Origin of the sequence: Methanolobus halotolerans, assembly GCF_004745425.1 — an archaeon.
Lineage (GTDB): Archaea > Halobacteriota > Methanosarcinia > Methanosarcinales > Methanosarcinaceae > Methanolobus > Methanolobus halotolerans.
Genome location: NZ_PGGK01000014.1, coordinates 1 through 53,786 on the forward strand (window position 1 = coordinate 1; position 53,786 = coordinate 53,786).

The window sequence follows — 53,786 nt, forward strand, 5'->3', positions numbered from 1 at the left end:
GTGAGGAAATAAAGGCTAGGAAGCACTGGAATCAGGTAAAAGAGATTAAAATAAAGCTAATAGTAAACAACCTTGGCAGGTATGCCAAAATTGTTTGTTTGATTCAAATGAGGATTTCTACAGAGCCAATATAAGACAATCAATGTTAAGAGAAGCAATATTGTTCTGCTTGCTACACACTAACTATATATTTTATGGCCACATATATATAGTATTTACATTAAATATATATGTTCCGCAACCAATACTGGATTTGTAACAAAGATGAAAGGAGCAAATAATGATGCGAAACATTAAAAAGTGTGTGGATCCATATAGAAATATAAATACAGACATAAAACCGGAAAATGATTTTAAATTTATTGTCAAAGGTCAGTATGAAACGTCCATTGATCCGGAAGACCTGGAACTGATCAGGTTCATGATTGGTGGGATCGGTGCAAAATAACGGGTCGGGGAAATATTGCAGTTATCGGGCCAAGGATTGAGATAAATGATATTGGGATATCTTGCGAGCATTGCAATTCGGAACTTAAACCAATAATGGCAGGGTGGGAAAATGTGTATAATAGAATCAATCGGATATTCGGAAAAAAACAAGATGATCTACTGTACTGAGTGCATTATTTTCAGGAAAACGGGGAAGTGCGAGTACCTCAAATACATTGAATCGAAGATAAGGGTGGGTCTTACAAAGGACCCACATCCGGGAATAATGGCTGATGATTGTGGATTTTAAATCCTCTCTTCCTTATTATTTCAGTAGGAAGGAATTTATCACATTGTACTGATAGGTATTCCTTGAGAATTTTCTCAAAATTCAAGAACTTCTAGTTCATGGTTAGTTCACAGGTCTACAAACCAATCCACATAAGCTACAAGTTCCTTCTTTTCCCATCCCGGAAGTTTCTTTGGACTATCTTTGCGGGCTGCACCAAAAAGAGCTTCAAGCTCTTCATCGTCAAGGACATGTAATTTGTACTTTCCATCGGCACTGTCACGGATGAAGTAACCTGGCTCCATGGAATCCGATTTTTTCCACATGGTTATTCTGCTATAATCCCATAAAGTAGTGGCCCACTCAGCAAGTTTCAAGACATATTCATCACTGACATCTGCAACATTACCAATAATGGTGCAATGTTTTCCTTCCTTTGATACTTCAAGGCTGTTGATACGTCTTATGATTGGTTCCATGCTTTTCCACATATAGGATTCGGGATTATATAAAATATTTTCTGATCTAGCACCAGATCATACAACTATACTTATGAGTTTCAGATTCACTGCATCTTCCCTTAAAAAGAGAAAGAGCTCCGTGCATCTCTGCACGGAAAGTTCATTAATTATTTCAGCAGAATTATTTCTTCTGCGGTGGCCAATTCTTTTCCATCCATCCGGGGATTCTTCCGGAATCTGCAGGACCAATCATGACATTAGCGCCGGTCTCATCCTCAACGTCACCCTGCAGACGTGCTGCGAGTCCAGGGAGAATGATGGTGTTGTGTGTTGTATCCGTCTGAAGGTTAAACCCTGATTCCTCAATCCCCTTCTTGATCTTGGCAGCTGTGAGCTGTCCGCCTGCCACTGCAGCCTCCACACCGATACCTTCGGTATCAATGGCCCAGAGGTAACAGTCGATCTTGTTGGATGAGATGTCACTCTCTACTGTGTAATAAGTAAGAGCGAAGTTGGTTGTGACCAGTACGGGAGAATCCGCAGTTGGCTCACCTACCTCGTACATGCCCGGGTCGACCATTACAGGCTTCCTCGGATCTGTGTAGATGGTGTCACGGATATGCAGTTCAGGAAGCATTGCGTAAGGCTCTGTGCTGTGGAGGATCATTATGTCACCGTATTTGATGGTGAATACTGATGCTACCACGGTTTCCCAGTAAGATGCGCTCACAGGGTCGTCATGAGCCATCCATGCTGTAAAAGGCACTGCCATTATGGGATAGGCTATCTCACGGTCACCTTCAATGCCTGCTCTGCGTACCTTGATGAAGTTGTTGAAAGTCTGCCTGAGCTGCTTTCCGGTGGGGAATGTTCCCGGGTCGAGTACGAGTTTCTCTGTACCCATCTCTGCGAAGGTCTTTGCCATTGACTTGAGCAGATCAAGGTCATTCGGTGCAAAGAGTGTCACAGGTACATCGTACTCCAGAGCAAGGTCTGCAACTTCCTTCCAGTTGTCCTTGTTTGCGGCGTAAAGCAATGGATTTCTGTCCTTTGAGACCTCAAGACCCGCTTTAAGGACTTCAGGATCGAACGAACAGAGAATAATTGGCAGGTGTGTTGTTTCAACGACCTTACTGACCACCGCAGCAAACTTCTCGGGGTCGCCTGATGTGGAGCGTACGGCTACCATGTCCACAGTAAGGAAATTACCGACATAGAACTTCTTGAAATCCTGGATGTACTTCACCCTCTCAATAAGGTCCTTTTCATCCATGGTATCCCACACGTCATAAGCAAACTTTGTCTGGTTGAAGAATGTGAGCTTATGTCTGTAAAGGACGTCATCTCCACCTATATTTGCAACATTATCTCCAACACCTATCACAACTTCCCTGATCTCAGGTGCCAGGAGCGCATCAAGTTCTTCATATTTCTTTCTGAACTTTTCCTCCAGGATTGGTGTGCACTCTGTCAGGTCCTTTGATCGGTCGATAAGGTGTGCTGCAAAGGCCATACATGTCTGTTCACCACATTCGCCACAATTGGTGGCAGGCAGGAACTTATAAGCTTCCAGCGGACTGTTGATCTTCATCTGTCACACCTCCGCTCCGATCCAGTTGGTGATGTCTATCTCTTCGGTCTCGATAGAGCCGTAGAGTGTCTGTGTTATTTCCTTGAGCACCTGTACGGATGTCGGGTGCATCATCATGAACATATCATTACCTGCAAGTGAGAGTGCAAGACCTGTGACGATCTCCCAGATAGGTCCTCGGTATTCCCTTGGTCCCCAGTCGGAATCCTGCTTTAGCGGGGATGAGACCATCCATGCCTCACGGGCACCCCATGCATTGGTGGTACCGGACGACATGGGGAAAGTGAGTTCGTCATCACCCATAAGACCTGCGAGCCTTATGCGTTCCATGTTTGTATATGCATAGTCCAGTCCGTATCCCAGTGCTGCTGTTGTCGGATCCATAATAATGCTGTCCCTTGGGACATTACACTGTTTCATGAGCTTCCTGTTGAGCTCCTTCTGGGCGTTGATCTCAAGCTGTGTCCATGAGAGGACAACATGCCCGTGGTCGATAGCTGCCTTTGCTATTCTTTCATAGTCAAGGTTCAGGCTGGCAGATGCTAGCAGTACTCTCTCTCCCTCTGCAACCTCGGCTGCCTTCTCAAGCACCCCGGGGTCCTTCTCAGGATTTCCTGACCCTCCGATGACGATAGGTACGTCAACTGCCTGCAGTACATCTTCAACGACCTTTGCAGCTTCCTTTGCAGGGGTATCTTTGATGAGCGGGTCGGTTGAGATGAGGTGAATGGTCACCATGTCAGCGTTGAAATCACGCACGACCTTTTTTGCCCATTCTGCCGGGTCGTTGATAACATCTTCATAATTGCCCTTGACCGCCTTTGCCATGCCAATGGGCATATCAAACACGTCTACTGTAACGTAGTTCCTGTGTGGCATCTCAGCATCGAAGTAATATGGAAGTGCATTCTCTCCTCCAAGGGTAACAGTGCTCTTCCTTGAGCCGCCGTCGGCTGAGGTTGCACCGAGTGTGACTTCCTGGATTTTGTTCTTCCAGTTATCAACCTTTGAAACCTCAAATCTGGAATCAATGAGTTCCTGAATCCGGGGGGGAGTCTGAAGTGCCTGGGGGGACTCAGCCATCCCGAAAGCAGATGCGAATAACTGCTCAGCAGGGAAGCCGAGCATTCTTCCGATGTTAGCCATATGCAGGGATATCTGGGATATCTCATTACCCAGGGCATAGGCCAGTGCCGGATTTAATCCTCCTCCGCCTGATATATTGAGCTCAATGTCACCTTCGATGGTCACACCTTCAAGTGATTCCACATCGAGGTCCTGCAATATATCACTAATTTGTGATAATTTCATTTTCTTTGCCATGTGCATTCCGCCATATGATATTTTTCTTACAAACCAAGTTTCTGAGCGATCTTCTCAATTTCCTGTACTGCAACCGAATCGTCAGGAAGATCAAATAAAGGTTCCCCTGCAAGATCTCTCTCGATTATCATCTCGTCCACGGGGATCAATCCTATCAGTTCAAGACCGAGTTCTTCCGCAGTACTGGCGATCTTCTCACGGTTTGCGTCTGTGACCTTGTTTGCAATAACATAGATGCTGGAGACCTCTGTTTCGAGCTCACTCACAAGTTCACGGATGCGCTCTGCCGTCCTGAGGCCTCTGCGTGAACCATCAGTGACCACAATAAGGTCATCAACGTTCCTGAAGATCTTCCTGCTGAAATGTTCCAGTCCGGCTTCAGCATCAATGATGAGCACATCATAATTTGTAACTAGTTTGTTCATGATGCCACGAAGCAGATTATTGACATAACAATAACATCCCGAACCCTCTGGTCTTCCCATGACCATCAGGTCATATCCGGGCATCTCTTCCAGGATCTCATAGAGCTTTGACTCTAATATCGATTCCTTGTTGATGTCGGGGGGAAGACTGTCACGTTCCTCGTGCATGTACTCTTTTATATCGCCAATAGTTTTGCTGGTTTCGCATCCAAGTGTTTCCGGAAGGTTGGTATCAGGGTCCGCATCAACTGCAAGGACTACCTTGTCACCTCTTGTAAGGTGACGGATGAGAAGACTGGTGATTGCCGTCTTCCCTGTGCCACCTTTACCTGTCACTGCAATTATCTTAGCCACAGAAGACCTCTCAGTCCTGCTTTTTTATGATTACCTTGTCGATGCTGACCTTTGCATTCTTCAATATGATCTTAACACCGCCGGATCCACCGCCGCCCATCGCTGGCATAGGTGGCATGAAGTTTGCAGGCATCTGCATCTGAGGAGTGGCGTATCCTTCCTGCGGAGCCGCTGCTTCCGGAGCTTCTTCCTCTTCAGCTTCTTCCTCTTCCCACTTTTCAATTATCGGGTGGTTCTTGCCTTTGAGGAAGTTCCTGAGACTGTCGACATCTGATGCATCCTCTTCGGTTGCTATCTTTTCGCGTATATCTTCCGGCATACTGTCCGCTATCTTGTCCTTGAGCATCTTTGGCATCCATACGACCCTGTCCCAGCCACCGTCTGACTGGATGAACTTTGGTGAACGGAAGTAGTTGACACCTACTCCAAGGAAGCCTACGACCTGCTTACCTCCGCCGGTCTGTCCTGCCATGGTTGAGAACTGCAGGCCATTGGGTGCTGTGCCTGCAAAGTCCCTGTCAACCCATCCGATGCCGTCAACTTCAGGAATATAAAAACCTACTACCTCGAAACATCCGCAGGATGTGTGCGGGTACTCAAAGAATGAGTGCAGTTTTATGCGGTCGTATTCTCCGCTTGACAGTCTCTTTGCAGCTTCATTGACACCAGTGTATTCTCCGGATTCTGCGTCGATCACATCTCCTTTCGGGATTGCGAACTGCGGACCTTCGGGATCTACCTTTGCTGCTGCCCTTCCGTCGAACCAGTTAATGGCACCACAGAGTGATATCCTGTCAGGTGTTACAACACAGACATTTGTAGGAGCGAATGATGCACAGAGTGTACATCCATAGAATGTGTCTACATCTTCGTCATGAAGGTCACGTGTCCTTTCATCCCTTGACTTGTAGACTGCTTTTGCGTTCTCGATCTCCTTCTCGATTTCATCCATATCAGTGATGTAGATAGCTTCGACCTTCTCTATGAACGGGAGCTCGTTCTTGAAAAGCATCATGATGGCCTTTGCAACAGCTTCGAAGGATGTCATGCCCTTTGCAACTGCATCCTTGCTGACCCTCATCCAGACATCGTCTCTCTGGTTCAGGTGCATAAAACCCTGTATGTAATTCTGGAATTCGTGGTTCCTTCTTTCAACAATGGACTCAAGGTCTGCTTCCACGAGTTCGCCGGCGATCTTGTAGATCATTGCAAGAGGATGCCTGGAACCTTCTTCCATATCCGAGATGTCGGGACCTATTAATGTGAACTTGCCGTCCTCAACCTCATCCATGTCTGCTGCTCTTACAAGTTCGAATCCTTTGGATTTCGGGCCTGCAAGTTCTGCATACATACCATCTTTTCTAATTCTTTCTCCTTCAAACATAGGAGATATTTCAAAAGGGAATTCATCTGCCATGATTAGTTCTCCGTATTGTCACCATTAATATCATAAGTTCTCAATAAACTCGTCAAGCGCTTCAAGGTGTACCTCAGGTTTGAGGTTACCGAATGACCATGTAGCATTTTGCATGAAATGTCTTTCGATGGCTATTGTCTTCAGGTCTGTGAAATTCTTGAGACCTGAAAGAACCTGGTCAAGATAGTATTTCTTGTGTCCTAGGAATAGAATGGCGTCATATGGCCCCTGTCCGTCAAGACCACTCCATTTCTTGTCTCCCAGATAGTGCGCGAGAGCGTGGACGTTGATATACTTTGCACCCACATCCTTGCCGTTAAAGACGGTTATAGAGTGCCCGGTTGCAGCAACCTGGATGCCTTTCTTTGCAATTGCGATCGTTTTCTCTGTGAGTATCTCATTTCCAACGATCTCAGATCCGACAACCAGAAGGGGTCTCTTTGCTTTCAGGATCATCTTTCCGCCCACATTAGGATTCATGGGCTTTGCTGTCTTTCTGCCCCAGGTGGTATAGATCATTGTGTTCTTGGTTGTATCGACCATTTAACATTCCCCCTTGCAGAGTCTCTTTACATTTGTAGGCTGGGCTGAAACATCAGATTTCATTGTCGGTCCTGAAAGGATCTTCTTACGCTTCCAGTCGATCTCCCATCCGTGGTCTTTCTCCAGCATCTTAAGAAGTTCCTCGCGCTTTGCAAGCGGAAGGTCTGTCTCTGTCCTTACGAACTTGTACCAGTCCTCTGGCATATGTCCGAGATACTTCTGGCTGAGCTCCATATAGTGGGTGAGCTTGATCATCCTTCCCATGTTGTTGTCGGACGGGCGGATACAGTTCTTTGCCAGCATCGGGAACAGCTCTTCAATAGATTCAGCTGTTGTCAGCAGGAACTCCGGGGAAGCCGGGATCGGCATTTCAGAACCATCCCTTGCGTCATATACCTTCCAGTGTTCCTCTTCATATGGTTTACCAATAAGAGCCCTTCTGTACTTGGAGCCGTGCGGTCCTACGACTACAGGGATACCAAGCCTGTTACATCCTGACGCAATTGAGGCTGCCTTCTGGGAATATGCACCCCATGCAACACCAACGGCACCGATACGATTTGTGATGTAATCGGCAATCTCTTCATAGTTGCCGGAGACCTGCCTCTGTGCAAAGATTGCTGCAACCTTGATGGCTGTTCCTGTTATGTGTGAGTTGGAAACACACGAACCCACGTTGATGAGGTTACCGGCGAGGAACTTTGCAGGGTACTTCTCATAGAGCGTCTCTCCATCTTCGTTTTTGTACATTCCGAGGTCCATTGCGGAACATCCGGACATTACTACAATGTAGTTTCTCTTGAGCATCTCATCTGCAACTGTATAAAGGTCCTTTGTACCACTCGGATAGTTGGAACATCCGACCATTGCAATGATACCGGGTGTTGTTCCAAGTACGAGGTTGACACCTTCTTGGCGGATCTCCGGGTCGCTCACCTGTCCCCTGCCTGCGCGCATAAGGCCCTTTTCTTCACGGATGAGCTTCTGGGACGCCTTCTCTATCATATTAAGAACGGGAATGTCCTTTGGACATGCCTGATCACATCTTCCACAGGCAATGCACATGTCATGGAGGTACTCGAACTTGGTATAATCTCCTTCAGCACCTGTCTTCATCGCTTCCATTATAGGAAGATTGTCCGGACAATCCATTTCACATGCGCCACACTGAACGCACTTTGCTGAGAGTTCCCGGAGCTCTTCCTCGCTTGGAAGTGCCTTGATCCCCATTTCATCACGGATCTTTGACATCTTTATTGCAAGCTCAGGAGCTACCTCGCCAAGGACATCGAAGTTAAGAATAAGGGCTCCGGCTTCCTTTCCGCTGGCAAGGTCTTCAATGATCTCTGCAGGGCTGTCCTTTGATCTGTTGCGCAGACCATACATGATCTTCTCATTTGTTGTGATGACCGGAATTGAAAGTTTCTTTGCCTCGTCAAGGACATCTGCCCTTACGCACTGTTCATCAACCACGATAACATCAGGGACGCCAGACCTTATCATCTTGAGTTCCTTTGCCAGGGTACCGATGACCTTGGCATGTGGCTTGCCACCTTTGTCCATCTGATAACGCGTCATGTCGATGGCAGTACAGCACAGGCCGGCAAGTTCCATCTTGTCCTCAAGTCCATGGTCGTGTATGTAATCCATAATGTTGGTTACACCTGCAACATTGTGTCCGATCACAAGAAGCACAGGTTTGCTTGAGTCGATGCAACCCATTCCAATCTCCACGAGAGGAGCTTCCGGATCAGATTTAGGCATCCCCATACATGAGACCTGAGCAAGGTCCGATACTTCCATGCCAACGTGATCAAGCATTCCTCCATGGAGGATCTTTGACTCGAAATCCATGGCTGCTCCTTCCTGTCCTGCGTGGATCGTTGCAAGCAATTGTGTAAGTTGCTCTTCAACATAATCCATAACTTCTTCCAGGTCGCCAAGTGTTTCAGGCTTGATGCCTGTTACTGCCTGGGTATTTGGTGCAAGCAGGTTTGAAGGCCCTACATCTATAGGCTTATCATGACCATAAATGCCTATAAGGTGATGCAGAATGTGGCGGCCATGTCCTGCATGTGCTGCGGCACCGGTGATTACCCTGAGAAGGGTTTCACGGGCCTGATGGGCTTCCATGTTGATTCCACAGGCACCTTCCTTGTTCCCCCCAAGGTCACATTTACCAAATGTACAGTAGCAACACTGGTCACAGACTGGGGTGTAAACTGGCTGGTAACGAGAAAGAAGTTTGTAATCCCAATCTCTCAGATCAGAGATTCCAGGTTTTGGAGTAGGGCCTACTACAACTCCTTCTTCCATTGCTTTCTTTTCAATGGCACCTACTATCTTGCCGATCGTGATCTGAACATTTTCCAATTCGTCAATGGATATGTGTCCAGTTGGTATATCGCTCATTTTGTATCTTATCCTCCTTTAGGTGTATTACTAAAAAATAAAATCGTATTAACATGTATTATATACATTACAATCCGTAATAAATTTGGAACTGTTATTCCGGGTGTTCTATTACAACAACCCTATATAAAAAAGTTTCCGGATTTATCACGATTATATGTGATAAAAGTCTCATAGTTTCACATATAGGATAAATTGTAACTCAAACAGTTTTTGGTCTTATCCTGATAAGCAATTTTCACATATAAGTTTTCCGATATCTATAATGATTATTCTTGATAAACGTTGACATGCTCTCCTGTTTGTCCGGAAATAGTTTTATTTGATGCGAACCTTATTGGAACCGAATATTTTGATACGGTGAATGTTTTGGACAAAAAATGCTGGATATGCGGCAGAGAAGAGTACATCCCTTTCAAATGCCGCTTTTGTGGTAAAGTGTTCTGCTCCATTCACAGGCTTCCCGAGCAACATGCATGTGCAGGCCTTGAATATGCAAGAGAACATGGTTCCGGTAGCAGAAATGCTGGTAATACTGTCCCTGAAGCAGATGATATTCTCAAAGGGATGTTAAAGAATACTGCAAAGTATGCTGCGAAAAGTGCTGTTAACGGATTCGGGTCTAACATAAAGTATTCCATGAAGAGTAGCCCTTCAATGGCTATTATTTATCTTTGTGTGTTCTCATTTATCCTGCAGTTGGTACCCGGTTATTTTGAAGCTTTGATGCTGGTTCCGGGTCTGCTCTTTGAGCGTCCCTGGACGCTGATAACTCATATGTTCCTTCATGTGGGTTTCTTCCATCTTTTCTTCAATATGCTGGTCCTCTTCTTCTTCGGGCCGGAACTTGAACGGCGGGCCGGCAAGAGTGGTTTTATGAGGGTTTTCTTCATCGCAGGAATCGTAGCAGCGCTCGGTTACTCTCTTACCAGCAATGCGCCGGTTGTCGGAGCAAGCGGTGCCATACTGGGTGTCTTTGCCGCACTTGCGGTCATAGCTCCTGAAATGAGGGTTTATGTATATTTCATCCCGATGAAGATATGGCATGCTTTGGTTCTGTTTGCTTTGATTGATTTCCTATATATCGGGTCCAATGATATGGTAGCACATACGGCACATCTGAGTGGCATACTTGTGGGCCTTTTAATGGGGTTCGCTATTCGTAAAGACAATAAGAAGGATGCACAGAACAATCCATATTATTACTACAGGAGGTGATCCTGCTGGAAAAGGACATAAGTCACCTCAAATGCTTTTTTCCACGCCCGGCAGAGAATGAAGAGATGCCTGTTCAGTTCATCGACATGCAAGAGAAGCTAGCCGGCTGGTCTCCCCGGTTGAAGCGTTCAGTATATGTTGATGATTTCAAGGACACGGAGGATCTGAAAAGGGTAAGGGAGGTCACTGTGCTCAGGGTCTACAACTGGCTGTCAGACAGGGAGAGTCTGATCGAGTTGTCTGAAATGGAGAGATTACAATTCGAAGAAGTTGTGGATATGTTTATAAAACATAGTGGTGAAATTCGCTATACAAGGGTAAAGAAAGGTGGGAGACTGGTAAACCATTTCAGGCTGGAAGAGAATTCTGTCCCGGGGGTGGACGTGAAAGAAAAACTACTCGCGGATATTCTTTGAAAGTAAATCTTGTCCTGTGGTATCTATTGTAATTATGGTGATATTTCAGTAAGAATTATATGCTATCATAGTTAAACATTTACACGTTATTATATTATCTATAGTAAATATGTAGGATGTATTACATCTTTAGTATTGTATGTAAGCAATTGTAACAATTATTATCATTATAAAGAGGTATCATGGCCAATGTTAAAACCGGACTGAACTCTATTGTCAAGTACCTTAGTACAAAGAAGGAAACTGGCAGGCGCAGTATAGGCTTACTTGTGGATGGTCCGAATGTACTCCGAAAGGAGTTCAATGTAAATCTCGAAGAGATAAGAGATGTGTTAAAGGAGTATGGGAATGTAAAGATAGGCAGGGTATTCCTGAACCAGTATGCATCCGATAAACTTGTTGAAGCTATTGAGAACAATGGTTTTGAACCGATCATCTGTTCAAGTGATGTGGATGTGCGACTTGCTGTGGAGGGGATGGAACTAGTGTACAATCCCACCATCGATACTCTTGCACTGGTCACAAGGGATGCTGATTTCAAGCCCCTTCTGAACAAGGCGAACGAACATGGCAAAGAAACAATCATATTCGGCGTGGAACCGGGATTCTCGACTGCGCTGAGGAATTCCGCAGATTACGTTATCGTTCTTGAGAATGATCAGATGAACTATTACGATGAATACGTCCCTGAGGCAAAGAATTCCGGAGGTTCCCGTGATAAAACAAGTAATGATGTTCTGCCGGGTTCTCACAGGAAAAAAGATGCCATGGTGGATTATTAGAACCTGCAGATATCTCTGATCATTTCATCCAGCCTGGACGGAGGTATGCCTTTCTTTGCTTCCGTACAGTTCTTTATTTTGTCGAGTAGCATACAGAGCTGTTCTCTTTCGAGTTCATATCCCATACTCTTCACTATGCCTCTTAATGCCTTCGTACCAGTGTGCTTGCCCACTATGAGGTGACGTATCCCTCCGACCATTTCCGGACTGAATAGTTCATAAGTCCGTGGTTCCTCAAGGATGGCACATACATGTATGCCTGATTCGTGTGAGAATGCATTTTCGCCGACAATAGCCTTATTGACGGCTGGCCTGATTCCCGAGAACTCATTAACCATTTTTGAAAGCTTTACCAGTCTGGTTGTATCATACCTGGCAATCCCGTACTGCACCCTCAGGGCGACGATCAGTTCCTCGAGGGATGCGTTGCCTGCTCTTTCTCCTATAGCATTGACGGTTGTGTGAAGTTGTTTTGCACCTGCCTCTGCGGCTGCCAGTGTATTTGCGGTTGCCAGTCCCAGATCGTTATGGCAATGTATGCAGATAGGTGTGTGCACTACTTTTTTAATTTCACTGACCAGATAATGGGTTGTGCTGGGATTGAGTATACCGATGGTGTCTGCGATGCTGACATAATCCACCTTGTAGTCTTCAGCAGCAATGAAAGCTTCTTTCAGGACCTCTACATCGGTCCTTGTGCCATCCTCCGCAGCAAACCTTACTCCTACGCCGTGTTCTTTTGCATACTCTATCGCGCTCATTGCAGAAGCGAACATCTCTTCATAGCTCTTATGGTACTTGTATTTAAGATGAAGTTCTGACATTGCAATGAAAATACTTATAAAATCAACATCGCAATCAACTGCTGTTTCGACATCACCAATGACCGAGCGCGAGAGGCAGCATGTTTTTGCATTCAGCCCCATGTTTGCGATCTCTTTAACGATATTTTTTTCAGCAGATGATACCACCGGGAACCCGGCTTCGATTATATCTACCCCGACATTATCAAGTTCGGTGGCGAGTGCTACCTTCTCATCTCTGGTGAAGACCACTCCCGGTGTCTGCTCACCATCCCTGAGGGTAACATCGCATATCTCTATATCAAGGGGTGGTAGGTTAAGATAATCGATAAGTTTATTTCTTGAATAAGCTTCAACTTCTGACATGTTCTTAATTCCTGTAAATGACGAACATCTCCAATACTGAATATAAATTTTAGGTTTTTTAGTCTTCTTTTCCGTTAAAAGCCTGTCGCCAAATGGCAATCTTTATTTAGTAAGCAGAAGGCAGCTGATTGCATCTTCAGCAAATTGCAGCATATACTTGCTCACAAATGAGTTGCGCCATGGTCTGCGTTATGCAAGTTTGCTCTGGACCTTTTCATAAAAACTGTTGATAGAGCTGCTGACAAATCTTGCAGGGTTCTTTGCTTTCGTAAGTATGACCTTGTCACTGGCCTTTATGTTGTAGGAATGCTGGCCATCGATCACAATAGCAGCTTCCTTTTCAGGAATGGTCATTTCCACTGAGATCTTACTGCTTGCAGGTACGACCCATGGGCGTGCGGAAAGTTTGAAGGGTGCAAGCGGCACGATCAATGATGCATCAACCCTGGGATCGACGATTGGGCCGCCTGCGCTCATTGCATAAGCCGTCGAACCTGTAGGGGTTGCAAATACAACACCGTCAGCTCGTAGTTCCTCTATCATGGATTCATCCACGGATACCCTGAAAGTAAGTATCTTTGCAGGTCTTGCGGTGATAAGCACCACTTCATTCGTTGCCGGAGGTAGAGCTCTTCCATTGATGTGTACTGCAAGTCTGCTACGCTCTGTGTACGTGAACCCTCTCAGGACATCCTCCATGGCACTTATGGCTTCATCAGGCTGCACATCTACAAGGAACCCCAATGTTCCCAGATTGATACCCAGCGTTGGAAGCGGGTCGTCCATTTTGGAGATGCTGCGTAGTACTGTGCCATCTCCTCCTACGGAGATTATAAGCTCAACACCTTCGTCCCGCATATTCTCAACAGGAGTGCACCTGTCATTGATGCAAAGATGCTCTGCAGTTCCCGGAGACAGGACAATATCAACCTTTTCTTCAAAGGCCTCTATAATCTTCCTGGCCATGTCCAGAGCTTCTTGGTTATCAAAACGCGAAACAATGCCTATTTTTTTAACCCTCATGCGAATCTCCCCTCGAAAGATCTAATATTGTCTCATGTACATGACCGTTGGAAGCCACCATATATACTTTGTTGAGGATGCAGTCTCCCAGTTCAAGAGTAGCTCCGGAGCTATCAGTAACCTTTCCTCCGGCTTCCTCTACGATCAGCTTTCCAGCCGCTACATCTGTTAGGCGTAAGGACCCCCTCACATCAACGAATGCATCTAACTTACCGGCTGCAACATAACAAAGCTCAAGTGCCACACTTCCAAGGACCCGGACCCTTCTGACATTCCTGCATAAAGTGGCAGTTTCTTTTATGTGGGGCCGGTATCCGTAAACACTGATGCATAACTTGTTTATTTCCAGCCTATTGGATGTTTGTATTCTCCGGCTATTAAAGTATGCTCCTTTTCCTCTCTCTGCATAGAATACATCTTTTGTCGCCAGATTCTTCACATACCCGAAAAAGACTTCCTGCGGACCTTTAGTTGTTATAGCAAGGGATATGCTGTAAAAAGGAATTCCGAAGGATGCATTATAGGTCCCGTCGATCGGATCGATTATTATGGTAAATTCAGGTTTATCGCCTATTATTCTTTCGCCGCATTCTTCACTCAGTATTCTTAAGGACCTTCTTTCCCTGCTTAGTATATCTAAAATGGTTTTCTCGGCTATATCATCTATCATCTTTGTCGGGGTGCCGTCCGCTCCCATATATACAACTTCATTTGCACCAGGTGTCCCGACAATATGTTCTATTTTTTCATGGACAGCATCAGCTATCCTGTTGCTGAGCTTAAGGAAATAACCATTTTGCGGCATAAAAATAGTGAACGGGTATCAGATACCCATTGTTCTGTTAGTTTTTTCTACAGATCTTGCACCATCGCTCTCAAGTTCCATCATGGCGCGGATAGCATCCACATTGTCGGGGATCACGATGGATTCCTGATGGATTCCCTGGAAGAAGTACAGTTCACCTTCATCCACGGTTATGGAATCCTTCCATATACAGTTCTCCCACATGTCTCCCCTGGGGCGTCCGAGGTCTCTTCCAAGTTCCATGATCTCCGCAGTTGAGCCAATTCCCTGACCAAGGAGCATAATACGGGACTGTTTTGAAAACAGGTCCTTCACATCTTCAGTAGTGCAATCCTTTTCAAGTTCCATGTTCACTGTATGTACATGCATCAAAGTTGTGGGAAGCTTAACCGCCGTGGTTGTTATGTTAATGTGTGGCATTACTGTCTTTATATCAGGACCGTGGTGTGACGGAAGAGTTATCGGGTTTGGCACGATTGCGTTTATCGGCCCCTTCTTGATATCATTTGGGTCCGCTGCTCTTCTCATGAGTGTAACCCTGGCCTTCTTGACACCATATTCCTGATCGGCCGCATAGATGACCCTGGAAAGTCCTGTGGTGTTACAGGAGACAACCCTTACGAAATCTTCTCCCAGAGCTTCCTGGTAGTTGGCTGTTGCATTGAAAGAAATACCTGCAAGCTCATGATCTTCACCACCTTGCCAGATGGCTTTGACACCTGCTTTTTCGTAAAGTTGTTTATTTTTCTCTCCTATACCTCCGGGGGTACAATCAACGACGATATCCGCACTCTTAACCATATCTTCCACTGTACCCGCAGCGGATATGCCACCTTTTTTCATTGCATCCACCTTTTCGGCCGGTGCATATACGGCATAACCTTTATCGACCGCAATCGAGGCTTCAAAGTTTGGCCTGGTCTTGGAAATACCTATGATCTCCATGTCGTCCTGCAGGCTAACAGCGTCTGCAACTCTCTTTCCAATGGTACCGTAACCGTTTATCGCTACTTTCACTTTTGACATCTATTATCCCTTCCATTTGATCTAAAATTCTGATTGCTGCTTGAGTGAAAACAATACAGGCTCTGTAGATCCATTTACAAACTTTTTGACCCTGTATACTATTTTCCAAGTATTATAGTTTCCCCTTTCGAAAAATCGACTTCTTTTATCGAACCTTTAATAGTCTCTTTTTCTCCGAAGATACCATAAAGCTGGATAGAATCCCCCTCAACAATCATCTTTGTAACGGATTCCATAATTGTTTTACGCTCATCCCCTTTTATTACTATAGCATTTAGTTCACACATTTGCTTTTCCTCCCTTTATTCTAACAATCTGGCTACTGAGCAGCCTTTTAGAGCACCGATATCTTCCCCTACCGGATCACACTTGACCTTTAGCAAATATGCTATCGGCCTATAATTCTCTTCTGATAATGTCTCATAATTGGCCATGCCTTTGCTTATGATAAGCGAAGCATTTTCCAGAGCTTCTTTCAGTTCCGAGGGAGCTTCGTCAAAACATATCCCAATTGCATTGGAACCTGTTGTAAGCACCCGGTCAACTTTCGCTTCAATGCCGGACTGCAGGATCTCTTCCATGGTCACATCATTGAGAATGGGGGCACCGCGGACCACAAGTGTTATCTTCCCGCCCATTTTCTTTATCATCTCAAATACAAGTGTGTCAATGAGGATCTCTCCGCAGTTGTCAGCCAGATATACTACGTTGCTGAGCTTATCCAGCATCCTGTCAGTATCGTCTATGTCCAGTCCGCGTTTGAAATGCTCCCTGAATGTCTCCTCGAAAATATCTATCGGCACTTCAAGTCCCATTACTCCGTAATCGAAATAGTTTCCTATCACAGCTGCAAGTACTGCACGCTTGAACGTAGCAATATCATCTCCGTTACCATCGAATACATGGGAACGGATGGCAGGTAGGAACTTTTCTGCTACTATGGTACTCAATTCTTTTTTCTCGATGTAGGGGTCATTGTCTTTAAGTATCTCATAGGCCCTTCTGTGCATTGGTGTTGAGAGGGCCGCAGCAGGCATACCGGGTGTGTATATCCTGTTGAGAACTTCAATACCCCCCATAACGGTTTCATGTATGAGCCCGGTATCATCGGTGGATAGTTCCGCTTCCATATGTACTCTTGAGAGCAGGCAATAGGTGCATCGTGGGTGGACTTTCATGGTTAAATTCCTCAGTAAAGGTGACTTGTATACTCTGACCTGAAATAAACGTTATCTGCTAACATCCGGAAAAGCAAAAAGGTTTGTGTGTATATTTATCTGCTTTAGTATCCTATTATAAAAAACCATGAAATAGTTAGTTTCCAGAGGCATTGATATGAAACTAAAGACCGAGCAGGGTCGCTATATCATACTGGGCAGTATCGACGGCATTCTTGCTGTCCTGGGAGTTGTTATTGGGATATCCCATGTATCGGATGACCCTGCAATTGTTATTAACGCCGCACTCGGAGGGGCTGTGGCCCTTGCACTGACAAACGGAGTCGGTTCCTATCTCGCAGAGAGCGCTGTGGAGTACGGCAGACTTGCAGAAATGGAAAAGCCATTGCTCAGGAGTCTTGAACGCACCCGGCTGGAGCAGGAAGTCAGGAATAAGATATGGAGCGATTCCTTTTTCCATGGCGGTTCAAGCTTCCTGGGTTCACTGGTACCAATGTTACCTTTCTTGCTTCTGGATGCTTACCAGATCGAGGTAGCGATAGCATCCAGTATCGTAATCCTTTCAGTACTTGGTATGTTTTCCGGAAAACTTGCAAAGCAGAGTCTTATCAAACATTCTGTCCGCATGGTTGGTCTTGGGATACTGATCGTTACAGCAGTTACGATGCTGGGACTGGAATAATCTCCTGATGATAATTCTACTGCATTTTAATTTTTACTCTGTCTATCTGCTTCGCCTCCCTCCTCTTGTATAACTCTAATCTTTAAATGCAATGGTGCATTATAGGCAGTCTCATGGTAATCGAAACAATTGCATTGCTGATAGTGGGCCTTGTAATGATCGCCAAAGGTGCCGACTGGTTCGTTGAGTCTGCGGTGGTCATATCCGAAAAAAGCGGCATACCAAAGATAATCATAGGTGCCACCATCGTGAGTTTCGCCACAACATCTCCCGAGTTAGCGGTATCTGCTACAGCAGCTTACATCGGCCATACGGATCTTTCAGTAGGCAATGCAGTCGGCTCTGTAATATGTAACACAGGTCTTGTTCTCGGTACTATTGTTCTTATCAGGGCCATACCTGTAGAAAAACACAGCTTTGTACGCAAAAGTGCTTTTATGCTCCTTTCGGGATTATTACTGATCCTGCTGACAATAAACGGGCAGATTTCATATATTGATGGCCTGATCTTTCTGGCTGTGTTCGTGGGTTTCCTGTATTATAACTATAAATCCCAGCGCGCTATTTTCAAAGAATCCGATGATGATCTTGTAAGAGCGCCTGTAAGTGATATGAAAAAAGAGATCATATTTTTTATTTTAGGTGCAGGCCTGGTTATTATTGGCAGCCGTATACTGATCAACACGGGTATAACTCTGGCAGAGTTACTGGGAGTACCGGAGATCCTCATAGGTCTGACCCTGGTTGCCCTGGGAACATCCCTCCCTGAACTCATAACTGCGGTCTCGTCAACATTGAAGGGACATCAGGACATTTCCATCGGTAACATCCTGGGTGCTAACGTAATGAATATAACTCTCATTCTAGGAGTCTCTTCTCAGATAAGGACCCTGGGCATCCTGGAACAATCATTGGTATACGATTTCCCGGTAATGCTGCTTATCATCTTCCTACTGGTCATATTCGGTATTACTGGAAGAAAACTGGAAAGGTGGGAAGGTGCTCTAATACTTGGTACATATCTGGCTTATATTGCTGGTCTCTTCATTTATTTCAGATAATTGTCTTTAAGGGCCAGAATAGATTCATTCACATCCCTATTTTTTATTCAGGGATATAGTAAGGCAAAAAACGGAACTTTTAGAATTAATTACTGAAGAATTATTGAATTAGTAACATCGTAGAACTAGAAATATTGATATTTATTAGGCTAGTAGTAAATTAGTTACCTAATAAAATTGCATCATTCTGAAATTTTTGTGACAAAATGGCAATTATGATAATTAACAATGCCAGTGCATGGTAGAACTTTGGAGTAAAGTACAAGTTAAAAAAGTCATCCTCATCAGTTCCAGGAGTATTTATACGGTCATAAGGATTAGGCACTTTCTAAATCATGCTTTGGAATTATGAAACCGTACTGCTCCAAGATAAAACTACCTTTTTCTCCCGTGACAAAATCTACGAACATCTGAGACTCTTTCTGATGCTGGGTGGATGCAACTACAGCTATGGAATAGTTAATAGTTTTGCTCATAGGGGCAGAACTTATCATTTCTATTGTGCCAGGTTTTGCGGTCTTGACATCTGTCTTGAAGACAAATCCTGCATCAACTTCTCCTCTCTCTACATGGACCATTGCGTTTTTCACCGTGTCACCTATTACCATTTTATTTTGCACGCTATTCCATAGGCATTTTTCAATCAGCTCTTGCTTTGCATACTTGCCCACAGTTGACGCTTCTGTATCTGTGAAAGCTATTTTTTTTACTTCATGCTTTGAAAGGTCTTCCATTGTTGTGAGGTTAAGAACATTGCCTTTTGGAACTATTATCACAAGGTAACTGCCTGCAAAGTCTTTACGGGAATCGTTGTAAACGTATCCATGAGAGGCCAGAATATCCATTTGAACTCTGTCTGCAGGCGCATACACATCTATAGGTGCCCCTCCTTCTATTTGCATCCTTAGAGAACCAGCATTTGCAAAGTTCATTATGACATTTATCTCCGGGTTTTCAGCTTCAAACTCTTCTTCTATATCTGTGAACGCTTCAGTCAACACAGCAGAAGTAGATATGGTAAGGTAAATAGGTTGTTGTTCTTCACCAATCAAATTAGTTATGAAAGCCGAAATAGCTATGAAAAAAATAATTGCTATGGAGACCACTAAAGTTTCATTTCTTTTGTTCACAAAAAGCACCTTATCTAATAGATTTATACCAATAATAATTTTTTTTTATTAGCTTTCATAACTTATTTCTACAAATTAAATTTATAGCGTTATGTTCAGTCAAACCAAACGATAAATAGTGAATACAAGTAATATATAATGTTTTGTATCGTATCGATGCTTATACAATACTCGGTGGTCTTTTTGAATTGGCTACTTACATGAAATTATAATGCTGTTCTGAAATATCTTATTTTAAGGGGAAAATCTTAAGGGAAAAGGGGGAAAATGAGATTCTCAAAAGTACTCTACATTATTTGAAGAAAATAGCAAGGGAAGGAGAGTTGAATTTTAAGATTAAGAATATGAATAGCATATTTTGTGAATTGTTAAAGAATGTCAGTTTAAACATTGATAGTTTCTTTAACAAATTGTTCAACCCTCTTTTTTATGGAATCTCTCAATGATCTGACTTGTGCCAATTTCTCCTCATCAGTTCCATTAAATGATTCAGGATCAGGGTATGGCCAGTTCAATTGAATATATGGTCTGGGAAATATTGGACAATCTTTCTCATAGGCTTTATTGCATACAGTTATGACATACTTGTAGAGTTTACCTTTCCTGAAAAGATCCCATGCTGATTGAGTCTTTTTATCAGTTAAATCAAAACCATCTTCTTCCATAACTTTTTGGACGAATGGATCTATTTGGGTAGGCTCTAATCCAGCGCTTTCAACTTCAAATTTGTCTCCTGCAATTCTTTTTAAATACTCTTCAGCAATCTGACTTCTACCACTATTGTGAACGCAGATAAAGAGAACTTTGGTTTTATTATCATCTGATTTCATTCTATGTTAATGTTAAGTAAAAACTAATAAAGTTAATCTATATAGAATACCTAAAATAGATTATTTTAGCTTTTTCTAAATAGTTCTGTTTGATAACAAGCGTACAAAAAATTACGGTTACCTATATCCCTCCACAAAAATGTGGAGTATATAAATCGAACATTTACACAAGTTTCTTCTTTCAGTTTCTCAATCACAAGCTCTGCAGTCTCCTCAACCTGCTAGTCCCTTAGATTGTTCTCCATTTCCTGATGGCGATACCCTATATTGCATGAACAGTTATCACTCATACAGTGATATCCGAATATCTTAAATACATAAGCTAATACATTTTTTTGCAGATGCGTATATGTATATCTTATTTAATTGAGAGTTGATGATAATTGAATATTTCTACACAACCATTAATTTTACTATCAATGTTGGGTATACATTAAAAATGAGATGAAAATGAATGGAAAGAAAGCATAGAAACACAATGATCAGAATTGTTGTATTAGTAACTTTTTTGTTCATGATTGCTGTCAATGCGCTGCCTAACATCCTCCTTGGTCAATGGAATCACTACTGGTCAAGTTTCAGACTCTTATCCGAATCTTTTTGCTCCGGCTGGACTGACGTTTGCAATTGGGGAATCATATATTTTTTGCTGAGAGGATATACACTTTACCAGCTTGAAGTTTTTCAAGGTAACACAAATACTACCAAGACGGAACTATTGAATAATATTGGAATACTATTTTCGATTTCTTCTATTTCCAATGCGGCTTGGATACTGAAAACATTTTCTTGTTAACTATATCCCAATTTTTTATTCAGATGTTCCTTTTCTTAACAAACGTAATATCTTAATAGGATAATTACCTTCAGTAATAATATGCAACTTCCAACACCATCGGAATTGAAAGGTAAGAGGACGGATCTTGGTCTCACGCAGAATGACCTTGCCAGGCGTGCAGGTGTCAGCCAGCCCCTGATAGCCCGGATAGAATCAGGCGATGTCGATCCCAGACTATCGACCCTGAAGAAGATAATCGATGTCTTCGAAGATGTTGAAAAGGAAGATATCCAGGTAGGTAATATCATGAACACAAATGTGATATCTGCTGCACCAGAAGATCATATCGATGTTGCTGTGCAGATCATGGAAAAACATAGTATCTCCCAGATTCCTGTTCTCTCAAAAGGTGTGCCGGTGGGAAGTATCTCCGAGGAAATGATAATAAGGTCGCTGGCTGATAAGAAGAAATCCGCAGTATCCCATATGCTGATAAGGGAAATGATGGGGGATTCCTTCCCGACCGTCTCCCCGAATGCTGATATTAAAATGGTCTCTCATATGCTGGAAAGAAACCCTGCCGTCCTTGTACTGGAAATAGGTCAGGTCGTGGGGGTTGTGACTAAGTATGATATTGTGAAGCTGCTGAGTGAATAGAACCTGTGAAGTATTTGGAGCAGGCCTGTGCTGAAATCGGTTTTCTGGATTACAAAATGAAGCCGGATCTATTTTTTAGTTACAGGTACGGAGTCTTTAAAGTAATATTGATAGAGTTCTTTTGGCCATTGAAGTGCGCCGGAGTTGCAACATAGGATATATCTGTTATCGTACTCTTCCTCCTTATTCAGCAGACGCATGATCAGGTAGTGGTCAGTTAATCCAAGTGACATGAAATCTATTTTCTCAGGATAGATGTATAAATTGAACCGATCGCTTTTTACGACTTCCTTAAAATCAGCATGTTCATGATCCTGTATACTGGCATACATATTCCGGGTAACGATTATGTGTATATCCACACCCCCTTTTAATCATTTCAGAGAATACACTACGGTAGTTCGGGTAAAAGAACTCAGTTACTCCGTAAAAAGAACAGGACCTTTTGGATATATTCTGACATTTATCGAATTCTCCGTATATCATTTTGGGAAGAGCATACATGTCTGTGGAAGAAGGAGTTATGATTTGGCAATCCCCCGCTCATTTATCCTTCTCAGCAGGTGGGGTGGAATAAAGTCAGGTTTACGGGCTCCCCAGTACCCGGAGTTAACATCAAAAACATTGATAGTAGCCAGCACGGGTTTCATTTCTTTTACTATTAGTTCCCGATAGTTGTCAGTTCGCAAATATCATTCAAATGGCTAATAAGATGGTTGTCTTTCAGTATTCTTATCTGCGGGAGTAATGACTGTCTGTTGGTACTAGGGCTTGCAGAATCTTTTCCGTTTCCACGGGACAATGCTGCAGTGTCAGAAGTATGTTTTTCCTTTTATCTGAAGCGAATATCACGTTAAGTAAGGATTTTTTCATCGCTGACGCACCCCGTAATGGTTACTCTCCTATAACCAGTTATACTCATTCTTACTTAAGTAAATGCAAATCTGCGGATATTATTGGTTGAAAAAATAACATATCGTTCAAATTTCGGTTATTGGTCTGGAATCTTTAAGGTAATGAGCAAAAAGGGATCTCCCCCATTCAAGCGCAGTACTGCTTAAAGATATTAGCTCTTTGTTGTCATACCAGCCTTCTTTTGTCAGCATTGTCATTAGTATACATTCGTCATTTAATGCAAAGTAGACAAAATTGAACGGCTTGTCATAGAGATAGAAACGAATATAATTATCATCCAGCAATTCCTGGAACTCTCTCAGGTAATCCTCTTTAAGTTTTTGAAAAAGCTCCTCTGAGATAACCATTGTGATCTCTGTTCTATTCTGTGTCCATAGAGCGAACAGGTCCATAAAGTTTGGGTGAAATATAGTTGTGACAGCACACATTTTACTTGAGGTCGCAGATGTTTCGGTGAACTCTTTGTTAAGCTCATGTATATTGGATATGGATGGCTCATTTATTTCATATTCGCCCAGCTCATGGATTCTGTCCAGAAGTTCAGGCGGGATAAATTCCAGATCGCGTTCCCCCCAGAAATCTATATCATGGTCCAGGACATTTACAGTATACAATAAAGGGATCATCTCATCCGCAATCAGTTCCCCGATGGTAGTCAGTTTATACACATCGCTCAGCCGGGTAATAAGGTGATGATCTTCAAGGATCCTCATTTGCGGAAGTAATGCCTGCCTTGTAGTCTTCAATGACTTAAGGAGCGCCTCCATCTCTTTTGGGCTATTCTTTAATATAAGGAGTACGTTTTTCCTTTTATCTGATGCGAATATTACATCAAGTAAAGTTTTCTTCGACATCAATGTATCTCCCCAAAAATAATTTCTCCCTTATAATTGAGTATGGACATTGTATTACTTAAATCAATGCAAACTTTCTATTCTTTCTCTTCTAGTTTTTCTTTACCTTTTTTGGCTTTAGCGTTTTCAACTGCCATTTTATGTTTTTCATAACCTAATAAACCTTTAGTTCTTTCTGAAAGGTCAGAGATTATCTCATTCGGTCCATAGCAGATTAATATATCTTTGGGTAGTATCTCGGTTTCTTCATCGGGGCTTCCAATAAATATCTCTTTACTTTCAAGTTCTCTGAAGATCCCCAGTACCAGAACCCCCTCCTCATTCAATTTTAAACTACCTATGGTCCTGTTAGGCAACCATCTGTCCTCCCTGACCTTTACCTTACCCACTGAATAGCCCTTTGTCAGACCAAGTAGCTGCTGATAATCATAGACTTTAATTGAGGTAAATCTGGAAAGCAATAGTTTAATCAATTTTCTCATTATTCTCTCGATGTACCGGGATTGAAAAAACAGATATATAATGATCAAACCTGCAAAGAGGGCTATCAGGTTAATCCTGGCTTCCTGGCTGGTATTTCCTATAAATGTAAGGATCAGGGTAGTTATGGATGAGGCTATACCGGCACTCCCCAGAAGAATAAGGATTCTGATTATATTCCTTCTTGCCGGATGTGATACTACGTACTCGGACTCTGATGTTGTGAACCCTGCACCAGAGAACGCCGATTGGGCCGGAAAAGCTGCAAGGTCCCTGGACAGTCCTGTCATCTCCAGGGCAACAGCACCAATCCTTATTATAATCCTTGAAAGTAAAATAACTACCAGGAAAGAAATTAAGGCGATCATTCTTTAAATAAACTATTTTTTTAAAAGGGTATAAGTTTACCCGTTTAATGTTCCTGAAGTTTGTAGGTGCTCAGGTCCTTCAATGTGATCTATCATACGTTACCGGAAATGTAAGGCCACATGGATGCCAGGTGTAAAGAAGGTCAATCTGCGTCTTTGTTATATGATATATGCAGGTGATAGATTCTACGGGACTTTATAATCCAACACTCATAATAGATTTAAATAATAAAGCTGTATATGGGGCACGGATAGTTTAATAGTTAAATTACCGTGAACATAGTTCGTTTGCTCTTCAGTCATTCAGTCGCCAAACATTTTAATTATGAGGAATTCTGTCATTCACATATCATTCACATATTATATTACATGAGGATTAGGAGATTTACATGGAAATAGAAGATACACTTCTTATGATGCCAGGACCAGTTCCTGTTGCACCACGTGTTCTCAGAGCGATGTCCAGGCCCATGATCAACCATCGGGGTGCGGAGTTTGCAGCGATGTATGATGACTGCCGTGATGTGCTGGCAGATATTTTCCAGACCAGTAATGACATCTTTGTCGTCAGTGGTTCCGGTACTGCCGGAATGGAAGCTGCTATTGGCTGTACAATAGGTCCGCAAGACACTGTTGTTGCTCTTGAGAACGGTAAGTTCGGTGAGCGTTTCAAGGACATTGCCGCAAGGTACGGGCAGGTCGATCCTGTACTCTGTGAATGGGGTAACTCCTTCGACCTTGCCGAGGTTGAGAAAAAACTCGAGAATGGTGCCAGAGCCATAACCCTTGTTCACAACGAGACCTCCGCAGGTATCCTGAACCCTGCAAAAGAGATCGGCAGACTTGCAAAGAAACACGATGCTCTTTTTATCATGGACGGTGTCACCTCTTTGGGCGGAGATGACGTGAAGATAGACGACTGGGGTGTTGATATCGCAGTGACCGGGTCCCAGAAATGTGTCGCAGCACCGCCGGGACTCGCAATGATGTCCGTTAGCAAGCGTGCGTTCGAGGCAATGGATGACATGGACAGGATGCCATATTATCTTGATCTGAAGGCATACAAGAAGAGCGCCGACAAACCAGGCACCCAGACACCCTACACTCCGGCTATCCCGCTCTTCTTCGGATTGCAGGAAGCATTGCATATTGTCAGGGAAGAAGGTATGAATGCACGGATGGAGCGTCACAGGACAGAAGGTGTTGCAGTACGTGCAGCAGTCAAAGCCCTTGGTCTTGAGATGTTCCCACAGCTCAACGAAAAGAGCCAATACTCCAATACAGTCTCAGCCATGAAGGCACCAGAGGGTCTCAGCAGTGATGACATCAAGAAGGACATGAAGGCAAGGGGTATCATGATAGCAGGCGGCCAGAACCGTTTAAGCGGCAAGATATTCAGGATCGGCCATATGGGCAATGCAATGCCAAAGGACATCATGCTCACAATCCAGCAACTTGAGATCGTGCTTAAGAACAGAGGGGTAATTCCGAATATCGGAGCCGGAGTTGAGGCTGCAAATGAGGTATTTGACGCCCGTCTTTAAGGTTTTAAGGTAACCATGCCAGTTATCGGAATTGTAGATACGACCTTCGCACGTTTTAATATGGGTAAGGCTGCGATGGATGAGATACAGAAGCATGCTTCTATCAAGATCATCCGCAGGACCGTTCCGGGTATAAAAGACCTGCCGGTTGCAGCCAAGAAACTCATAGATGAAGAGAGGTGTGTGATAGTCATGGCCCTTGGCATGCCCGGTGCCAAGGACAAGGACAAGATATGTGCACATGAGGCATCAACAGGTATCATCCAGGCACAGCTTATGACAAATACACATATTATTGAGGTATTTGTGCATGAGGATGAAGGAAACGATGAAAAGGAACTTGCTTTTTTGATGGAACAACGCTCCAGAGAGCATGCACTTAACGTGGTCAAAATGCTTTTCAAACCTGAGCAACTGATCAAGGAAGCAGGAACCGGACAACGTCAGGGGTACAGGGATGTCGGGCCCGCAAGGGTCTGAAACCTGTCATTTATCAAAAATCAAAGTGATCGATATGACCATCAAATTGGGATTTGTAATAGCTGAATTCAACAGAGACCTCACCTACCAGATGGAATTGCTGGGTGAGGAACACGCAAAGTTCCTCGGAGCCGAGGTTGTAGAAAAGATACTGGTTCCGGGAGTCTATGACATGCCGCTTGCCATTAAGAAACTATGTGAGAACAAGGAGATCGATGCCGTGATAACTCTGGGTATTGTTATAGAAGGTGCTACTGAACATGACGAGATAGTTGTGCAACATGCGGCAAGGAAAATAACCGACCTTTCTCTGGAGTACAACAAACCGGTAACCCTTGGTATTGCGGGACCGGGTATGACAAGAATGGAAGCTCATGAACGTGTGGATTACGGAAAGCGTGCCGTGGAAGCTGCAGTGAAACTTGTCCAGCGTCTTTAATATGAAAAAGTTTATATACGAAGCAAACTGGAATGGATTTCCATGGCATCATCAAGGCTAAAAAGAGTGGAAGAATCAGCGACCATAAAGGTTGCCAATATCGCTACCAAGTTAAAACAACAAGGTGTAGATGTCATCAGTTTCAGTCTGGGTGAGCCGGATTTCGATACTCCCAAACATATATGTGATGCAGCTGCAGATGCAATGTACAGGGGTGAGACCCACTATACACCATCTGCCGGAATTCCCGAACTTAGGGAAGCAGTTGCAAACAAACTAAGGACAGAGAACAAGCTTGATGTAAGTGGTTCGGATGTACTTGTAACACCGGGTGCTAAACAGGCTATTTTTGAGATTATGTTAACCATCCTTGATGACGGAGACGAGGCTATCCTCTTTGATCCTGCATGGGTATCCTATGATTCAGCTATCAAGTTTGCAGGTGCTAATACAGTCTGGGTCCCGACGGACACCCATGATAATTTCAAACCACAGGATATTGAAGAGCATATCACCGACAAGACTCGCATAATTGTTGTCAATACTCCTGGTAATCCCACAGGTGCAGTATATGACAGGAAGACATTGAGGAATATTGCAGATGTAGCTATTGATCATGATATCTTTGTGCTATCTGATGAGATATACGAGAAAATAATCTATGACAGGGAGCATATCAGCCTGGGTTCAATGGAAGGCATGCAGGATCGGACTATTACAGTCAACGGTTTTTCCAAGGCATACGCCATGACTGGCTGGAGACTTGGTTATGTATGCGCCAGACCTGATATTTTTGATGGAATGCTCAAAATACAGTCTCACTCCGTAAGCAGTGCAACCAGTTTTGTGCAGTACGGAGGTCTGGCCGCTCTCCAGGGTCCTCAGGAACCTGTAACGGAGATGGTCGAAAAGTTCAGAGTAAGACGGGATATCCTTGTTCAGGGGTTGAACGATATCGGTATCAAGTGCCAGACACCAGGCGGTGCTTTCTATGCTTTTGCGGATGTGAGCGAGTTCGGTAATGGTGATGAAGTCTCAGAGAAGCTGCTAGTGGACGCACATGTTGCAGTAACGCCCGGCTCTGCATTCGGTGAAAGCGGCAGGGATTTTATAAGGATATCCTATGCAACTTCTCAGGAAAGGATAAAAGAAGGGCTTTTGCGGATAGAGTCCGCATTAACCTGATTTTTTTAGACTCATTCATGTCTGGTTTTTTCGTTGCAGCGCTCAAATATCTTTTTTATTATTTTTCCGGTACTGCACAGTGGACATGTCCTTGATTCGCTCACACGTACGACCCTTGCATCCAGTCCTCGTGTCCGAAGTTCCTTTTCAAGATCATCAATATCAAATGTCTGGTCAAAACCCAGGGCAATAATATCGGGTTTTATCTCCCGGATAGGCTCGAATATATCATTCTCACTTCCCGGGACAGCCTTATCGACTACAGACAGTGAGTTGACAACATCGACCCGCTGTTCATCAGGTATAACAGGTTTTGGCTTGTGCCTGATCATTGACCCTCTGGCAACTACGACGTATAGTTCATCTCCAAGCTCCCGGGCCTTGGTAAGATAGAATATATGTCCCGGATGAAGCAGATCGAATGTTCCTGTTGCTATTACTCTTACCAAAAAATATCACCTGTTCGATTGATTCTATACAGATCTATAAGTAATAAATCTAGCTCCTATGTTTAAGATGGTCTGCTAAAAGAACTTCCTTTGGAAGCATTGTAGTTAAATTGCAGTCTTTAGATTTATATACTATGTTTTTATATATTTCTTGCACCAAATAGTACCTTGTATGTTTCATCCTCCCGGAAAAAGCTGCCTGGAACTGTTGTCATTGTTGCATATAGATTTGAAAAATGCTGACACAAAGCTGTTATTATCTGGTTCTGTTCATTTTATTAGATTGTTGATGGTGGAAATATGAAGGTCTACAATAAGACAATGATTACAATAGGTTTGACCTTTATTGTTCTGTTCCTGCTGATAATAGCCGTAGTCCATAGCGTGTCAATCGATAATTACGAACAACTGGAGTACCGGGAACTTACAGACGATGTCAACAGAATCGAACGAGCTATCCAGTCAGAGATATCCGCTCTGGACATCACAGTTTATGATTGGGCTGCATGGGATGACACTTATGAGTTTGTTATGGATGGTAACTCTGAATACATCGAATCCAACCTTAATGACGACACTATTTCCATACTTAACGTAAATTTCATGCTCATCTTCGATCCTTCCGGAAATCTTGTGTTTGCAAAATTCTATAATCTGGAAAACCAGGAATCTACAGATGCTCCTCAGAGTTTTATGAGTATGTTCGAGCCGGGAAGCAGGCTGGTAGAACACACCGATATCTCCTCGTCTTTTTCCGGTCTCTTAATGACTCCGGAGTTACCTATTATTTTCGTTTCCAGGCCTGTGATAACAAGCAATAAAAGAGGACCTGTCGGCGGAACACTGGTTATGGGAAGATATATTGATGAAGCGATGATCTCATCCCTTGAGGATAAAACACTGCTGCCTGTAGAACTGACACGTCTTGATAATGGCATGCCCGGCAATCTTGGTGATGCAGGGACACAACTGCTTGAAGAGGACTATGCAATAAATATTGATGAAGACGGTGAAACTATCTTCGGTTTTAGGTTGATTGAAGATGCTTCCGGAGATCCGGCAATGATTCTGCAGACCTCTATGCACAGGGACATATACCTGAATGGACTTAACACTCTCAATTCGATACTTTATTCAGTAATCCTTATTTTTTTAGTTATTATTCTGCTGCTTTCTTTCCTGTTGAAGAAATCTGTATTTGCACGTCTGGAGACTTTAAGTAACAGTGTCTATGCCATGGGATTAAAAGGAGATCCGGGTTCACGTTTGCAGATAAAAGGTGATGATGAACTTTCTATGCTTGCAAACAATATCAACGGTATGCTCTCTTCAATGCAGGAGATCTCTTCTATTCTGAACTCAACTATCGAAACAACGGTAGATGGCATAATAGTTGTTGACGGGGATCATCACGTGCTTCTGATGAATCCTGCGTTTATCAGAATATGTGGTCTTCCTCCGGAATTGCATTCAGAAAAAAATTCTATAAAAATACTCGATCATTTCCTGACAAAGGTGGAAAACAAGCATGATCTGACGACCGGGATAAATAAAAGAAGGAAGGCTGCTGTCAAAGCGAAGACCTTTGTAGAGTTCAAAGACGGAAGGGCTTTTGAATCACATTCTCTTCCTTTGATAGTGGAAAATATCGTCACAGGAAGAATGTATATCCTGCATGAGATCACTGATATGATCAGGCGTGAGGAAGAGCTCAGGCAGCAGATAAATATTCGGGAAAAGATCGAAAATGAACTTATTGTAAGCGAAGAGAAATTCTCTAAAATAGCCACATTCGCATATGATGCAATAATAATGATCGATGGGCAGGGAAAAGCAATCTTCTGGAATAAAGCTGCAAGGCGTATTTTCGGTTATAAGGAAAGTGAAGCAATGGGTAAGGATGTCCATTTACTTGTGGCTCCTTCAAAATACCATGATGTATTCAGGGAAAGTTTTGAGCAATTTAAGAGGACAGGTCAAGGCAACGCCATAGGTCATACGCTGGAACTGGAAGGCAAAAGAAAGGATGGTACTGAATTTCCGATTGAAATGTCACTTTCTTCAATAAAGTTATCTGATGACAGCTGGAACGCAGTTGCCATAATTCGTGATATTACAGACCGTAAGCAAATAGACTCAATTGAAAAAGCAATCCTTGAGAGGATGACCACAATTATAAATAATGTAGATAGCGGTATACTAATGATTGATGCAGAGACAAAAGAGATCGTTGATGTCAATCCGGTTGCTGCAAAACTTATAGGTCTGCCCAGAGGGAAAATAGTAGGCAGATCGTGTCATAATTTCGTATGCCCTGCAGACAAAGGCAAATGTCCGATTATCGATCTTCATCATAAAATAGATAAGTCTGAACGCATCCTGCTTACAAGCGACGGAACAGAATTACCAATAGTCAAGTCTGTTGTTTCAGTAAAAATGCATGATAAGGAGTACCTCATAGAAAGTTTCTATGACCTTTCCGTCAGAATGAAACTTGAAGAGACTCTCATAAAAGCTAAGATAGCAGCTGAAGAATCCAATCGGTCAAAGAGTGAATTCCTTGCGAATATGAGTCATGAACTCCGTACTCCTTTAAACGCGATCATAGGCTTTTCAGATATCCTGCTCGTAAATGATGCAACATTACATGACAAACACAAACGCTACATTGAAAATATATCCAATGCAGGCAGACATTTACTGGATATTATAAACGATATTCTTGACCTCTCCAAGGTGGAAGCGGGAATGTCCCAGCTTATCCTTGAAGAGTTCCGGGTACTTGAAGTAGTGAATGAGATAGTGAGGTCATTTGTTCCTCTTGCTAACAGGAAGAACTTAAAAATTGACATAGGGATAGATGGAGACATTAGCATAAATGCTGACAGGTTAAAATTCAAGCAGATCCTTTACAATATTATAGGTAACGCAGTCAAGTTCACCAGGGAAGGTGGCAGTGTGCATATATCAGCACACGTATCCGGGACGATGCTGGAGGTCATCATACAGGATGATGGTATAGGTATCTCTCCTGAAGACCAGCAGTATCTCTTTGAACCTTTCAGGCAGGTTGATTCGGCATTGAACAGGTCATATGGAGGGACCGGGCTGGGTCTTGCAATAGTCAAGAGATATGTTGAGATACACGGAGGAAGTATCCGGGTTGAAAGTGAGCCTGAAAATGGCTCTACTTTCACCTTCGAACTTCCAGTGAACAATTAGTGGTGGCTGTTTTACTTTTTGATAGCACCTACAAGAGGGCAGTTATCAAGGGCATCTGACTCGTGGGGAGCTTCCAGGTCCATGCTTTCAGTTAAGTCCTCTCCTGCTTCATGGAGTCCCATATGTTCCCCGTCATCCCAGAAATCGCTATCTGTTACGTCATAGACTTTACCGGAATAGACCACATAGGCTCTTTGTCCGTCTCTCCCATTATATTTTGAAACTTCTTCAAGTGTGAATTCTTGCATGTACTCACCAATTAAGGATCTCTAAATATTAAGTAGAACTTCAGGTACTATCTTATATTTCGCCTTCTTAAACATATTGATTGAAACACAGTTAACATTTATTTGCTATTGCCTGCTGGAATTATCAATATACTAAAAAGTCTATGATCTTATAATCAGGATGCTCATATACTGCATCCCCCTCTGCCTGTCTTCTCAAAATATTGTTGATGATATTCTTCTGCACGATAGAAGGTGTCTGCAGGGACTATCTCGGTGACTATACCTGTTTTATACTCACCTGTTCTCTGGAGATTGATTTTTGATGCAAGGGCAGCATTCCTCTGTTCCTCATTGTGATAGAATATTGCCGATCTGTACTGGCTTCCTATGTCGGGGCCCTGCCGGTTTGGTGTTGTGGGGTCGTGCATTGCCCAGAAAACTTCCAGAAGTTTATCGTAAGATACCACTTCCGGGTCAAATATGACCTCGACAGCTTCTGTATGTCCGGTCTTGCCACTACAGACATCCTTGTAACCCGGGTTATCAAAATCTCCGCCGGTATAGCCTACTTGTGTATATTTGACACCTTTCACATTCCTGAAAGTTGCTTCAACTCCCCAGAAACAGCCGGCTGCAAATGTTGCGATCTCGTTTCCTTCACTCAGTAATTCTTCTTTTGATTTCATACTATCCCCAACTGAACCGGTAGGAACAACTTGTGGCGAATCAGACAATATAAGTGCATATATAAGAGCTGAGATGAATAAAAGAAAGAATATCCTACCTCTTGTTCTTGACATTTAGTTCGCTTCTATTATACTCAGATATGACTAAGTCTGTTAACGATGCCGTATATATCTTTCTCATTATTTCCGCACTTATGAGATATCAGGTCCCAGGTTGAATATCAATCAAGCCCATGTCCTTTTTCATGGCTGCATAACATGTCCTGAATATCTGCTGGTTACCCTCTACTTCGTGTATCTCAAAGTCGAATATCCTGGCAAATTCCTCAACGTTCTTATCGAAGTCAGGTGTATATCCCAGCCTGGTATGAATCTTTGCCACTCTTTTATATCCGGTGATCTCATTCACTTTCCTGAGCATCTTCAGCGTTTTCTCAGGTTTTACCGGATCCACACGCATAATCTCTCTCCATGAGTGAGCGAACATGGGTGTGAAAAGGAAGGTTCCCTTGTCGCTGAATTTTTTCAGGATCTTCAGGTATTCTTCACCACCTCCGAGGGTTGCACCTACGCAGTCATCCACTATTCGCTTATCATCCCTGAGTATCCTTACAGGGCATGTGGATTCCTGATGTCTGAAATCTTCTTCCACCTTATCAAGCACGTTGCCGCAAAGACCATAAAAAAGGAGTATGCCATCCGAGTACGGAGTTACATTCTCCAGAAGTCTGTAGACCTCTTCACGAAGTATCTTCGGAAATTCATGAAGGGCAAGCTCCACCAGATAGACCATGACAATGTATTTTTCCCGGTCCTCTCTATCGACAGCATAAGGCATGTCTTTCAGATGCTTCTGGCTGTACTTCAGGCCCGCATTATCCAGTTTAGTGAGGAAGTCTTTCTCCTCGTTATTCTTGATAACGGTAATCTCATCTATGCAGGGGTCATTTTCAAAAAGATGGACTATCTCATCCTGTAATATCTTGCATGACAAAATTGTCATTACCGGCATATTCTCACCACTTGTTTATTCTGGTATTGCATATTCTCACACTTATTCTTTTGTTTATTTAATTCCATTCTATCTATTATCTTTGAGCCCCAGAAGAATGAACGTGGCAATAAATGTCAGAAATCCTGCCGGGATACCTGCAAGCACAGAAAAGAATATCCTGTCTGCCAGGGCCTCGGTCACGATTATCGATACCAGGATAAAAGCTATAATGCTCAGGATAAGTCTTGGAACAAGTTTCATGCCTCTCTCTTTTGTCGTTTCCCTTCATCCATTATGTCCTTTAAAGGTAACTCTGGCAATAGTTTAATAATATTGTCTATTATCTCCGTAATGATCTAACAGAAGAATTACACTACTAATTCTAAAAGCAAATTTCGGGTGCACGTATGACAGGTTTTGATAAAGTAAAAGTAACTATCAGGCAAACAGATGAAAGAGATGTCTCATTGATTCTGGGATTCATAAGGGCGATCGCTGAATTCGAGCATCTTAGTGACAGTGTGATGACCACTGAGGAAGATCTCAGCAAGTCGCTCTTTGGACCAAGACCCTACGCAGAGGTTGCCGTTGCCGAAGTCGGGAATAAGTCTGCCGGATTTGTTATGTTCTTCCACAATTTTTCCTCCTTTGCAGGCAAACCGGGTCTGTATATTGAAGATATCTATGTGCATCCTGAATACAGGGGACGGGGTGTTGGCAGGTCATTAATGGTATACTGTGCAAGGATTGCAAAAGAGAGAGGCTGTGGCAGGATGGACTGGAGTGTGCTGAACTGGAACCCTGCAAGGAAGTTCTATGAAAGTTTAGGTGCGCAGGCCCATGAAGAGTGGATAATTTACCGTATGGGCGAAAAAGCTTTTTCAGAACTTGCAGAAGGATAACAGTCAAAGTACTTTACTGAGGAAAAATCTTGTCCTTTCGTGCTTCGCATGGAATAATATGGCTTCAGGTACCCTGCTCCACTATCATGCCTTTGTCCATGAAAAGAACACGATCACCTACCTCCCGTGCAAACCCCATTTCATGCGTGACCACGACCATGGTCATGCCCATCTTTGCGAGGTCCTTCATGACACCAAGCACCTCTCCTACCATTTCAGGATCAAGTGCCGATGTAGGTTCATCAAAAAGCATCAATTTAGGATGCATGGCAAGTGCTCTGGCAATGGCAACTCTCTGTTTCTGACCACCTGAAAGCGCAGAGGGGCTCCCATCCTTACTTCTTTTAGGATGTCGGGTGCTCTGTTATCAGCTTCCTTCTAGAGTAAAGCCCTGGGAGGCCATAGTAGAACAGTAGTATCTGTACCAGAAGGGGTGTGCTTCTTATGAAATCGACATATATGACACCGGGATACTGGAACAGGATTTTCTTTGAAAGTTTCCCGAGGCCTGTTATCGTACCCATTATCATTCCAAAGAAAATGGAAACTATGGAATGGTAATAGTTATGTGAAGTAGGATTATTCTTCTACAACTTCTTCTTCTTCTTCTATCATTTCTTAAGTGGCATAGAGAATAAGAAATAATGAAAATCTGAATAAGGGAAATTATTAATATAAATAAGAAGGGAAACAGAGAGAACCTTAGTTCTCTCCTATCCACTCATTTACCTTTTCAGGATTATTCTCTACCCATGTTCTGGCGGCTTCCTCTTCAGGCACGCCTTCAGCAAGGTCTGCCATTACTGACTGGATATCCTCGTGTGTCCAGTTGAATCTGCTTATGATGGCGTAAAGTTCAGGGTCATCTTCTGCGAGTCCTTCTCTTGCAAGGGTTTCGACATGATCTGCTTCACCGTATACACCTTCCGGATCTTCAAGGTATTTCAGGTCAAAGCTGTTGAATGCCCAATGAGGTGACCAGAGTGTGACTACAGCCCATTCTTCATCTGCAATGGAGTTCTGAAGTGAAGCTGCCATACCTGCACTACTGCTGGCAGTAAGCTCGTAGTTAAGGTCATATTGCTCAATGGCTGTTTCTGTAGCCTGCATGATTCCGGCACCTGGGTCGATACCGATTATCTCTCCGTTGAACTGTTCTTCGTTTCCGTTCAGTTCATCTATGGAATCGATGGTGACATATGTTGGAACCACAAGTCCGATGCGGCAGTCTTCAAGGTTGACTGCGACACTGTCGATGTCTTCTCCATATGTTTCCCAGTAGTTACTCTGGGTCTGGGGTAGCCATGCGGACGTTGTAAAGTCGAACCTGCTGTCTGCAAGCCCCTGATAGAGTGCACCCGCATCAACGGAAATTATCTCTACATCGTATCCTGCTTCTTCCAGGACAAGTTTCATCACATTCGTACTGGCGATCTCACCATCCCAGAGAACATAACCTATTGTAGCTTCCTTGGCAGGTGTCGTCTCTTCTGTTGTCTGGTCAGTACATCCGCTCACCATAACAAGCATGGCAAGTAGCATCAGCACTGCAAGAACTTTTATTCCTGTTTTCATTTTATCACAACTCTTAGTATATTAGGTAAGACCATATGGTCTGTAAATATCATAATCTGTAACTCTTATTTTCCGGGTGTAAGACTCTGGGTAAGCCTGTCAAGAACGATCGCGATTATAACGATTGCCAGGCCGGCTTCGAACCCCTGCCCGATATTAACTCTCTGAATGCCTACAAGCACCTGGTATCCCAGTCCGCGTGCACCAATCATAGCTGCGATCACAACCATTGAAAGGGACAGCATAATACACTGGTTAACCCCTGCCATGATAGTTGGAAGTGCTACAGGCAGCTCCACCTTTACCAGTTTCTGTATTGGAGTTGATCCGAATGCATCGGAGACCTCTACTAATTCCACTGGTACCTGCCTTATCCCCAGATTTGTCAGTCTTATCGCAGGAGGCATTGCAAACACAATTGTTGCAACCAGCCCGGGTACGTTACCAAGCCCGAAGAATATCACAGCCGGGATCAGGTACACAAACGATGGCATCGTCTGCATGAAATCGAGTGCAGGCTTTATAATATGGTAAATAAGCTCATTTTTGGCTGACAGGATCCCGAGGGGTATTCCAATAGCAAGGACAACCAACGCCGATGACAGAACAAGAGCCAGTGTCTCCATTGAAAGGTTCCAGAGGTTCATTGAATCTATCAACAGGAAGCCTAATGCAGTCCCGATCGCAAGTCCTGCCTTTCGCTTTGTCAGGAAGTAGACAAGCAAGGATATAGCGACTGTAAAGGCAACTGGGGGCAGGAACATTAAGACATCCCTTAGTCCTGATATCAACACATCTATGAACTCACTGAAAATATCAAGCAGGAATCCGAAGTAATCATTGATCCAGTATACTATGTACTCAACAATTTCTCCGATGTGTAATGAAGGCATGACCATTATTGACCGGCCTCCTCTGCTTTTATATTATTCTCATCGATCGTATTGCTTGCTGTACTAATCTCAGAGGTCTCGGGATATTCTTCCACTTCGGTAATGGCAAGTGCTCCAAGTACACTACCTCTTACGATTATTCCTCTGAGCTTACCAGTCCCTTCAACAACAGGAAGGGGGAATTGGATCTCTGCTATTACTGGAATGATCTCTTTTAAAGGAGTGTCGAGTTGCACTCTGGGAAAATCAGCAATAAGTACATCGCTTATCTTTTTCTTTTCCTTCAATGCAGTTACTACGTCATCAATAAGAATGATCCCCTGTAGTATCTTATCCGGGTCGACGACAAAAATAGATGAGATTCCGTGTTTCTTCATCAACTGGATGGCGACGCTAAGTCCCGAATTAATTGAAACGACAGGTTCCGGCCGTTTCATTACATTTTCTGCAGTCAGTATCTTTGTACGGTCCACACCAGCCACGAACTCTGAAACATAGTCATCTGCCGGTGAGGTGAGTATCTCTTCGGGAGTGCCTATCTGTGCAATGTACCCATCCTTCATTATGGCGATCCTGTCCCCAAGTTTGAGAGCTTCATCAAGGTCGTGGGATACAAAGACAATGGTCTTCTTCATCTTGTTCTGAAGTGCCACCAGTTCATCCTGCATCTCTGCCCTGATTAGTGGGTCCAGGGCGCTGAATGCTTCATCCATTAGCAGGACATCAGGGTCAGTTGCAAGAGCCCTTGCAAGTCCGACTCGTTGTTGCATACCTCCGCTAAGCTCGGAAGTAGTGCTTTGCTCGTACCCCTTAAGGCCTACCGTGTTAATGGCTTCTTCGGCATGCGAGTAGCGTTCATCCTTGGAGACTCCCTGTATCTCCAGCCCGAAAGCTACATTGTCTATAACCGTCCGGTGGGGCAACAGGGCAAAGCTCTGGAACACCATGGTCATTTTGTTTCTGCGTATATTACGTAGTTCCTCGGTATTCATACCTGCAATATCATCACCATCGACGAGGATGTGACCGCTGGTAGGGGATATAAGTCTGTTGAGACACCGCAGAAGTGTGGATTTCCCTGAACCTGAGAGTCCCATTAGTACGAATGTCTCACCTTCGTAGACATCAAAGTTAACATCATAAAGACCCACTGTCTGTTTTGTCTTCTCCAGGATCTCTTGCTTTGATAAGCCTTTCTCCACCATTGAAAGAGCCTTTTGGGGTTGTTTCCCGAAAATCTTAACAAGATTTCTCACTTCTATCTTTTTATTCTGAATAGTTATACCTCAGGTGAATATCGTTTTGTGGATTTATGATTATTTATGATTACTATACTAAATGATTTTGTTATTCTATATTAGCGTTTCGATTTGTTCATATAAAAATCTACCCTGATAGAACTCTTTTTCCTTAAAGAGGTTTTATTATGGGATTTATTCTTACTTATACCTTCGGAACAAGCTATTTATGTGAGCGCTTTTGCCAGAAGATGATCAATTGATCGTCAGCATATGATAGTGGATATTTACTGCAGAACAGATGACCGTTTCGGGAAATTAAATCCATAAAATATATACACATATATATAAATAAATAAGTACAATAAAATTAAAGATAGAAAATAAAAAAGGATTTTATTGTCTGTGATCTGCAGTCACAGAACAATTGCAAGTATCCTTCTGTTAAAGACCTTTATGGCCGGTTCCTGAATTATTCAATGAATACCATTGCAGCCACAACTGTGGTCCACTTACCGCCAGCATCTCCGTGGGCTGTCTGGCAATAGTGGGTCGTATCTATAATATGTCCGCTTGCTTTGTAGACCTGCTCCCTTTCGTGCCAGGCAGAATCCGCATCGAACTCTACACCCAGGGTAGTTGCAAGCATTGTTGCCGCAAGGTCCTCAGCATATTCTCCTGCTTTTTCCTCATCCTCTCCATATGAATGGTGTTCGGATATGTAACCATAGTTCTGCTCATTGACAGGAACAGCAGTACCCACAGCAGCAGCTACAAGCCTGTGAGGTTCGTTTGTATCGTTACGTGCCAGGACACAATGTACTATCTCGCCAGCCCCTATCTCTTTTAGTCCTTCATCTCTCGGGACTATCTTGCAGTTCGGGGGGAGTATGCTGGATACTGTAACAAGGTTGTATTTCTCAATTTTTGCAGCCCGTAAAGCAATCTCGAATGATGCCAGTCTGTCTTTGTGAACGCCGAAACCTTTAGTTAAAAATGCCTTTTTAGGTGCCATATTAAATCACTCTTTATATTTAAACTACCAAACCGTAATTCACTAGTGTCCTATATTGACTCCCGTTTATACATGAACTTGTTTTATCAATCTAATGGTTGCAGAAAGGCTAAAAGTCAACAAGATGTATGGCTTATGTTAAAACTTTACTTTCATTTCTTCCAAACATAGCTGGTTAAACAGTTTTTAAGGATACATTCCTGTTTAACAATAGGACTATAAGACGGGGTTAATTAATATGAGAACATTTTAAGCTATGGGTTAGATCTCGTGCATGTATTTGTGGGAACTAGCGGATGGTATTATGAGTGGAACAGAGCCAAAAGCCTGGATTGGTTCGTAAGCAACTCCGGCCTGAACTCTGTGGAACTGAATTCAAGTTTCTATCGTTTCCCCTCTCTGCATAATGTAAAAAGCTGGGCCCGGAAGGGGAAGGATCTCAGATGGAGTGTAAAAGTTAACCGTTCGGTGACCCATAACCACATGTTCAATGACGAGGCACTTGAAATTTGGACCCGGTTCAGGGAACTTTTCGAGCCGCTTGACGAGTTTATCGATTACTATCTGTTCCAGGCCCCTCCCCGATTCAGAAATCTAGACCGTATAATTGAATTTGCTCAAAATGCAGACATGGGTGAGAGATTCGCGTTTGAGATACGCAACCGTGAGCTATTGGGAAATGATGACAAATGCAATGAACTGGCAGAAAAGGTAACATTGGTATCTGTAGATTCCCCCGATTTCCGGAACAGGATATTTCCCGGCAAAAATCTCTATTTGCGCATGCATGGCAGGGAAGAATGGTATCAGTACGATTATTCCGAACAGGAACTAAACGAAATTTCAGCTCATATAAGCAAAACCGGGCCAGAAAGAATAAATGTTTATTTCAACAACAACCATAATATGTTAAACAATGCAAGGAGAATGCTGGATATGGTGGATGGTGCGCATCGGCATTCAACGGTACAGGAGCATATATCTGATTATTGATTCAGGTAGTGATTCGCTTGTACAACATTGGGAGACTCTCTGGAAGCGATCTGGCATCATCTATTATCGTGTAGCCTACGCCGGAGAATATATTGTCCAGGTATTTTCCGGGATTGGAATCCACTGTTATGCAGAAGAAATGTATCCCCCTGGCATTGCCTTCCTCTATTGCGACCCTGGTATCTTCCTCCGCAATTTTACCCTGATAAGCACCTTCTCCCTGGCATGTATCAAAGGGCTCTCCGTCGGAAAGCAGCACCATGATCTTTGTCCGTGCATCGACCTGCTCCAGTTTATTGAAAGAATGGCGGATGGCAGGTCCCAGACGGGTATTGGACACCGGTTCCAGCAGACTGATCCTGCGTTCAACGTTGTCGGATAGTTCCTCATCGAACTCTTTTATAATGAAATACTCGACATCATCCCTTGTCTGGCCGGAAAAGGCATAAATGGCGTATTTGTCCCCTATACTCTCAAGAGCCTGTATCAGAATGGTAAGTGAGTCCTTCTCCACATCCACGATACTCTTCCCTTCTGCACCCAGCAGTTTCCTGGTAGAATAACTGACGTCGATCAGGAACAGGGTTGCAACATCCCTTTCATGCTTGTCCCACCTGAGGTAGAGCCGGTCATCGGGATTTATTCCGCACCTTTTCTCGATCAGGGCGTCGATAAAGGCGTCAATATCCACCTCAGTACCATCTGTTTGCTCTCTCATCCTGCGGAACGCCTCCGGCTTCATTCTGCTGAATATACGCTGTATGAGTGCGATCTCGTTCCTGTAGCGCTCGGAAGCATCCCTGTAATAGTCACTGGATGTGCCTACAGGCTCGATCTCATTGACGGTACACCAGTCCGGTCTATAGTCATTTATTACGGCATCCCACTCATCATAACTGTAACTGCCCCGTATTTTCCAGTTCTTGTCCTTTGCATAGGTGGACTGGCGACTGACCTTTTCCTCTTTTGGCCTCTCTCTTTCTGCTGTCAGGTCAGTCTCGCTTTCGGGAATGAATTTCTTGATGATATTTTCGTGCGATCTGGATGCAAGAGGATCCTTCTTGCCATATGCCCCGACACCTATGCCCCGATAATCGATATTCTTCAGTATCTCGTAATCCTTTGATCCCAGCGGACCCAGGTGGTCATCCAGTATGGTATAGATCATGAAAGTCATATAAAGGGAATCAAGGATTGATGATTCCTGTTGCAGTATCTTCTCTTTCAATAAGCCCCTGATCTCATCCAGCATTCCTTCTGTCTCTTCACTGATATCGTATGCAGGTCCATGGCCTGTTGAGATCCACAATAGTGACTCCATGAATTCCTCAATGTCTCCGGCGGGAGCCGGTCTGGAAAGGAGCATCTGGTGTCTGATATCCTCAAGGTCTGAGCGTACTCCCCTGTAATGCTCCATTATCATGTGTTCGACCCTTGCATCCTCCAAAAGGCCCAGTATGGTACCTGCAAGTGCTTCATTAGGGTACATGGCAATGATATCAGCGATATCGGTAAGATCTTCCGGACGTTGCTCCGATATGTAATTTCCTTTATCAGTGGTCCCGTATCTTTCTCTGATCTCAGTTATCAGTCCAGCTGAATTATCCATGGGGACCTTGTGGGAGCTGAACTGCGTATGTCCCACTTCGTGCATTATACTAAGTTTGTAGATCCTGAAGTTGTCTTCAAAACCACCGTATTTCCAGATACGGGGTGCAAGGTAGATGGTCCTGCCTGCAATTACGGGGTTTATAATGTCCGCCTCTTCCTCCAGTTGCAGTATCTTTTTGGAAAGGATGTTGAAGCTGACCCCGGAGAGGCCCAGTGCATAGTACCTGAGTATACCTGCAACCTTTTCAAGAGCTGCCGATCCGGTGAGTTCTTCAACGAATTCCTTTGAGCTCTTTGATCCCAGGGAGAAATAAGGCCTTCCAAGAGGCGGATTCTCTTCAAAGATACCTATTCCGTTCAGGGCCCATTCTTCAAGCTCGCTGACATCCAGGTCCACCATAAGTGAGGTGGAGTAGGAAAAATAGTCAACTGCCAGTTTTTTGTCATGCACGTACACTTTTATTCCGGTACCTGCCCATTTTCTGATATCCTCAGGCCCGATTTTTTCAACTGCCTCCGGAAGGTTCTCAAAGAACACACCTGCAAGTAGCCAGTCTTTATCAAGCAGTATGTGTGCAGTTTTAAAAAGCTCATCGTGATACAAAGGGTTAGTTTTTCTCAGGGCCTTGGTGAAATTCCTGTAATAACCCGATCCAAAAGTACGGCTTTGCTTTGAGATGTCTTCTCCAATAACCACCCACTCATCGAACTTCTCTCTTGTCAGGAATTCCAGGGCATCGGGTGCATTCTCAAAGTATTTTTCCACACACTCGGGGTTGATGAGTGCAAGCCGGATACCTATGTCAAGTAACAGATTCCTCTTATCACTGTCCAGGATACCGGAATATCTTTCCAGACCTTTGAAGCTGCCGTAAATGAAAGCCTCAAGAGCTTTTTTATTGCCTGACAGAGAGTTAATGGCTTTGTCGGTCCATTCAGTCAGTCCTTCTGCTTCGATGCTATCCAGAATATCGGGGCTTCTGTTCAGGAAGGAGATTGCGGCATCATTATCTGACTTTGCCAGCCTGGAAGCTTCGTTCACCCACATATTGAAGTCATTGTCATTCAGTAGTCCCAGAGCCCGGGGCGAGTTCATGAAAAGTGTGAATATTGTCTGTCTATCGTGTTCAAGAAAAATATTAAGTGCCTCAAGAAGTGTTCTGATCCGCTGCGGTCGTACCTGATAGAATATTTCTGCACTGGAGTCTATGATATCCACTGCGGTAATCCAGTGGATCCTGAGCATATGTTCTATAATGTCACACCACAGCCGGAAGTCTTCTGGAGAGAGCAGTGAATGCAGGTGAGGCAGGTTCTTGAAGTATTCTTCAGCAACGTTCACGTTGGCGTCTGCAAATCTCTTACCGGCTGTGACAAGTTCCTCAAAGATGTCAAAATCTGTGGAAACAACAATATTACCGGTATACTTGAAATAAGCTATCGCCAGCCACTTACTTTTATGTGCATAGGACATACCCTGTTCTGTCCACCTCTCGAGAAGGGGAATGCCTCCCTTTTTCATGATCAGTACAGATGAATCAAAGAAACCCTCACAACAGGATACGCTCAGGGTCGATGCTTTGTAGGCGAGTTCCAGCCATCTGTAAAAATCATCCCTGGTGCTGAAACCATAAACGATTGGCGATGTCCTGAGGTATGCCAGGAGAACCCTTTTTCCGTTCTTCAGGAAGCGTGTTCCAGGGTCCAGTATATCTTTGAGTTCGTCCGGGCAGAGTCTTTCATACTGTCCTGTAATACCTGAAATATCTTCCCTGTCAAGCCTGGTGAATCTGGATAACATCAGTTCTGACAGTTCTTCTTCTGTAGGTCCTGTTTGTCGCGAAGTATCCTTTGCCAATGTGAACTTCACTCCAGGATGGCATATATTATTTCATCTATACTCTTCTGAAGGTCCGGATTATCAGTGATTGGCCTTGCCATTGCTATCCTGCATGCCTCCCTTGGGCTTATGCCTTCATGTATCAGCTTGCCTGCATATATCAGAAGGCGTGTGCTCACTCCTTCTTCAAGCCCATGATGCTTGAAATTACGTATTCTCTGGCCGATCTCCACAAGGTCGCCTGCCATTTTCTCATCCACTCCGCTCTCATGGGCCACGATATGCTTTTCCAGTCTGGCAGGCGGATAGTCGAACTCAATGGAAACGAACCTTTGCCTGGTGCTCTGTTTAAGATCCTTGACAGCACTCTGGTAACCGGGATTGTAGGATATGGCTAACATGAATTCGTCCGGCGCCCTGAGGATCAAACCCAGTTTATCAATAGGGATCATGCGCCTGTCATCTGTTAGCGGATGTATGACAACGATGGTGTCTTTCCTGGCTTCCACCACTTCATCCAGGTAACATATGGCTCCGTTCTTGACAGCCTTTGTGAGCGGACCGTCATTCCACTCGACAGAATCGCCCTTGATCAAAAACCTTCCTACAAGATCGGTTGCAGTCAGGTCCTCATGACATGCAACAGTTATTAGAGGGCGCTTAAGCCGGTATGCCATATATTCCATAAAACGAGTTTTACCGGATCCTGTGGGCCCCTTGAGGTTGATGGGTAAAAGATTCTTGTAAGCCGCAGTGAATATTTCGACCTCATTACCTACCGGAACATAGTATGGCTCTTCCTCGATGAGATATTCCTCAACTGGCAACTCTCTGGATAAACAACATTTAGTTGACATGGCATCAGTCCTCTTCTTATATCAGGGAGTTTGTTCTTCTTTACATATATCTGCTGCTGTGCCGGGATATTTCCTGGCCGGGGAATATAAGTATGATGATCGTTACAACCTTTGTGTTGTGATAAGTGTCAGGAAATTGTTCTTCCCTTCACGCTCCTTTTACTGATCTCGGTGTCAACTTTTACCTTTCTGACAGCAAGGTCTGCAGCCAGTCCCCTGAGCATCCACCGCAGGGCTGAAGCCTGATGCTGCAATTCATCGGCAAATTCTTTTTTGACAAGGGCCGCAGCTTCCTTGCCTGCAAGTTTTCGCAGCTCTTCTATCCTTATTCTGGAAAACTGATCCAGGCCCCCGACCTTTAGCTGTGCGAAAGATTTGAACCCTGGTGACGGATCCGTGTTCAACTCGTTTATGCTGATTCTTAGGTGAGGTTTGACAGAGGCTGTATTTGTATCGGCTATAACTTTTCTTGCAACGGGTATTGCTGCATGTTGCTGACTATCAGGCAGTGCCAGCCTGTCTGCATCACTGTTCTCACTCCTGGGCACCCATTTGTATCTGATCTTCAGTTTGTTCTTTTTAACAGCTGCTGTTATCTGGCTGTGAAGTTCTGCAAGGTTCGGGTTGTTGATCTTCCACTTTCCCGCCATCTGGTTGATGACCAGTTTGCTGTCCCCACATACCTGAAGTGGTCCCTTGCCACCGAGGTCCGTGTAGTTTAGAATACCTTCCTTAAGTGCTGTGTATTCCGCAACATTATTAGTGTTGGAAGGGGAACCTTTTATCTCTTTTCTCCCTTGTGTGCAGGGTTTTTTGTTTTTCCAGCTGATGACCCATCCAAATCCCATCCTTCCTCCGGGATTGGGGTTGCATGAGCCATCAAAGTTAAGTTGGTCCATGATAACTATGGAACGATGTACTCTTTTTTTAATCTACCTGTGTCTGACCAGCAAGCAGGTAAGCCAGGGAAAAGGTTTTTCCCAAAAGAAGTCCAGGGAAGATAATATTCTGGATGAGAGCATTTTATTCCGGATAAGAGTATTTACTCATTTTCCCTACATCACGGAGCTTTATAGGAATGAAAGTCCCTGAACTTATTAACAGGATTAGGTCATCAAGAAGATACGAAGAACAGATAGCACATATTGAGGACATCCCTGCCAGGGAGCCAGCTTTCGGTTCGGTTGAACTCAAGCCCATGATCAGTTATGCCCTGAACGAAAAAGGCATCAATCAGCTCTATGTGCATCAGGCAGAAGCGGTTCAAAAAGTACGTGAAGGTAAGAACATCGTACTGTCGACCAGCACAGCCAGTGGTAAATCCCTGTGCTACATGCTGCCAGTATTTGAAAGTATGCTGGATGATCAGAAGGCTACTGCACTTTATATATCTCCACTCAACGCCCTGGTGAACGACCAGCTCCGGTCTTTCCGTGATTTTGCACATCTTATGGGACAGAATATCAGGATTGAGAAGTTCATTGGGACCATGTCCCAGCAAGAGAAAAATGATGTCAAGTACGGGAACCCTCGTATTGTTTTTACAAATCCTGACATGCTTCACCTCAGTTTCCTTGGATGGAAACACCAGTGGCGGGGTTTTCTTGCAAACCTCCGGTTCATTGTTCTTGATGAAAGTCATTCCTACAGCGGCGTAATGGGCAGCCATATGGCAAACCTGCTGAGAAGGCTTAACCGCGTATGTGAATACTATGGATCGAAACCTCAGTACATATGCTGCACTGCGACCATCGGAAACCCTGTGGAACATACCTCTGCACTGATCGGAAAAGACGTATGCCTGGTGGACAATGACAGTTCCGGAAGGGGAGCGCAGAAGTTCGTTTTCTGGAACCCTCCCTTCTATGCCAGATCAGACAACTTTACAATCCGCAGGTCCAGTTTCGGGGAGACCGTGGACCTTTTCACAACCTTTGTCCAGGGTGGATTCCAGACAATCGTTTTTGCCAGGTCAAGGCAGAAGGTCGAAAGAATGTATGTCGAGGCAAGGAACATGCTTACGAACAGAGGTGTAGAATGCAGTATCAGCTCATACCGGGGAGGTTACTACGGGGAAGAACGCGAAGTCATTGAGAAACAACTCTCAAAGGGATCAATTGAAGGTGTGATCTCTACCAATGCCCTTGAGCTCGGTATAGACATCGGAGGGCTGGATGCCTGCATAATGGACGGTTTTCCGGGTACGATCATGAGTGCGAGACAGCAGGCAGGCCGGGCCGGGCGTGGCAACAATGAGAGTATTGTGGTACTGGTGGCAGATTCGAATGCACTTGACCAGTACTACATGAGAAATCCTGGAGACTTCTTCAGACGTGAGTGCGAGGAAGCAGTCATCAACGTCTCGAACCGCTATATACAGGCCGGTCACCTGCTCTGTGCTGCCATGGAGATCCCCCTCAGGCCTGAAGATGCACTTCATTTTGGCAGTGAGTATAATACCATTGTCAGAGTGCTTGAAGAAGAGGGCCTGCTTCAGGGATATGTTGCAAAACAATGCCTTGATACGGATCCACACAGGAAAGTATCAATTCGCAACATCGATAATGATGCCTTCACCATGCTTGAAAAGGACATCAGAAAACCCATAGAGAAAAACCTGACCCGGCTGCAGGCCTACAGGGAAGCTTTTGAAGGTGCGGTTTATATCAATAAGGGAATTCCGTACTGTGTCACAAAGCAGGACCATAAAAGGAAAGAGATCCTGGTTGAGCAGGCCCGGGACGGGTATTACACAAGGGCGATGGTATCCTCGGATATAGTTATCAAGGGTACTGTCCACAACAAATTCCTGCCGGCCTGCGGGGATGTAAAGGTCGGCTTCGGGGATGTGGATGTTACCCAGCAGGTAACAGGCTACAGGAAAGTTCAGCAGCGTACAGACAAGGATCTCGGACAGCACACCCTCCGGATGCCCACGTTCACCCTGCAGACAGAAGCCCTGTGGATTGAACTGCCGGGCAGGTTCACAGAGGCGGTCGAAGTGCATGGCAGCGACTTTGCAGGTGGTATCCATGCTATCGAACATGCCATGATCGCAATGTATCCACTCCACCTGCTTGCAGATCGCAACGATATCGGTGGTGTGTCAACTCCTGAACATCCTGACCTTGAGGGCAAAAGTGCTATATTCGTGTATGACGGGCATCAGGGTGGAGTGGGATATGCTGAAGGTGGTTATGAGGTCATATCAGATATGCTGGAAGTCACCCTGAAATCCATTGAGAGCTGTCCCTGTACTGAGGGCTGCCCTGGCTGCATACAGTCTCCAAAGTGCGGGAACAATAACAATCCTCTTGACAAGGATGCAGCAATTATCATACTCCGTAAGATGCTTGGCAGATCTGACCATGTCCCGGCAAAGAAAAAGAACTCTTTGAATCCCGGAAAAGTTAAATCAGCACCTGCCGGTATGGAAGGTGGCGGGAACGAGACCCGTGAAAAGCGTTTCGATCCGGTCAGTGCTCTTGACAGGGCCAGGAGGAAACTACGTCAGAAAAGAAGCAGGAGTGTCGGGGAATGGGTCCATGATGGAATATCGACCGGGAGAGATAAAAAAGACCATGCTGCTGCTTATGAATGCTTTGAGGCAGCTTTACAGCTTGAACCGGATAACGCTCTTGCTATTATGAACAAAGGCATTACATGTATGTACCTGCACCGATACCAGATGGCTCTTGAATGCTTCAACAGGCTTATCAGCATGGGACACAGGCAGGGTTCCGTTTGGACACAGAAAGGCGTTGCCCTATACTATATGGGGGATTACAGAAATGCTGTTGCAGCCTATGATGAGGCACTGAAGGTAAAGCCAGCGGATTCTAAGTTGCTTGAACTCAGGAAGCGGGCAGAGAAGAAGATGTAGATCTCAATCCATACGATATCCGGAATAAGCCACCGAGCAGCCACCAACAGATCAGAATTCAGGTTCAGAGGCCATAAGAGTAAAGTTGTCCTGTTTTGGTATCAGCGCTTATACTTCAACTTAAAAAAGATTTAATTCCGGTACTATAGCCCTGAAGCGTATAATACCAGGATCAGATCATCTATGCTTCAACAACCCTAATGTTGAAATTCAATGCTTTGCCGGCGAGAGGATGGTTCATGTCCAGTGTAAGCTGTTCATCTCCTACTTCGGCTACCTTTGCAGGCATTTCCCGCCCATCTGGTGTCCTTACAAGTATCATCATCCCTTCTTCGATATCCATGTTTGACTGGATGATATCCTTTGGAACCTGTTGGGTAAGATTCTCATTGTATTCACCATAGGCTTCGGATGGTTCAATCCTGAACTCCTTCTCGTCCCCTTCGTCCATACCTCTTACAGCTTCCTCAAAGCCGGATATGACCTGGTTTGCACCTACTGTGAACTCAAGAGGTTCACCATGTTGCTCGGAACTGTCGAATACTGAACCATCGTCCAGTTTGCCGGTATAATCTATCTTTATTGTATCGCCATCTTTAATTGACAAATTATCAACTCATTATAAATTTAAAAACAAGCCTTGACTCATTCTAGTATACAGGAGGTTGTCTACATTACTTAGGTGTTTTGCTTGCACGAAAATGCTATCTGCTGTCATTACAACATATAAATGATAATATCTATAGTTGATAATTATTTTGAGTTCCGCTTCAAACAGGAGATACAAAATGACAGACTTGACAAACCTTAATCTCACAAAGGCATTGAAGGATACTGCTCTGGAAATGAATTCCGATCTCATTGGTTTTGCAGATCCGGAATGTTTCTATAATGAAGGATGTGCGATCGGTCATAGTTCTGGGAGTGGGAGTACCACGCGGGGCTTTTGAAGCACTTCCTGAAGGAAAAGCCGAGTACACAAACACACTCATGGCAGCCACAGCCACATTGAGAATAATCGCATTCCAGATCGCCCGGATCATAGAGAAGAACGGATATATGGCAACTATCCTGCCATACGAAGGCAGTGAGTTCGGCTATTGGTACGCCGACCGGGAAACACTCAAAGCAAATATGTCTATCAAGTATGCTTCGCATCATGCAGGGCTGGGTAATTTCGGTTTGAACCATCTTCTGATAACAAAAGACTTTGGTCCGAGAGTCCGCATGACCGCACTGCTGACAAATGCAAAGCTTGGAACCGAAGAAGAAAATACACTCCCATATATTAATAAAGAGTGTAACAGCTGTATGAAATGTGTAGAAGTATGCCCTGTGGGTGCGATCTCATAGAACGGGACAATTGACAGGCATAAATGCGCTGATTATATGTTCAATGCTCTGGATGGGTTGAGATGCGGAATGTGTGTAAAGGTCTGCCCATTATGAAAACACCGTTGAAGTAACCTGAAGGATGGAAAAACAATTTATATGGTAATATAACTCATAGAATATGGGGGAAACAAACAGAATGAGTGTAACTATAAAGGTAATGGATGACGGTCCGTTCATGGTTATGGGTGATTTTGATATAGTGGACATGGAGGGCAGAAAGTTCCAGTTTGACAAAGCTCAACCCATTGCGCTGTGCCGTTGCGGTAAAAGTGCCAGCGAGCCATTTTGTGATGGTAACCATATAACCATGGCATATAAATCCCGGGTCAGAGCCTGAATTGTAAAATCTACATATTTAACTGTATACACATAGATTGTTCTATAATATATCTGGCTTACCTATAATTATCAGGTGTATAGGTAAACATTTGCTGCCGGACACCTGGTCTGGCAAACCAGGTATTGATTAATATATTTAGAATCGCAGCGGCATAAGAAATTGATTCGAACTTTTCTTAACTTGTAACTCAGGAACTGCATTTTCATTGGTATATACACTTTGAAGTTCTGCACTGAATCCCATGGCACAGACAATCGCTTTTGCCAACCAGCGCGATGCCGGTACAGACATAGATTCTCTGATAGCTGCCATGCCTGTTGAAAGCGATGGTGAGGGGAATCTTCAGAGCATGTGGTTCTTGCGACTGATCCTTAAGATATCGATATGAACCTGGAAAATATGGTCCGGATAGTGACGATGATGGCACCATCGATTCACTGGACCCGGAGCCATTAATAGAGTTCAGTACACCCTGGAAGAAGCAGATGTCAGCGTTGATTATTTTGCAGAGCCCTCTGAGGAAGCTGATGTAATATGTCCTGTTCCATACCTGCTCCGCAAGAAAACTCCATGGCTGATAAGATGTCTGTTCCCGGAGTGTTCCGGGGAACAAAGAGTTGGATAGGTGTGGATTATCTAAGATCGCTCAATATGGTAATTTCAAAGTGGACAATTTATACATATCTTCTATTCAAGACGTTATTGTATCATGTGTTACTGATTACATGCGCTGTCTGAAAATTCAGAACCATTATTTTTTAGTCAGGCTAATGAATATATGAGCGAGTTAATTTAAATAAAAATATGTTGTGATAGGTTAATTCAGGATAAAGATTCCGGGGCACCCGTACATGATGGGTGTGGAATTGACATATTTCCTGATTTGAGTGGGGTACATAATTGAAGCAAGTAAAAGAATGTCCTGAGTGTAACGTACGCAAGAATAACATGAATCTAAAAATACAACATCGTGAGATGTGTGGATATTTGATTCGAAAAGACATCTTTTCTGATAAAGTGGGGGTAAACAATTGAACCAGTTAAAACAATGTCCGGAGTGCAATGCACATCTGGATGGTCTGGATCAAAAGATACAGCATTGTCAAATATGTGGATACTGGACCCGGAAAGGAACTGCAAGACTTGATTCGGTAATGGTACTCGCATAGGTGGGAAAATGAAAATGGAAGAAATACTTTGTCCCTGGTGTAAAACTGCATTTAAGAAGCAGATTTACGGCATGAAAACAGTCAATTCCTGCTTCAGATGTGGGCATCCTTTATCCATCGATTCTTCATATGAAGAGCAGATCATGATCAGGGACAGGACGTCAAAGAACCTGTTAAGGAAATTCCATAATCTTTGGGATAACTGTCAACCAGGTACTGATAGAGTGTGGGACATTAAGGTTTTGTCTGAAACTCGAATGTCACTCTTATACAATTCAAACATGTAGCAAATAATATGAGGGTTATATCATGTGTTTTTGGGTTAAATTCTGGGAAGATGAAAAGAGAAAGGTATTAAGAGAAGTGCCTGTGCATGCAGATACGGAGCATGAGGCCAAAAATGTATTCCAGCATGACTTTCCAAGTGTGAATCATTTCAAATTGATTCCACCTTAGATCCACAGAAAAACTTGAATCTTCTTTTTTTGTTTTATCCAGTTTCACCCCGTGCCGGACTATATAAGACCAATGTGTGAGTGAATGAAACTCCAACTATTTGATTACGGCTGCATTCAATATAACCACCTCTGTAGAATATGTCACATTGCTATCGTAGAGATATAATCGACACTGTGGGTATCCTCGTTTAAAATATAAAGGCACACACCTCAGTTATTCCATATCTATTTCATCCTCAGCAAAGAAATGTAAAAATGCTAGCACCAAAATTATTTAATTGCTTTTTACATGCGTAATGTCAGATCGATATAAGGATTATAGCGGTAAGGGAGGCTATTACTCCTATCCATTGACGCGAAGCAAGTTGTTCTTTTAATAATACACATGCCAGCAATACTGTAACTGCAGGACTTAGTGATGATAGAATTGTGGCAACATCCAATCTTCCAGCTTCTGAAGCCAGAGCAAATAGGGTAGCTCCTCCTGTATTAAAGAGTCCTGCAAGGATAACTATCACAATTACATCTGTTGTGGGTTTACTGACAGTCTTTGTTAACATTATGAATCCTGTGAGCATGATAAATGCCGTTATTCTTGAAACTGTTAATGGCCAGTAAATTGCAGTGGAGCTGAAATTATCAATGGATATGAAAAACAAGCCAAATAATATACCTGCAAGTAATGGATATTCCAAATCTTTTGCTTTTAAGCTGGGTCCGACATTCATACTAACAATAAACCATATTCCAATAAATGCAAAAACAAAACCTGTAATTTTAAAAATAGAAGGAACACCTTCATTTAAAGCTGAATATATTACAGGTATGATTATCGATATTACTGCAGCCAGAGTAGCAACTATACTCATTTTTCCTTTGGCCATACCCATATATAGTGCTATCAGCCCCGCAGCTCCAAAAAATCCTGCAAGGGCACCCCACATAAGACTGTTCACTGGTGGCAGGCTCTCTGAAAATACAAGTGCAAGAATGGGGAATATAATAATACCCATGATCTGTGTGACCAGAACCACAGAATAAGCACTTGTCCTTCTGGTAGCACACCCCCCTACAAAATCCCCTGCACCCCATGATATTGCAGATGTAAGCCCAAAAATAATAGCAAGGGTCTCGACAGGTATCACTTTATATCTCCGTTAATTTTCAAATCCAAGGATTTTTCAAAAATATGCTTGCTTTATACTATATTCAGGCGATAGCTTGTAGTAGTGTTCATGTAAAGGTTTTGTATTTACTCAGTCTGTATGCCACATGACTTTATGTTATAGTTATTTTTGGATATGTAGGGATTTTCGGCATTCAGGTACAAAGTAATGTGAAAAATAATTCAGTAAATGCTGTGCATTATTGAATGTATTTGTCACTTTCAGCCGATTGTTCATAATACAGGATACACCTTTATCAATGATATCCTTTCACAATTACTAAGAGATGGCACATCAGCTTTACTAAGTGAAACCTTAGCAGATTGATTCTACCATGAGCGAACCTGCATCCCATTATTATTGTGGATTCTTTCTCCAACTCAACTGAGGGATCTACTGAAGAGTAAACATGGAATTTAATTTAAGGGAATATGGGCTCTGTAGAAACCCTATTTACTATTTAATTTAGTCCGTAATCGTTTAAAAAGGATAAAACCCCAAAGTGTTAACTTGCTAGCGAAAACACAAAGGGGATGTTTAGTGTTTTGTCTAATAAGTACTTAAACTTTGTTGATGCAGCGCTAGCTGCATCAGGAAACTCACATT

The 53,786-nt window shown here is 43.6% G+C and carries 58 protein-coding genes; 23 read left to right on the top strand and 35 right to left on the bottom strand.

Going from position 1 to position 53,786, the window contains the following annotated elements:
* Window positions 1–280: 280 nt before the first annotated feature.
* Complete coding sequence (locus tag CUN85_RS13030) at window positions 281–448, top strand: hypothetical protein (RefSeq protein WP_167848860.1); 168 nt, start codon at window positions 281–283, stop codon at window positions 446–448.
* A 111-nt stretch (window positions 449–559) separates the two neighbouring features.
* Window positions 560–739: a hypothetical protein gene (locus CUN85_RS10730; RefSeq protein WP_135390320.1), complete on the top strand. Its 180-nt coding sequence runs from the start codon at window positions 560–562 to the stop codon at window positions 737–739.
* A gap of 107 nt (window positions 740–846) precedes the next feature.
* Here the strand turns inward: CUN85_RS10730 and CUN85_RS10735 are convergent, their stop codons facing one another.
* The 7 genes from CUN85_RS10735 to cdhA all read right to left on the bottom strand — a co-directional run bounded on the left by CUN85_RS10735 (window position 847) and on the right by cdhA (window position 9,244).
* Window positions 847–1,197, bottom strand: a complete 351-nt coding sequence (locus CUN85_RS10735; protein ID WP_135390321.1) for a hypothetical protein — start codon at window positions 1,195–1,197, stop codon at window positions 847–849.
* Window positions 1,198–1,360: 163 nt separating this feature from the next.
* Window positions 1,361–2,770 (bottom strand): acetyl-CoA decarbonylase/synthase complex subunit gamma, encoded by a 1,410-nt coding sequence (gene acsC / locus CUN85_RS10740; protein ID WP_135390322.1) that lies wholly within the window; start codon window positions 2,768–2,770, stop codon window positions 1,361–1,363.
* A 3-nt stretch (window positions 2,771–2,773) separates the two neighbouring features.
* Window positions 2,774–4,093, bottom strand: a complete 1,320-nt coding sequence (gene cdhD, locus CUN85_RS10745) for a CO dehydrogenase/acetyl-CoA synthase subunit delta (RefSeq protein WP_135390323.1) — start codon at window positions 4,091–4,093, stop codon at window positions 2,774–2,776.
* A gap of 26 nt (window positions 4,094–4,119) precedes the next feature.
* Complete coding sequence (locus CUN85_RS10750; protein WP_135390324.1) at window positions 4,120–4,872, bottom strand: ATP-binding protein; 753 nt, start codon at window positions 4,870–4,872, stop codon at window positions 4,120–4,122.
* 10 nt (window positions 4,873–4,882) lie between these two features.
* Complete coding sequence (gene cdhC, locus CUN85_RS10755) at window positions 4,883–6,289, bottom strand: CO dehydrogenase/CO-methylating acetyl-CoA synthase complex subunit beta (protein WP_135390325.1); 1,407 nt, start codon at window positions 6,287–6,289, stop codon at window positions 4,883–4,885.
* Window positions 6,290–6,319: 30 nt separating this feature from the next.
* On the bottom strand, window positions 6,320–6,832 hold the full coding sequence (gene cdhB, locus CUN85_RS10760) for a CO dehydrogenase/acetyl-CoA synthase complex subunit epsilon (protein ID WP_135390326.1): 513 nt from the start codon (window positions 6,830–6,832) through the stop codon (window positions 6,320–6,322).
* A complete protein-coding gene (gene cdhA, locus CUN85_RS10765) occupies window positions 6,833–9,244 on the bottom strand; it encodes a CO dehydrogenase/acetyl-CoA synthase complex subunit alpha (protein ID WP_135390327.1) in 2,412 nt (803 codons plus the stop codon). It abuts the gene before it with no gap.
* A 360-nt stretch (window positions 9,245–9,604) separates the two neighbouring features.
* Here cdhA and CUN85_RS10770 point away from each other — a divergent pair, with 360 nt between their 5' ends.
* The 3 genes from CUN85_RS10770 (at window position 9,605) to CUN85_RS10780 (ending at window position 11,660) form a co-directional block, all read left to right on the top strand.
* Window positions 9,605–10,462, top strand: a complete 858-nt coding sequence (locus tag CUN85_RS10770) for a rhomboid family intramembrane serine protease (protein ID WP_394346225.1) — start codon at window positions 9,605–9,607, stop codon at window positions 10,460–10,462.
* Window positions 10,459–10,878: a hypothetical protein gene (locus CUN85_RS10775; RefSeq protein WP_235856299.1), complete on the top strand. Its 420-nt coding sequence runs from the start codon at window positions 10,459–10,461 to the stop codon at window positions 10,876–10,878. The genes CUN85_RS10770 and CUN85_RS10775 overlap by 4 nt, the downstream gene beginning before the upstream one ends.
* Before the next feature lie 182 nt (window positions 10,879–11,060).
* On the top strand, window positions 11,061–11,660 hold the full coding sequence (locus CUN85_RS10780) for a TIGR00288 family NYN domain-containing protein (protein WP_135390329.1): 600 nt from the start codon (window positions 11,061–11,063) through the stop codon (window positions 11,658–11,660).
* On the opposite strand, the gene CUN85_RS10785 is transcribed toward CUN85_RS10780, so the two are convergent.
* From CUN85_RS10785 to CUN85_RS10810, 6 genes are all read right to left on the bottom strand, one after another.
* Window positions 11,657–12,829 (bottom strand): homocitrate synthase family protein, encoded by a 1,173-nt coding sequence (locus CUN85_RS10785; protein ID WP_135390330.1) that lies wholly within the window; start codon window positions 12,827–12,829, stop codon window positions 11,657–11,659. The genes CUN85_RS10780 and CUN85_RS10785 overlap by 4 nt on opposite strands.
* A gap of 189 nt (window positions 12,830–13,018) precedes the next feature.
* Window positions 13,019–13,852 (bottom strand): NAD(+)/NADH kinase, encoded by an 834-nt coding sequence (locus tag CUN85_RS10790; RefSeq protein WP_135390331.1) that lies wholly within the window; start codon window positions 13,850–13,852, stop codon window positions 13,019–13,021.
* Window positions 13,842–14,657, bottom strand: a complete 816-nt coding sequence (locus tag CUN85_RS10795) for a bifunctional fructose-bisphosphatase/inositol-phosphate phosphatase (RefSeq protein ID WP_135390332.1) — start codon at window positions 14,655–14,657, stop codon at window positions 13,842–13,844. The genes CUN85_RS10790 and CUN85_RS10795 overlap by 11 nt, the downstream gene beginning before the upstream one ends.
* A gap of 18 nt (window positions 14,658–14,675) precedes the next feature.
* Window positions 14,676–15,683: a type II glyceraldehyde-3-phosphate dehydrogenase gene (locus tag CUN85_RS10800; protein ID WP_135390333.1), complete on the bottom strand. Its 1,008-nt coding sequence runs from the start codon at window positions 15,681–15,683 to the stop codon at window positions 14,676–14,678.
* A gap of 98 nt (window positions 15,684–15,781) precedes the next feature.
* On the bottom strand, window positions 15,782–15,970 hold the full coding sequence (locus CUN85_RS10805; RefSeq protein ID WP_135390334.1) for a CooT family nickel-binding protein: 189 nt from the start codon (window positions 15,968–15,970) through the stop codon (window positions 15,782–15,784).
* 15 nt (window positions 15,971–15,985) lie between these two features.
* On the bottom strand, window positions 15,986–16,861 hold the full coding sequence (locus tag CUN85_RS10810; RefSeq protein WP_135390335.1) for a damage-control phosphatase ARMT1 family protein: 876 nt from the start codon (window positions 16,859–16,861) through the stop codon (window positions 15,986–15,988).
* A 157-nt stretch (window positions 16,862–17,018) separates the two neighbouring features.
* Between CUN85_RS10810 and CUN85_RS10815 the strand changes: the two genes are divergently transcribed.
* Window positions 17,019–17,543, top strand: a complete 525-nt coding sequence (locus CUN85_RS10815) for a VIT1/CCC1 transporter family protein (protein WP_135390336.1) — start codon at window positions 17,019–17,021, stop codon at window positions 17,541–17,543.
* A gap of 113 nt (window positions 17,544–17,656) precedes the next feature.
* Window positions 17,657–18,604, top strand: a complete 948-nt coding sequence (locus tag CUN85_RS10820) for a calcium/sodium antiporter (RefSeq protein WP_135390337.1) — start codon at window positions 17,657–17,659, stop codon at window positions 18,602–18,604.
* A gap of 317 nt (window positions 18,605–18,921) precedes the next feature.
* Here the strand turns inward: CUN85_RS10820 and modA are convergent, their stop codons facing one another.
* The gene (modA, locus tag CUN85_RS10825; protein WP_135390338.1) at window positions 18,922–19,734 is read right to left on the bottom strand and encodes a molybdate ABC transporter substrate-binding protein; all 813 of its coding nucleotides are present in this window, start codon (window positions 19,732–19,734) and stop codon (window positions 18,922–18,924) included.
* A 383-nt stretch (window positions 19,735–20,117) separates the two neighbouring features.
* The gene (locus CUN85_RS10830) at window positions 20,118–20,564 is read right to left on the bottom strand and encodes an arsenate reductase ArsC (RefSeq protein ID WP_135390339.1); all 447 of its coding nucleotides are present in this window, start codon (window positions 20,562–20,564) and stop codon (window positions 20,118–20,120) included.
* An 877-nt stretch (window positions 20,565–21,441) separates the two neighbouring features.
* Between CUN85_RS10830 and CUN85_RS10840 the strand changes: the two genes are divergently transcribed.
* Window positions 21,442–21,999: a CBS domain-containing protein gene (locus CUN85_RS10840; protein ID WP_135390340.1), complete on the top strand. Its 558-nt coding sequence runs from the start codon at window positions 21,442–21,444 to the stop codon at window positions 21,997–21,999.
* Window positions 22,000–22,067: 68 nt separating this feature from the next.
* On the opposite strand, the gene CUN85_RS10845 is transcribed toward CUN85_RS10840, so the two are convergent.
* From CUN85_RS10845 to CUN85_RS13190, 4 genes are all read right to left on the bottom strand, one after another.
* Window positions 22,068–22,361, bottom strand: coding sequence for a transcriptional regulator FilR1 domain-containing protein (locus tag CUN85_RS10845; RefSeq protein WP_135390341.1), 294 nt, complete (start codon window positions 22,359–22,361; stop codon window positions 22,068–22,070).
* A 159-nt stretch (window positions 22,362–22,520) separates the two neighbouring features.
* Window positions 22,521–22,688, bottom strand: a complete 168-nt coding sequence (locus CUN85_RS13035) for a hypothetical protein (RefSeq protein WP_167848861.1) — start codon at window positions 22,686–22,688, stop codon at window positions 22,521–22,523.
* 291 nt (window positions 22,689–22,979) lie between these two features.
* Window positions 22,980–23,768, bottom strand: a complete 789-nt coding sequence (locus CUN85_RS10850) for a helix-turn-helix transcriptional regulator (RefSeq protein WP_135390342.1) — start codon at window positions 23,766–23,768, stop codon at window positions 22,980–22,982.
* 77 nt (window positions 23,769–23,845) lie between these two features.
* Window positions 23,846–24,250 (bottom strand): TrkA C-terminal domain-containing protein, encoded by a 405-nt coding sequence (locus tag CUN85_RS13190; RefSeq protein ID WP_205804434.1) that lies wholly within the window; start codon window positions 24,248–24,250, stop codon window positions 23,846–23,848.
* A 40-nt stretch (window positions 24,251–24,290) separates the two neighbouring features.
* On the opposite strand from CUN85_RS13190, the gene CUN85_RS13195 reads away from it, so the two are divergent.
* From CUN85_RS13195 to CUN85_RS10875, 5 genes are all read left to right on the top strand, one after another.
* Window positions 24,291–24,623: a hypothetical protein gene (locus CUN85_RS13195; protein ID WP_205804436.1), complete on the top strand. Its 333-nt coding sequence runs from the start codon at window positions 24,291–24,293 to the stop codon at window positions 24,621–24,623.
* 382 nt (window positions 24,624–25,005) lie between these two features.
* Window positions 25,006–26,160: a pyridoxal-phosphate-dependent aminotransferase family protein gene (locus CUN85_RS10860; RefSeq protein ID WP_135390344.1), complete on the top strand. Its 1,155-nt coding sequence runs from the start codon at window positions 25,006–25,008 to the stop codon at window positions 26,158–26,160.
* Between the two features lie 15 nt (window positions 26,161–26,175).
* Window positions 26,176–26,640 (top strand): riboflavin synthase, encoded by a 465-nt coding sequence (gene ribC / locus CUN85_RS10865; protein WP_135390345.1) that lies wholly within the window; start codon window positions 26,176–26,178, stop codon window positions 26,638–26,640.
* A gap of 34 nt (window positions 26,641–26,674) precedes the next feature.
* The gene (ribH, locus tag CUN85_RS10870; RefSeq protein ID WP_135390346.1) at window positions 26,675–27,079 is read left to right on the top strand and encodes a 6,7-dimethyl-8-ribityllumazine synthase; all 405 of its coding nucleotides are present in this window, start codon (window positions 26,675–26,677) and stop codon (window positions 27,077–27,079) included.
* Window positions 27,080–27,121: 42 nt separating this feature from the next.
* Window positions 27,122–28,264, top strand: a complete 1,143-nt coding sequence (locus CUN85_RS10875; RefSeq protein WP_135390347.1) for a pyridoxal phosphate-dependent aminotransferase — start codon at window positions 27,122–27,124, stop codon at window positions 28,262–28,264.
* 11 nt (window positions 28,265–28,275) lie between these two features.
* On the opposite strand, the gene CUN85_RS10880 is transcribed toward CUN85_RS10875, so the two are convergent.
* Window positions 28,276–28,713, bottom strand: coding sequence for an adenylyltransferase/cytidyltransferase family protein (locus tag CUN85_RS10880; protein ID WP_135390348.1), 438 nt, complete (start codon window positions 28,711–28,713; stop codon window positions 28,276–28,278).
* Between the two features lie 300 nt (window positions 28,714–29,013).
* On the opposite strand from CUN85_RS10880, the gene CUN85_RS10885 reads away from it, so the two are divergent.
* A complete protein-coding gene (locus CUN85_RS10885; RefSeq protein ID WP_135390349.1) occupies window positions 29,014–31,935 on the top strand; it encodes a CHASE4 domain-containing protein in 2,922 nt (973 codons plus the stop codon).
* Window positions 31,936–31,946: 11 nt separating this feature from the next.
* On the opposite strand, the gene CUN85_RS10890 is transcribed toward CUN85_RS10885, so the two are convergent.
* The 4 genes from CUN85_RS10890 to CUN85_RS13040 all read right to left on the bottom strand — a co-directional run bounded on the left by CUN85_RS10890 (window position 31,947) and on the right by CUN85_RS13040 (window position 34,106).
* The gene (locus tag CUN85_RS10890; protein ID WP_135390350.1) at window positions 31,947–32,183 is read right to left on the bottom strand and encodes a cytochrome b5 domain-containing protein; all 237 of its coding nucleotides are present in this window, start codon (window positions 32,181–32,183) and stop codon (window positions 31,947–31,949) included.
* Window positions 32,184–32,347: 164 nt separating this feature from the next.
* Window positions 32,348–32,851 (bottom strand): peptide-methionine (S)-S-oxide reductase MsrA, encoded by a 504-nt coding sequence (gene msrA / locus CUN85_RS10895; protein ID WP_135390351.1) that lies wholly within the window; start codon window positions 32,849–32,851, stop codon window positions 32,348–32,350.
* A gap of 202 nt (window positions 32,852–33,053) precedes the next feature.
* Window positions 33,054–33,863, bottom strand: coding sequence for a DUF1638 domain-containing protein (locus tag CUN85_RS10900; protein ID WP_135390352.1), 810 nt, complete (start codon window positions 33,861–33,863; stop codon window positions 33,054–33,056).
* A gap of 69 nt (window positions 33,864–33,932) precedes the next feature.
* Window positions 33,933–34,106 (bottom strand): hypothetical protein, encoded by a 174-nt coding sequence (locus tag CUN85_RS13040; protein WP_167848862.1) that lies wholly within the window; start codon window positions 34,104–34,106, stop codon window positions 33,933–33,935.
* Between the two features lie 146 nt (window positions 34,107–34,252).
* On the opposite strand from CUN85_RS13040, the gene CUN85_RS10905 reads away from it, so the two are divergent.
* Window positions 34,253–34,747, top strand: a complete 495-nt coding sequence (locus CUN85_RS10905) for a GNAT family N-acetyltransferase (protein WP_135390353.1) — start codon at window positions 34,253–34,255, stop codon at window positions 34,745–34,747.
* A 64-nt stretch (window positions 34,748–34,811) separates the two neighbouring features.
* On the opposite strand, the gene CUN85_RS13715 is transcribed toward CUN85_RS10905, so the two are convergent.
* The 6 genes from CUN85_RS13715 to CUN85_RS10935 form a co-directional block, all read right to left on the bottom strand.
* The gene (locus CUN85_RS13715; RefSeq protein WP_328591273.1) at window positions 34,812–35,015 is read right to left on the bottom strand and encodes an amino acid ABC transporter ATP-binding protein; all 204 of its coding nucleotides are present in this window, start codon (window positions 35,013–35,015) and stop codon (window positions 34,812–34,814) included.
* Window positions 35,016–35,091: 76 nt separating this feature from the next.
* On the bottom strand, window positions 35,092–35,277 hold the full coding sequence (locus CUN85_RS10915) for an ABC transporter permease subunit (RefSeq protein WP_135390354.1): 186 nt from the start codon (window positions 35,275–35,277) through the stop codon (window positions 35,092–35,094).
* Between the two features lie 172 nt (window positions 35,278–35,449).
* On the bottom strand, window positions 35,450–36,322 hold the full coding sequence (locus CUN85_RS10920; protein WP_135390355.1) for a glycine betaine ABC transporter substrate-binding protein: 873 nt from the start codon (window positions 36,320–36,322) through the stop codon (window positions 35,450–35,452).
* 65 nt (window positions 36,323–36,387) lie between these two features.
* Window positions 36,388–37,221, bottom strand: a complete 834-nt coding sequence (locus CUN85_RS10925) for an ABC transporter permease (RefSeq protein ID WP_135390356.1) — start codon at window positions 37,219–37,221, stop codon at window positions 36,388–36,390.
* Window positions 37,221–38,471, bottom strand: a complete 1,251-nt coding sequence (locus CUN85_RS10930; RefSeq protein WP_235856301.1) for a quaternary amine ABC transporter ATP-binding protein — start codon at window positions 38,469–38,471, stop codon at window positions 37,221–37,223. Before CUN85_RS10930 ends, CUN85_RS10925 begins: the two co-directional genes overlap by 1 nt.
* A 454-nt stretch (window positions 38,472–38,925) precedes the next feature.
* Window positions 38,926–39,468 (bottom strand): pyruvoyl-dependent arginine decarboxylase, encoded by a 543-nt coding sequence (locus tag CUN85_RS10935; protein ID WP_135390358.1) that lies wholly within the window; start codon window positions 39,466–39,468, stop codon window positions 38,926–38,928.
* Between the two features lie 270 nt (window positions 39,469–39,738).
* On the opposite strand from CUN85_RS10935, the gene CUN85_RS10940 reads away from it, so the two are divergent.
* Window positions 39,739–40,461 carry a DUF72 domain-containing protein gene (locus tag CUN85_RS10940; RefSeq protein ID WP_135390359.1) on the top strand — a complete coding sequence of 241 codons (723 nt, stop codon included), beginning with the start codon at window positions 39,739–39,741 and terminating at the stop codon, window positions 40,459–40,461.
* 1 nt (window position 40,462) lies between these two features.
* Here CUN85_RS10940 and CUN85_RS13405 read toward each other — a convergent pair whose 3' ends face one another.
* The 3 genes from CUN85_RS13405 to CUN85_RS10955 all read right to left on the bottom strand — a co-directional run bounded on the left by CUN85_RS13405 (window position 40,463) and on the right by CUN85_RS10955 (window position 45,668).
* A complete protein-coding gene (locus CUN85_RS13405) occupies window positions 40,463–43,942 on the bottom strand; it encodes a nitric oxide reductase activation protein NorD (protein WP_235856302.1) in 3,480 nt (1,159 codons plus the stop codon).
* Window positions 43,939–44,769, bottom strand: coding sequence for a CbbQ/NirQ/NorQ/GpvN family protein (locus CUN85_RS10950; protein WP_135390360.1), 831 nt, complete (start codon window positions 44,767–44,769; stop codon window positions 43,939–43,941). The genes CUN85_RS13405 and CUN85_RS10950 overlap by 4 nt, the downstream gene beginning before the upstream one ends.
* A gap of 128 nt (window positions 44,770–44,897) precedes the next feature.
* Entirely contained in the window at window positions 44,898–45,668 is a 771-nt protein-coding gene (locus CUN85_RS10955) for a ribonuclease HI family protein (protein ID WP_135390361.1), read from the bottom strand.
* A 179-nt stretch (window positions 45,669–45,847) separates the two neighbouring features.
* On the opposite strand from CUN85_RS10955, the gene CUN85_RS10960 reads away from it, so the two are divergent.
* Window positions 45,848–48,652, top strand: a complete 2,805-nt coding sequence (locus tag CUN85_RS10960) for a DEAD/DEAH box helicase (RefSeq protein WP_135390362.1) — start codon at window positions 45,848–45,850, stop codon at window positions 48,650–48,652.
* 181 nt (window positions 48,653–48,833) lie between these two features.
* Here CUN85_RS10960 and CUN85_RS10965 read toward each other — a convergent pair whose 3' ends face one another.
* Entirely contained in the window at window positions 48,834–49,259 is a 426-nt protein-coding gene (locus tag CUN85_RS10965; protein ID WP_135390363.1) for an FKBP-type peptidyl-prolyl cis-trans isomerase, read from the bottom strand.
* A 181-nt stretch (window positions 49,260–49,440) separates the two neighbouring features.
* On the opposite strand from CUN85_RS10965, the gene CUN85_RS13410 reads away from it, so the two are divergent.
* The 6 genes from CUN85_RS13410 to CUN85_RS10980 all read left to right on the top strand — a co-directional run bounded on the left by CUN85_RS13410 (window position 49,441) and on the right by CUN85_RS10980 (window position 51,843).
* Window positions 49,441–49,602 carry a hypothetical protein gene (locus tag CUN85_RS13410; protein WP_235856303.1) on the top strand — a complete coding sequence of 54 codons (162 nt, stop codon included), beginning with the start codon at window positions 49,441–49,443 and terminating at the stop codon, window positions 49,600–49,602.
* Entirely contained in the window at window positions 49,544–50,005 is a 462-nt protein-coding gene (locus CUN85_RS10970; protein ID WP_235856304.1) for a 4Fe-4S binding protein, read from the top strand. The genes CUN85_RS13410 and CUN85_RS10970 overlap by 59 nt, the downstream gene beginning before the upstream one ends.
* A 178-nt stretch (window positions 50,006–50,183) precedes the next feature.
* Window positions 50,184–50,384 (top strand): CDGSH iron-sulfur domain-containing protein, encoded by a 201-nt coding sequence (locus CUN85_RS10975; protein WP_135390368.1) that lies wholly within the window; start codon window positions 50,184–50,186, stop codon window positions 50,382–50,384.
* A 244-nt stretch (window positions 50,385–50,628) separates the two neighbouring features.
* A complete protein-coding gene (locus CUN85_RS13045; protein WP_167848863.1) occupies window positions 50,629–50,775 on the top strand; it encodes a hypothetical protein in 147 nt (48 codons plus the stop codon).
* A gap of 643 nt (window positions 50,776–51,418) precedes the next feature.
* A complete protein-coding gene (locus CUN85_RS13050; RefSeq protein ID WP_167848864.1) occupies window positions 51,419–51,556 on the top strand; it encodes a hypothetical protein in 138 nt (45 codons plus the stop codon).
* 8 nt (window positions 51,557–51,564) lie between these two features.
* On the top strand, window positions 51,565–51,843 hold the full coding sequence (locus tag CUN85_RS10980; protein ID WP_135390364.1) for a hypothetical protein: 279 nt from the start codon (window positions 51,565–51,567) through the stop codon (window positions 51,841–51,843).
* Between the two features lie 470 nt (window positions 51,844–52,313).
* Here CUN85_RS10980 and CUN85_RS10985 read toward each other — a convergent pair whose 3' ends face one another.
* A complete protein-coding gene (locus CUN85_RS10985; RefSeq protein WP_135390365.1) occupies window positions 52,314–53,159 on the bottom strand; it encodes a DMT family transporter in 846 nt (281 codons plus the stop codon).
* Between the last annotated feature and the right edge of the window lie 627 nt (window positions 53,160–53,786).

What these genes read in the sequence shown, in the direction of transcription:
- CUN85_RS10805 (WP_135390334.1), bottom strand. Translation starts at nt 15,970, where the DNA reads ATGTGTGAACTAAATGCTATAGTAATAAAAGGGGATGAGCGTAAAACA.
- CUN85_RS10970 (WP_235856304.1), top strand. Translation starts at nt 49,544, where the DNA reads ATGAAGGATGTGCGATCGGTCATAGTTCTGGGAGTGGGAGTACCACGC.
- CUN85_RS13410 (WP_235856303.1), top strand. Translation starts at nt 49,441, where the DNA reads ATGACAGACTTGACAAACCTTAATCTCACAAAGGCATTGAAGGATACT.
- CUN85_RS10975 (WP_135390368.1), top strand. Translation starts at nt 50,184, where the DNA reads ATGAGTGTAACTATAAAGGTAATGGATGACGGTCCGTTCATGGTTATG.
- CUN85_RS10935 (WP_135390358.1), bottom strand. Translation starts at nt 39,468, where the DNA reads ATGGCACCTAAAAAGGCATTTTTAACTAAAGGTTTCGGCGTTCACAAA.
- CUN85_RS10850 (WP_135390342.1), bottom strand. Translation starts at nt 23,768, where the DNA reads ATGTCGAAGAAAACTTTACTTGATGTAATATTCGCATCAGATAAAAGG.
- CUN85_RS13045 (WP_167848863.1), top strand. Translation starts at nt 50,629, where the DNA reads ATGGCACAGACAATCGCTTTTGCCAACCAGCGCGATGCCGGTACAGAC.
- CUN85_RS10735 (WP_135390321.1), bottom strand. Translation starts at nt 1,197, where the DNA reads ATGGAACCAATCATAAGACGTATCAACAGCCTTGAAGTATCAAAGGAA.
- CUN85_RS13040 (WP_167848862.1), bottom strand. Translation starts at nt 34,106, where the DNA reads ATGAAACTTGTTCCAAGACTTATCCTGAGCATTATAGCTTTTATCCTG.
- CUN85_RS10925 (WP_135390356.1), bottom strand. Translation starts at nt 37,221, where the DNA reads ATGGTCATGCCTTCATTACACATCGGAGAAATTGTTGAGTACATAGTA.
- CUN85_RS10920 (WP_135390355.1), bottom strand. Translation starts at nt 36,322, where the DNA reads ATGAAAACAGGAATAAAAGTTCTTGCAGTGCTGATGCTACTTGCCATG.
- cdhB (WP_135390326.1), bottom strand. Translation starts at nt 6,832, where the DNA reads ATGGTCGATACAACCAAGAACACAATGATCTATACCACCTGGGGCAGA.
- CUN85_RS10980 (WP_135390364.1), top strand. Translation starts at nt 51,565, where the DNA reads ATGAAAATGGAAGAAATACTTTGTCCCTGGTGTAAAACTGCATTTAAG.
- CUN85_RS10785 (WP_135390330.1), bottom strand. Translation starts at nt 12,829, where the DNA reads ATGTCAGAAGTTGAAGCTTATTCAAGAAATAAACTTATCGATTATCTT.
- CUN85_RS13195 (WP_205804436.1), top strand. Translation starts at nt 24,291, where the DNA reads ATGATCAAACCTGCAAAGAGGGCTATCAGGTTAATCCTGGCTTCCTGG.
- CUN85_RS10950 (WP_135390360.1), bottom strand. Translation starts at nt 44,769, where the DNA reads ATGTCAACTAAATGTTGTTTATCCAGAGAGTTGCCAGTTGAGGAATAT.
- ribH (WP_135390346.1), top strand. Translation starts at nt 26,675, where the DNA reads ATGACCATCAAATTGGGATTTGTAATAGCTGAATTCAACAGAGACCTC.
- CUN85_RS10810 (WP_135390335.1), bottom strand. Translation starts at nt 16,861, where the DNA reads ATGAAAGTCCACCCACGATGCACCTATTGCCTGCTCTCAAGAGTACAT.
- CUN85_RS10890 (WP_135390350.1), bottom strand. Translation starts at nt 32,183, where the DNA reads ATGCAAGAATTCACACTTGAAGAAGTTTCAAAATATAATGGGAGAGAC.
- CUN85_RS10795 (WP_135390332.1), bottom strand. Translation starts at nt 14,657, where the DNA reads ATGCCGCAAAATGGTTATTTCCTTAAGCTCAGCAACAGGATAGCTGAT.
- CUN85_RS10800 (WP_135390333.1), bottom strand. Translation starts at nt 15,683, where the DNA reads ATGTCAAAAGTGAAAGTAGCGATAAACGGTTACGGTACCATTGGAAAG.
- cdhD (WP_135390323.1), bottom strand. Translation starts at nt 4,093, where the DNA reads ATGGCAAAGAAAATGAAATTATCACAAATTAGTGATATATTGCAGGAC.
- CUN85_RS10875 (WP_135390347.1), top strand. Translation starts at nt 27,122, where the DNA reads ATGGCATCATCAAGGCTAAAAAGAGTGGAAGAATCAGCGACCATAAAG.
- cdhA (WP_135390327.1), bottom strand. Translation starts at nt 9,244, where the DNA reads ATGAGCGATATACCAACTGGACACATATCCATTGACGAATTGGAAAAT.
- CUN85_RS10830 (WP_135390339.1), bottom strand. Translation starts at nt 20,564, where the DNA reads ATGAAATCAGATGATAATAAAACCAAAGTTCTCTTTATCTGCGTTCAC.
- ribC (WP_135390345.1), top strand. Translation starts at nt 26,176, where the DNA reads ATGCCAGTTATCGGAATTGTAGATACGACCTTCGCACGTTTTAATATG.
- CUN85_RS10955 (WP_135390361.1), bottom strand. Translation starts at nt 45,668, where the DNA reads ATGGACCAACTTAACTTTGATGGCTCATGCAACCCCAATCCCGGAGGA.
- acsC (WP_135390322.1), bottom strand. Translation starts at nt 2,770, where the DNA reads ATGAAGATCAACAGTCCGCTGGAAGCTTATAAGTTCCTGCCTGCCACC.
- msrA (WP_135390351.1), bottom strand. Translation starts at nt 32,851, where the DNA reads ATGAAATCAAAAGAAGAATTACTGAGTGAAGGAAACGAGATCGCAACA.
- cdhC (WP_135390325.1), bottom strand. Translation starts at nt 6,289, where the DNA reads ATGGCAGATGAATTCCCTTTTGAAATATCTCCTATGTTTGAAGGAGAA.
- CUN85_RS10840 (WP_135390340.1), top strand. Translation starts at nt 21,442, where the DNA reads ATGCAACTTCCAACACCATCGGAATTGAAAGGTAAGAGGACGGATCTT.
- CUN85_RS10915 (WP_135390354.1), bottom strand. Translation starts at nt 35,277, where the DNA reads ATGATAATGGGTACGATAACAGGCCTCGGGAAACTTTCAAAGAAAATC.
- CUN85_RS10730 (WP_135390320.1), top strand. Translation starts at nt 560, where the DNA reads ATGTGTATAATAGAATCAATCGGATATTCGGAAAAAAACAAGATGATC.
- CUN85_RS10790 (WP_135390331.1), bottom strand. Translation starts at nt 13,852, where the DNA reads ATGAGGGTTAAAAAAATAGGCATTGTTTCGCGTTTTGATAACCAAGAA.
- CUN85_RS10860 (WP_135390344.1), top strand. Translation starts at nt 25,006, where the DNA reads ATGGAAATAGAAGATACACTTCTTATGATGCCAGGACCAGTTCCTGTT.
- CUN85_RS13715 (WP_328591273.1), bottom strand. Translation starts at nt 35,015, where the DNA reads ATGCATCCTAAATTGATGCTTTTTGATGAACCTACATCGGCACTTGAT.
- CUN85_RS10780 (WP_135390329.1), top strand. Translation starts at nt 11,061, where the DNA reads ATGGCCAATGTTAAAACCGGACTGAACTCTATTGTCAAGTACCTTAGT.
- CUN85_RS10900 (WP_135390352.1), bottom strand. Translation starts at nt 33,863, where the DNA reads ATGCCGGTAATGACAATTTTGTCATGCAAGATATTACAGGATGAGATA.
- CUN85_RS10905 (WP_135390353.1), top strand. Translation starts at nt 34,253, where the DNA reads ATGACAGGTTTTGATAAAGTAAAAGTAACTATCAGGCAAACAGATGAA.
- CUN85_RS10960 (WP_135390362.1), top strand. Translation starts at nt 45,848, where the DNA reads ATGAAAGTCCCTGAACTTATTAACAGGATTAGGTCATCAAGAAGATAC.
- CUN85_RS10885 (WP_135390349.1), top strand. Translation starts at nt 29,014, where the DNA reads ATGAAGGTCTACAATAAGACAATGATTACAATAGGTTTGACCTTTATT.
- CUN85_RS10820 (WP_135390337.1), top strand. Translation starts at nt 17,657, where the DNA reads ATGGTAATCGAAACAATTGCATTGCTGATAGTGGGCCTTGTAATGATC.
- CUN85_RS13190 (WP_205804434.1), bottom strand. Translation starts at nt 24,250, where the DNA reads ATGAGAAAATTGATTAAACTATTGCTTTCCAGATTTACCTCAATTAAA.
- CUN85_RS13030 (WP_167848860.1), top strand. Translation starts at nt 281, where the DNA reads ATGATGCGAAACATTAAAAAGTGTGTGGATCCATATAGAAATATAAAT.
- CUN85_RS10815 (WP_135390336.1), top strand. Translation starts at nt 17,019, where the DNA reads ATGAAACTAAAGACCGAGCAGGGTCGCTATATCATACTGGGCAGTATC.